This is a genomic window from Roseicyclus marinus (assembly GCF_030163795.1).
Lineage (GTDB): Bacteria > Pseudomonadota > Alphaproteobacteria > Rhodobacterales > Rhodobacteraceae > Roseicyclus > Roseicyclus marinus.
This window is the reverse complement of the sequence record NZ_JASJOF010000016.1, coordinates 1-47,926: the sequence shown is the minus strand read 5'-3', so window position 1 is coordinate 47,926 and position 47,926 is coordinate 1. Positions and strand designations below refer to the sequence as shown.

Below are 47,926 nucleotides of genomic sequence, written 5' to 3'. Positions count from 1 at the left end.
GCCCCCGCCGCCCCCGTTGCCGAGACCGCGCCGCCCCGTCCCGCCGAACGCGCGCCCGAGCCCCGGGCAGAGCGTCCGGCAGAGCGTCCCGCCACACCCGATCGCCCGCGCGACACCAAACCCCCCGCGCGCCGCGACGCCAAACCGCCGTATAAGGGCGATGCCAAACCGCCCTACAAGGGCGAGGGTAAGCCGCCCTACAAGGGCGAGAGCAAGCCGCCCTACAAGGGCGAGGGCAAACCCCGCACCGGCACCGGCGCCAAGGATGCGCGCGGCAAACCCGCGTGGCAGGGCAAGGATGGCGGGCGCAAGCCCGACCGCACGGGGCCGACCGACGGCCCGCGCAAACCGCGCCCGACGGACGGGAAAAAGGAGTGGGTCAAGCCAAAGCATGACCATTCCAAACCCGCAGCCGCGGCCCCGACTGGCCCGCGCCCCGGTGCCTCGGACACCTCCCAGCGGATGGAACGCCCCGGCGGCAAACCGCAAGGCGCCCGCCCCGGTGGCAAGCCCGGGACTTCGGCCCCCGGTGGCAAGCCCCGCGCCGCCGGACCCGGTGGCAAACGGCCCGGACCGGGCGGCGGCAAGCCGTTCGGAGCGGGTGGCGGCAAACCCCCGCGCAAGGGCGGCGGCACGCCCCCGAACCGCAAGGGCTGACACCCGACCTCTGCGCGGCCTCTAAACAACCACCGCCAGCGGCCGTTGGCCTTCAACGGATCGCTGGCCGCATCGCCACATCCATGTCTGGAGGTTGGTGATCATGCGTTTTCTTCCACTGGTCTTGTGCCTGTGCCTGATCCCCGCGGGGCTGGCGCTCTCGACCCTGCAACCACTTTGGGGTTCGCTCGTCACGGCCCTCGCGCTCACGGCCTCGGCCTTCGGCCTGCACGACCTGCTGCAACCCCGCCGCGCGGTCCTCAAGAATTACCCGATCTCGGCCCGCCTGCGCTTCGTCTTCGAACATTTCCGCCCCGAGATCCGGCAGTATTTCCTCGAAAGCGATCACGAGGAAACGCCGTTTTCCCGCGAACAGCGCGCGCTGGTCTATCGCCGCGCCAAGGGGATCGAGGGGCTGCGCCCCTTCGGCACTTTGCGCAACGTGAACGAGATCGGGCATGAATGGATCAACCATTCCATGCGCCCCACCCATCTGGACAGCGGCGATTTCCGCATCACCATCGGCGGCCCCGATTGCACGCGGCCCTATGCGTCCTCGGTCCTGAACATCTCGGGTATGTCCTACGGCGCACTCTCGCCCAATGCGATCGAGGCGCTGAACAAGGGCGCGCATCTTGGCAGCTTTGCCCACACCACCGGCGAAGGCGGCGTATCGCGCTTTCACCGCCTCCACGGCGGCGATCTGATCTGGCAGATCGGCAGCGGCTATTTCGGCTGCCGCACGCAAGATGGGCGGTTCTGCCCCGATGCCTTCGCGGCCACCGCCGCCCAAGATCAGGTCAGGATGATCGAGATCAAGCTGTCCCAAGGGGCCAAGCCCGGCCATGGCGGCATCCTGCCCGGCGCCAAGGTGACCGAAGCCATCGCCGAGGCACGCGGCGTCCCCGTCGGCCAGGATTGCGTCAGCCCTGCCGCCCATGCCGAGTTTTCCACCCCGCTCGAGCTTTGCGCCTTCATCGCCCGCCTGCGTGCGCTCTCCGATGGCAAACCCATCGGCATCAAGCTCTGCGTCGGCCACCCGTGGGAGGTGTTCGCCCTGATCAAGGCGATGCGCGAAACCGGCGTCACGCCTGATTTCATCACCATCGACGGGGCCGAAGGCGGCACCGGGGCCGCGCCCGTCGAATTCGCGGACCATCGCGGCGCACCGCTGCGCGAAGGGCTGATGCTCGTGCACAACGCCCTTGTCGGCACCGGCCTGCGCAACCGGGTCAAACTGATCGTCTCGGGCAAGATCATCAGCGCCTTCGACATGTGCCGCCTCTTCGCGCTCGGGGCGGATGGCTGCAACATCGCGCGCGGCTTCATGTTCGCCATCGGCTGCATCCAGGCGCAGGTCTGCCATTCCGGCAAATGCCCCACCGGCGTCGCCTCGCAAGATCCCGGCCGCTACCGGGCGCTGGTCGTGGCCGACAAGTTCCAGCGCGTCGCCAATTACCACCGCAACACCCTGACAGCCCTCAAGGAAGCCGTGGAATCGGCGGGCCTCCTGTCGCCCGCCGACCTGTCGCCGCATCACCTGATGATCCGCGTCTCCAGCCGCGAGGTGCGCTCGGCGGCCAGCCAATACGACTGGCTCGCCCCCCGGGCCTTGGTGGATGGCGCGGCAACCCATCCCGCCTTCGCCAAATATTGGGAGAAGGCCGATCCGGCGCGCTTCGGCATGGTCTGAGCGGGTGGGGCGCGGGCCTCAGATCAGCCCGCGCTCCTCCAAAACCTTGCGGGCGACGCGGAAACATTCATGCGCCTGCGGCACGCCGCAATAAATCGCCACCGCGTGACAGGCCGCGCGGATCTCCTCGACCGTGCAGCCATTGTTCAGCGCACCCCGGCAATGCAATTCCCATTCATGCATCTTGCCCAAGGCCCCCAGCATCGACAGGTTCATCAGGCTGCGCGTCTTGGCGTCGATCGCATCGTCGCCCCAGCCAAACCCCCAGCACCAGGCCGTCATCGCCTCTTGGAACCCGCGCGTCAGGTCGTCCGCGCCATCCAGGCTTTTCTGGACATACTCGGCCCCCAGCGTCGCCTTGCGCCGTTCCAGCCCCTTTTCGAACAGATCCTCGTCGAACGTCCCCATCGCTTTTCCTTTCCTCTCCGTCATTCTGCCTGACCGCGCAACGTCGCGATCAGGGCCGCAGTCTGCGGGCTGACCGCCGCCAGATCACGCACCGCCAATAGCAGATCACGCGTGGCCCAAGGCTCGTCCAGCGGCACCATCGCAAGCCGCGCGGCATCCAGATAGGGCTCGACCGCGCCAAAGGGCAGGATCGCGATGCCCAGCCGCGCCTGTACCATCCGGCGCACCCCGTCGAAACTCTGCACCGCGACCTGTGTCCGGATGCGCGCGCCCGCTTCCTCGGCCCGGCGTTCGATCCACGCCTGAATCGAACTTCCGGCCTGCAACGCCACGAAAGGCTCGCCCACCACATCCTCCAGCCGCAGCACCCGCCGCGCCGCCAGCGGGTGATCGGCGGGCATCACCACCACCAACGTGTCGCGCCGATAGGGCAGGATCGACAGGCCCACCGCCTCCGTCAGCCCCGAGAATATGCCCAGATCGGCCCGCCCCCCGCGCACCGCCTCGATCACCTCAAGGCTGGTCATCTCGGCCAGATGCACGGTCAGATCAGGATGCGCCGTGACGAATTCGGCCAGGTCCTCGGGCAGGAATTGCGAGATGGACGAGGAATTGGCCGCAACCCGGATCGCGCCGCGCCGCCCGGTGGCATGGGCGCCCATCTCGGCCTCCATCCGGTCGATGGCGGCGCGCAGACCCTCGGCATGGCGGAGCAGATCGCGCCCCGCCGATGTCGGCTCCACGCCGCGCCGATGCCGGTTCAACAGCGGCACGCCCACCAGCGCCTCCAGATCCGCGATCCGCTTGCTGACCGCCGAGGGCACCAGCCCATGCAGGCTGGCCGCCTGTGCGATGCTGCCGCCCGTGGCCACGCTGCGGAATAGGTCCAGCGACACGAGGTCGTATCGCGCGCCCCCCGCCACGCCGCCGCCTCAGCCCTCTGTCAGGCGCTCGGCCTTGCTCTGCTTGTGGTCGCGCACCGCCAGCCAGACCGACAGCGCAAGGAACCCGATGGTCAGGACATAAAGCGAGATCGAGATCGGGCTGGCGATCAGGATGCTCCAATCCCCGTCCGAGATCGACATCGCCCGGCGCAGGTTCCGTTCCATGTCGCCGCCCAGCAAAAGCCCCAGAACCAGCGGCACAAGGCTGATGTCCAGCTTGCGCATGATGTAGCCAAGCACCCCGAAGAAGACCATCAGCTCAAGGTCGAAGATCGAATTCGAAATCCCGTAGACCCCGACAAAGGTGATCGCGGCCACCACCGGCATCAACGCCCATGTCGGCGTCATCATCAACCGGGTGAAGATGCCGATCATCGGCAGGTTCAGAACCAAAAGCGCGATATTGGCCAGATACAGCGACGCGACCAGACCCCAGACGAGGTCCGGCTGACGCTCGAACAACAACGGCCCCGGCTGCACGTTCAGCGAAATGAGCATCGCCAGCAGCACCGCCGTGGTCCCCGACCCCGGCACGCCCAGGGACAGCATCGGGATCAGCGCACCGCCCGCAGCGGCGTTGTTCCCCGCTTCCGGGGCGGCCACGCCTCGCGGATCGCCCTTGCCGAACGTGCCCTTGCCGTTCGATTTCTGCTTTTCGAAGACATAGGCCATGAACGAGCCCAGCGAGGCCCCTGCCCCCGGCAACACGCCCGCGACAAACCCCACGCCCGACCCGCGCAGCATCGCCCAGCGCGTCGGCCAGATCGCCGACCATTGCGGCATCCAGCGGTCGACCTTGATCGCCTTGGGCCGATCCTTGGCGCTTTTCTCCAAAAGCAGCAGGATTTCGGAAATGGCGAACAGGCCCACCAACGCGATGATCGGCTGGATGCCGTCATAGAGGTGGAAATTGTCCATCGTGTAGCGCGGCACGCCCGAGATCGGGTCGATGCCCACGGTCGCCAGCATCAGGCCGATGGCTGCCGACAGCAGCGTCTTGCGCGGATCGACACCCGCGATGCCGCCGATGGTGGCAAAGGCAAGGATATAGAGCGCAAAGTAATCCGCCGGTCCGAAATGGATCGCCGCGCGCGCCAGAACCGGCGCGAACAACGACAGGCCGATCACCGCGATGGTGGCCCCCACAAAGGACGCGACGCCCGAGATTGCCAGCGCATTGGCCGCCTGCCCCTGCACCGCCATCGGATAGCCGTCGAGCGTGGTCATGATCGCCGGTTCGTCGCCCGGAATGTTGAGCAGGATCGAACTGATCCGCCCGCCGTACATGCAGCCGAAATAGACCGCACAGAGCAGGATCAGCGACGAGGTCGGATCGAACCCGAAGGCGAATGTCAGCGGGATCAGCACCGCCACCCCGTTCACCGGCCCAAGGCCGGGCAGCGCGCCCAGCAGCGTGCCCACGAAACATCCCATCAGCAACAGGCCGATGTTGAGCGGCGTCAGCGCGACCAGAAAGCCGTTGCCGATCAGCGAGAGCACTTCCATGAACGGTCTCCCCACGCCTGTCCGGGCTCAGCCGAACAGCGTCCCCAGAAAATCAAGCGGCAATCCCAGAACTTGGTCGAACAGGGCCCATAGCCCCGGACCAAAGACCGCGCCCAGCGCGATGGCCCGCCACGGCGCGCCGCCCATGACGATCCCCACCACCGCGATCAGGATCGCGGTCGCGATGGGAAAGCCCAGCTCTTCCATCACCATCGTGTAGCCGACGAAGGCCGCCAGCGCGACGGCCTGCCGCCACAACCTGTCCTTGCCCGGCCATTCCACCTCGCCGGTCGGAAAGATCACGAGCGAGGCCGACAGGATCATCATCGGAATGCCCACGATCAGCGGAAAGACCGACGGCCCCAGCACGTCGCCAAAGGTGATCTGATAGGTTTGCGATTGCAGGGTATAAAGTGCCGCGATCGCAAAGACCGCGGCACCAAAGAGCCTGACGCTCAGTCCAGACATTACTGGATCACGCCGATTTCGCGGGAGATGGTTTCCATCACCTGCGCCTGTTCGCGGACAAAGGCCTCGAACTCGGCACCGCCGCGCCAGATCGGGATCAGGCCGGCCGACGTGGCCGCTTCCTGCCAGTTGGTGGAGTTGTAGAGCGTCTCAAGCCGCTCGACCCAGCCGTCGTAGGCCGCGTCCGAGATCTGGCCGCCCGCATAAAGCCCGCGCCAGTTGTAGCCGGTCACATCCACGCCCTGCGACGCCGCGGTCGGGATATCCGGGAAGGCCGGGATCGGTTCATCCGACAGTGCTGCCAGAACGCGGATATCGCCCGATTCCACGAAGCCCGCGATCTCGCCCATGTCGGTCGACACCACGTCGATCTGGCCGCCCATCATCTGCGTGACCGCATCGGTGCCGCCGTCGAACTGCACCCAGCGGATCGCGCTCAGATCCTCGGTCCCGGTGGCATCGGCCACCATCAAGAGGCGGATATGGTCCCAGCCGCCCGCACCCGACGACCCGCCCGTCACGAGCGATCCCGGATCGGCCGCGATGGCGGCGGTCAGTTCTTCCAGCGACTGGATCGGGCTGTCGTTGTCCACCGCGATCACGCCCACGTCGGCACCCAGCATCGCAAGGTAGCGCATGGTTTCCAGCGGCGCGGGGTAACGGCCCTGCGCCATCTGCGTCACACCCACGGTGGAGGTCGCGACGATCAGGTCCTCGTCCGCCGGGCGCTCTGCGGCAACCATGGCGAATGCCACGGCACCCACGCCACCGGCCATGTTGGTGACCTGCACGTTGCCCTCGACAAGACCCAGCTCGCCCAGCACCCGGCCGATGGTGCGGCAGGTGAAATCCCAGCCGCCGCCGGGGTTGGACGGCGCGATGCATTCGGTCGCCGATGCGGGCGCTGCCGTTACGGTCAGTGCGGCGGCCAGCACGGCCCCCAATTTCACGGAACTCAATGTACGTACGGTCATAAGGTCCTCTCCTCCCTTGTGCCAAACCGAGGGCAGGGGAGTGCATCCGGCATGAGTTTGCAAGTGGGCATGACCGGCCCTCACACCTGCCATCACCAAATTTCATGTCTGAGAGAGATGAAAAGATGGCTGGCCGCAGCGCAGCATAAGTCGCAAGTCAGGTGATTTTTCCAAATTTTATCAATGCTTTGGAAAAGACCCTCCCATAGCTCCCTCCACCCGCTCCCCCTGCGGATGTGCCGCAGCTGCAGCATAACAAAACACAATCGCACCTTGGCAGGCCACGCGCCCCGCCCTTGCCGTGCCCGCGCGCCGCAGGCCAATATGCGCCCGCAACCCCATCTCCGCGCCCCGCCGCGTGCCCCGTTTCCGCGCCCTGCCGCGCACCAAGGAAAACCCATGACCCACGCCGCCACCCACCCCGTCCCCGACGGTGCCCATATCACCATCTGCGAGGTCGGCCCCCGCGACGGGTTCCAGATCGAATCCACCTTCATCCCGACCGACAGGAAAATCGCGATCGTCAACGCGCTCTTCGCCGCCGGGCTGCGCGCGATGCAGGTCACCTCCTTCGTCAGCCCCCGCGCCGTGCCGCAGCTCGCCGATGCCGAAGCCGTGCTCGCCGGCATCGACCGGCCAAAGGGGGCGCTGATCACCGCCCTCATCCCCAATCTCAAGGGGGCCGAGCGTGCCGCCGCCTGCGGGGTCGATGCGGTCCATACCGTCGTCTCCGCCTCCGAGACCCACAACCGCAAGAATGTGAACCGCCCCATCGACGCCTCGCTCAAGGATTTCGAGGCGGTCTGCGCCCTGATGCTGCAAAAGGGGATCATGATCGAGGGCGGCATCGCCACCGCCTTCGGCTGCCCGTTCGAGGGCGTGGTGCCCCCCGAACAGGTGGCCCGCATCGCCAAACGCTATCAGGATCTCGGCGCAACCGCCGTGGGTCTGGGCGACACGACCGGCATGGCCACGCCCGCAACCGTCCGCGCCGCCGTTCAGGCGATCCGGGCCGAGGCACCGGGGCTGGGCATCGGCCTGCATTTCCACAACACGCGCGGTGTCGGACTGGCCTGCGTCATGGCGGGGCTGGCCGAAGGGATCACCCATTACGACGCCTCGGTCGGCGGCTTGGGCGGCTGCCCCTTCGCCGCCGGGGCCACCGGCAATATCTGCACCGAAGATCTGGTCTATCTCCTGAACGAAAGCGGCTATGACACCGGCGTCGACCTCGACGCGATGATCGCCGCCGCGAAACTCGCCCAGGACATCATCGGCCGCGACCTGCCCGGGCAGGTGATCAAATCCGGGCCCCGCCTGCGCCGCTACGATCCCGGCCTGACCGCCACGGCCGCCGGATGAGCCAGCTTCCCCTTTCGGGCGTGCGGGTGATCGACCTCACCCGCATCCTGTCCGGCCCGTTCTGCGCCATGATCCTCGGCGATCTTGGCGCCGATGTCGTCAAGATCGAGGCGCCGGGCGGCGACCATGTGCGCGGTCAGGGCGAAAAGGTCGACGGCTTCTCGTGGTATTTCGCCAGCTTCAACCGCAACAAACGCTCGGTCGTGCTCGACCTGCGCAAGCCCGAGGGGCTAGCCGTCCTCGAACGCCTGTTGGCCGATGCCGACATCCTGACCGAGAATTTCCGCCCCGGCGTCCTGTCCGAAATGGGCTTCACGCCCGAACGGCTGGCCGAAATCAATCCCCGCCTGATCGTGGCCAGCGTGAATGGCTATGGCTCGACCGGCCCCTATGCCGACCGCCCGGCCTTCGATTTCATCACGCAGGCCATGTCGGGCTACATGACGACGAACGGGCGGCCCGACACCGGCCCGCTGCGCACCGGCCCGCCGCTCACCGACCTGATCGCGGGGCTTTACGCGGCCCTTGGCGCTGTAGCGGCGCTTGCTGGCCGCGACCGGGGCGGGCCTTCGCAACGGGTCGAGGCCTCCATGATGATGTCGATGCTGTCGATGATGGCCTATCTCTCGGCCAATGCGCTGGTCACGGGCCGCGATGCCGCGCCCACCGGCAACGACCATCCCATCGCCTCGCCCTATGGTCTCTTCCGCGCGCAGGACGGCGACATCGCCATCGCGCCCTCGACGCTGCCGATCGTCAAACGCCTTCTGGCCGAGATCGGCCTGCCCGATCTTCTGTCCGATCCCCGCTTCGCCACCAACGAGGCCCGCGTGCAAAACCGCGCGGCCCTGAACGCGCTGATCGACGAGGCCCTTGCCCATGACACGCAGGAAAACTGGATCGCCCGCCTCAATGGTGCGGGCGTGCCCTGTGGCCGGGTCCAGACCCTGACCGAGGCGCTGGCCGATCCGCAGGTCGCCGCGCAGGAGATGGTTCTGTCCGTGCCCCATCCGGGCCATGGCACCGTGAAAATGGTGGGCTTTCCGGTGAAATTCTCGGAAACCCCGCTTCAGGTGCGCCACCCCGCCCCCGATCTCGGCGCCCATACCGATGCCGTTCTGGCCGAGGCGGGTTATGATGCGGGCAGCATTGCCAGCTTGCGCGAAAAGGGCGTCATCGGCTGAAATCTGGTGACCCCGACAGGATTCGAACCTGTAACCTGTCCCTTAGGAGGGGACTGCTCTATCCAGTTGAGCCACGGGGCCACGCGCCTCGGTTTTCGGCCATTCGCGCCCGTCGGGCAAGGCGCAATTCGCGGGCGGCTTGCGGTACGGCGCGGGGCGACCTAACAGTAGTCTGACGGCGATGGCCTCAAAGGACCGGATTTTTGCGCGGACGCAACCCTTTCGACGGAAAGCCCCAGATGACGCTCCGCGACGTGGCCGAGGCTGCGGGGGTGTCGGAAATGACGGTCAGCCGGGTCTTGCGCAGCCGGGGCGATGTCTCGGCCCAGACGCGCGAACGGGTCTTCGCCGCCGCCCGGAAACTTGGCTACGTCCCCAACAAGATCGCGGGCGCGCTGGCCTCGAACCGCGTGAACCTCGTGGGCGTGGTGATCCCGTCCCTCTCGAACATGGTCTTTCCCGACGTTCTGGCAGGCATCGGCGAGGTGCTGGACGAAACGCCGCTCCAACCCGTGATCGGCACCTCGAAATACGACGACGATCTCGAGGAAAAGGTCATCTATGAAATGCTCAGCTGGCGGCCCTCCGGGCTGATCGTGGCGGGGCTCGAACATTCGGACGCCGCGCGCGCCATGATGGCCAATGCCGGCATTCCCGTGGTCGAGGTGATGGATGTCGACGGCGACCCGGTCGCGGCTTGCGTCGGCATCAGCCATCTCGAGGCCGGTCGCCAGATGGCCCGCGAAATCGCCGCGCGCGGCTATCGCAAGATCGGCTATTGCGGCTCCTCCTCGATCAAGGATCATCGCGCGCAGAAACGGCGGCAGGGCTTCGAACAGGGACTGGCCGAGGCGGGATTGTCGCTCACCGATGCCTGTCTTTATGCGGGCACCTCCGGCTTCGGCACCGGGCGCGGCATGACGGCCGAGATATTGGGCCGCACACCCGACCTCGATTTCCTCTACTACAACAGCGACATCAACGCGGCAGGCGGGCTGCTCTATTGCCTCGAAAAGGGCATGGATATTCCCGGCCAGATCGGGCTTGCGGGCTTCAACTCCTTCGAGGTGCTGGACGGCTTGCCGATGCGCATCGCCACGATGGACAGCCAGCGCCACGAGATCGGCCGCCGCGCGGCAGAACTGATCGCGGCCAATGCGCTGACCGACGAAATGGTGACGCTCGCACCCGTCTTCCTCCCCGGCGACACGGTCCGGTAGGGTGGGCAATCTGCCCACCAAAACGCACCTCTCTAACGACTCCCTAACCGTTCAAGGCCACGGCAATCTTCCGTCAACATCCGCCCCCGGATCTTAACGAAGCATCAAGGTTTCGAACAAACCATTAACCCCCGTGTAGGGTGCGCCTTCAGGCGCACCGCACGGCCCACAGAAGCCACCGAACCCTCAACATTCCGGCAGGTTCACCGCCAGCCCGCCGAGGCTCGTTTCCTTGTACTTCGTCGACATGTCGAGGCCCGTCTGGCGCATCGCCTCGATGCAATTATCGAGCGGCATGAAATGCGTTCCATCGCCACGCAGAGCCAGCGACGCCGCCGAAACCGCCTTGATCGCGCCCAGCCCGTTGCGCTCGATACAGGGCACCTGCACCAAACCGCCGACCGGGTCGCAGGTCATGCCAAGGTGATGCTCCAGCGCGATTTCCGCCGCGTTTTCAACCTGTTCATTGGTCCCGCCCAAGGCCGCACATAACCCCGCCGCCGCCATGGCGCTGGCCGATCCGACCTCGCCCTGACACCCCACCTCGGCCCCCGAGATGCTGGCATTGTGCTTGATCAACCCACCGATGGCCGAGGCCGCCATCAGGAACCGCCGCCGCCCCTCCTCGGTCGCGCCGATGCAATGATCGCGGTAATAGCGCAGCACCGCAGGCACCACACCCGCCGCGCCATTGGTGGGCGAGGTCACGACACGCCCCCCCGCCGCGTTTTCCTCGTTCACGGCCATCGCATAGACCGAAAGCCAGTCATTCACCGTATGCGGCTGGGCCAGGTTCGAACCGCGCTCGGCCAGCAATTGCTGGTGGATCGCGCGCGCGCGGCGCTTGACGCGCAGACCGCCGGGCAATTCGCCCTCCATCCTCAGGCCCCGGTCGATGCAATCGTCCATCGCCTGCCACACGGCATCGAGCCGCTCTTGCACCTCGCGCGCCGGGTGGCGGGCGGTCTCGTTCGCCCATTTCATCTCGGCGATGGTCTTGCCCGACGCGCGCCCCATCGCCAGCATTTCCGCAGCAGACCCAAAGGGATAGGGATAGCCCGCCGCCGCCTTTTCCTCGTGCAGCGCCACCGCCCCACCCGGCGCAGCCCCCGCCAATTCCCGCGCGGTCAGGACAAATCCGCCGCCGACGGAATAATAGGTTTCTTCCATATAGAGGTTCCCCGCCCCGTCGAAGGCGCGCAGCACCATGCCATTGGCATGACCGGGCAGGGGAGGGCCGTAGTCGAAGAGCAGATCGCGCTCGGGGTCGAAGCGCAGCGGCGGCAGGCCCGGCGGCGTGACGAGACCCGTCCGGCGCACCTCGGCCTCCAACGCTTCGGCTCGGTCGGGATCGAGTGTCGCAGGCGCGTGACCCGACAGCCCAAGGATCACGGCGCGATCGGTCGCGTGCCCCTTGCCGGTAAAGGCAAGCGAGCCGTGCAGCGTGCAGCCCAACCCCGCCAATTCGCCGGCACCGGGCTCTTTCTCACGGCCAGACAGCAGGTCGGACAGGAATCGCCCAGCCGCCGTCATCGGTCCCATCGTGTGGGACGAGGACGGGCCAACGCCGATCTTGAAGATGTCGAAAACGCTCAGGAACATGGCCCCTTGATAGGCCATCGCGCCAGAAACCCCATAGGGAAAACGACAGGCAACATCCCGTTGGCGACGGGATTCAAAGGCTGATTTCAAGGGAGGAAAATGGTGAGCCCGACAGGATTCGAACCTGTGACCAATTGATTAAAAGTCAACTGCTCTACCAACTGAGCTACGGGCCCACTCAGGGCCGCGTCTCTACGGCGGGGGTTTGGCGGCGTCAAGCCAAAAACCGGGCGGGGGATTTCCTTGCAAGCCACAGAGGTGTATGTGCCCGCGCATGTCCCAGATGCCGCCCCCTTCCGGCCTGCCCTTTGTGAAAATGCACGGGCTTGGCAATGACTTCGTGGTGATCGACGCGCGTGCAACCGATGCCGCCGTCACGCCCGCCTTGGCGCGTGCGTTGGCGGATCGTCACCGGGGGGTAGGTTTCGACCAACTGGCGCTGGTCGAAACGGGGGATGATTCCGATCTGCGCCTGACCTTCTGGAATGCCGATGGCAGCCTGTCCTCGACCTGCGGCAATGCCACACGCTGCATCGCCGCGCAGGAAATGGCGCGGACGGGAAAGGCGGCGCTGACGCTGCGGACCGAACGCGGGCTGCTCATGGCGCGCGATGCGGGCGATGGCCTGACCTCGGTCAACATGGGGCAGCCCGTTCTCGACTGGCAGGGCGTGCCGCTGGCACAGGACGTAGACCTGCTGCACCTGCCGATTCCGGGCGATCCGGTCGCGACCGGCATGGGCAACCCGCATTGCAGCTTTTTCGTCGCGGATGCGGAGGCAATCGACCTTGCCGCACGGGGCGCGGAGATGGAGCATCACCCGCTTTTTCCCGAACGCACCAACGTGCAATTCGCCCATGTGATCGGCCCCGACCATTTGCGGATGCGGGTCTGGGAACGGGGCACGGGGATCACGCTGGCCTCCGGCTCGTCGTCCTGCGCGGTGGGCGTTGCCGCTGCGCGGCGGGGGCTGACCGGGCGCAAGCTGCGGATCACGCTGGATGGCGGCGATATCCTGATCGATTGGCAGGAGGATGGCGTCTGGATGACCGGTCCGACCGCCGTCGTGTTCGAGGGGTATCTGTCACCCGATTGGCTGGCGGCCATCCAATGAGCGCGCAGCCCCCCGTCTTTCACACGCTCGGCTGTCGGCTCAACGCCTACGAGACCGAGGCGATGCGCGAGATGACCGAGGCCGCGGGCCTTGGCCAGACGGTCGTGGTCAACACCTGCGCCGTGACGGCCGAGGCGGTGCGCAAGGCGCGCCAAGACATCCGCCGCCTGCGCCGCCAGCATCCCGAGGCGACCCTGATCGTCACCGGCTGCGCCGCCCAGACGGAGCCCGAAACCTTCGCCAAGATGCCCGAGGTCGACCGCGTCATCGGCAATACCGAAAAGATGCGCCCCGAGACATGGACCGCCATGGCCGTAGACCTGATCGGCGAAACCGAGCGGGTGCAGGTGGACGACATCATGTCGGTCACCGAAACGGCGGGCCATCTGATCGATGGATTCGGCACGCGGGCGCGCGCGTATGTGCAGGTCCAGAACGGCTGCGATCACCGCTGCACCTTCTGCATCATTCCCTTTGGTCGGGGCAATTCGCGCAGCGTTCCGGCGGGTGTCGTGGTCGACCAGATCAAGCGGCTGGTGGATCGCGGCTATAACGAGGTCGTGCTGACCGGCGTCGATCTGACCTCTTGGGGTGCGGACCTTCCGAATGAGCCGCGTCTGGGCGATCTGGTGATGCGTATCTTGCGGCTGGTCCCCGATTTGCCGCGCCTCAGGATCAGTTCGATCGATTCCATCGAAGCGGACCCGAACCTGATGCAGGCCATCGCGACCGAACCGCGCCTGATGCCGCATCTGCACCTGTCGCTGCAACATGGCGACGATCTGATCCTGAAACGGATGAAGCGCCGCCACCTGCGCGACGATGCGATCCGGTTCTGCGAAGAAGCGCGGCGCCTGCGCTCCGATATCGTCTTCGGCGCCGACATCATCGCAGGCTTTCCGACCGAGACGGAGGCGGCATTCGACAATTCGCTGAAGCTGGTCGCGGACTGCGGGCTGACGTGGCTGCATGTCTTTCCCTATTCGGCGCGCCAAGGCACGCCCGCCGCCCGGATGCCGCAACTCGACGCCGGCACGATCAAGGAGCGCGCAGCGCGCCTGCGCGCGACGGGCGAGGCGGCAACGCGAACGCATCTGGCGGATCAGGCGGGCAAGACGCATCGCATCTTGATGGAAACGCCGCGCATGGGCCGGACCGAGCAATTCACCGAGGTCGATTTCGCGACCGACCAGCGCGAGGGGGCGATCGTCACCGCGCGCATCACCGGCCATGCCGGCGCGCGACTGACCGCCTGAGCAACAGGGGAATACCGATGCATCCGAACCCGGCCTTCCGCTCGGAACCCGAGGCACTGAACCTGGCCTTTGCCCGCGCCCGCGGTTTCGGCACGCTTTGCGTGAACGGGGATGCCGGGCCGATGCTGTGCCATGTGCCGTTCTGGCTGAACGCGGATGCGACGATGGGCGAATTGCACCTTGTCCGCTCCAACCCCGTTGCGCGGGCGGTCACGGTTTCCACCCCGTTCGTCATCGCCGTGATGGGGCCCGACGGCTACGTCTCTCCCGATTGGTATGGCGATCCGGCGCAGGTGCCGACGTGGAATTACGTCGCCGTACATCTGCGCGGGCATTTGCACCCGGCCGATCCGGGCGACATGCGCCGCCATCTGGACCGCGTCTCGGCCCATTTCGAGGATCGCCTGTCCCCCAAGACACCCTGGACCGTCGACAAGATGCCCGAGGACGCGCTTGCGCGGATGATGCGGGGCATCCTGCCCTTCCGCTTCACGCTGGACACGGTCGAGGGGACGTGGAAACTCAACCAGAACAAGACCGAAGCCGCGCGTCTGGGGGCTGCCGATGCGGTCGCGGCCTCGCCCATCGGTCACGAGGTCGAGACGCTGGCCCGGCTCATGCGCGACGGCCCGCCGCCGATGGACAGCGACACGCCCTTCCCCTATCTCTGAGCGCAAGTTCCAGCCGCAAGGGAGGTTGCGCCTTGGCCATTCCGTTCACCCCGTTCGCTGCCGCAGCCCTGCGCTATGGCGCGGTCGCCGCCCTGTCCTATGCCGCGGCGTGCCATGCCCGCCCGCGGGCATTGCATCCAGCCGCCGAGGCCGAGATGGACCGGATGCCCGAAGGTGCGCATCTGGGCCATGCGCCGGGTCAGATGAATGCCACCGCCCGCTGGCGGCGCCGCATCCGGCTGGGCACGACCGGCCCGGGTGTTGAAATCGACCTTGGGGCGCTCGCCCGTCTTCGTCTTCGGAGGTTTGCATGACCCACGTTCTTCTAGGCTCGCCGCTCTCGCCCTTCGTGCGCAAGGCGCGCGTCGTGATCACCGAACTGGGCATCGCCGATATCCCCTTCGAGCAGGTCGCCACCTCGCCCGTGCATGGCGAGGAACGGATCAATGCCGCTAATCCGCTGGGCAAGATCCCGGCGCTGGTGCGCGACGAAGGGCCGACGCTTTATGACAGCCGGGTCATCACCCGCTACCTCGACGCCACGCGCGGCGGCACCCTCTATCCCGAGGCCCGCCTGTGGGAGGTGCTGACGCTCGAGGCTACGGCCGACGGGATCATGGAGGCCGCAGTCGGCATGATCTACGAAGAACGCTACCGCCCCGAAGAGCTGCGCTTTGCCCCATGGGTCGAGGGGCAGTGGGGCAAGGTCGGCCGCGCGCTTGACGCGATCGAGGGACAGTGGATGAGCCATCTGGCGGGTCCGCTCGACATGGGGCAGATCGCGGTTGCCTGCGCGCTCGGCTATCTCGACCTGCGGCACGGGGCGCGCGACTGGCGCGCCGGGCGCCCGGCGTTGGCCGCGTGGTATGCCACCTTCGCCGCCCGCCCGTCGATGGCCGGCACCGCCCCCGCATGAGGATCGGCACCGCCGCGTCAACGGCCGCCCGCGCGGCCTGTTTCGCCGTGCGTCGCGCCGTCTTCATCGACGAACAGGGCATTCCAGAGGCCGAGGAATGGGACGAGGCGGATGAAACCTGCCTCCATGTGTTGGCCGAGGACGACAGCGGCCCCTTGGGCACCGCGCGCCTGATCGCACGCGGCCCGGTAGCCAAGATCGGGCGCGTCGCGGTGATGCCGCAGGCCCGCGGAACGGGGCTTGGCCGCAAGATCATGGCCCATATGCTGGACGAGGCACGCAGTGCCGGGTTCACCCAAGCCATGCTGGAATCGCAGGTCTCCGTCATCCCGTTTTACGAGGCTCTGGGCTTCGTCGCGGAGGGGCCGGAGTATGACGACGGATCGGGCATTCTGCACCGGGTGATGCGCCGCCCCCTGCCCTGATGCGGCCCGATCTTCAATCGAGGCGAAAGCGGCGGCTCGGTTTTTCGCCCAAAGGCTGAAAACTTGCCCGAAATCGGCGGTTTGCATGCGACATTTCGGCCAAGATGCGCGCGTTTGTCCGCTGGACGCCTATAACGCCAATCCATAGACAGCGGACTATCCGGGTGAAGGGACGAGTCTCTTCGCCCTCTCGGGTTTTCAAGGTCCGGCATTCCCCGGACCCAGAACAAGGGGAGACGCGAAACCGTGTCACACGCCGAAGACCATAGCGGTGATCGCCGCGATTTTCTGTACTACGCCACCGCCGGTGTCGGCGCCGTGGCCGTTGGGGCGGCTGCTTGGCCCCTCGTCAACCAGATGAACCCCTCCGCCGACGTGCAGGCCGCAAGCCAGCTGCGCGTCGACGTGTCGGGCGTCGATGTGGGCACACAGCTGACCGTGCTGTTCCTCGGCAAGCCCGTGTTCATCCGCCACCGCACCGAAGAAGAGATTGCGGAGGCGCGCGCCGTTTCGGTGGATGACCTTGTCGACCCGATCGCCCGCAACCCCAACCTCGGCGAGGTTCCGGCGACCGACGAAAACCGCTCCATGCCCGATTTCACCGGTGAGAACACCGGCGAATGGCTGGTCCAGATCGGCGTCTGCACCCATCTGGGCTGCGTGCCCATCGGTGACGGCGCGGGCGATTTCGGCGGCTGGTTCTGCCCCTGCCATGGTTCGCATTACGATGGCGCTGGCCGCATTCGCCGCGGGCCCGCCCCCCAGAACCTTCCCATTCCCGTTGCAGAATTCGTGGATGAAACCACGATCCTGCTCGGCTGACCCGGAGGAAACGCGCTCATGTCCGGAATTCCCCACGACCATTACGAGCCGAAGAGCAACGCCGAAAAGTGGTTGCATCGCCGGCTCCCCATCGTGTCGCTGATGTATGACACGCTGATGATCCCGACCCCCAAGAACCTCAACTGGATGTGGATCTGGGGCATCGTGCTGGTGTTCACACTGGTTCTCCAGATCGTGACCGGCATCATCCTCGTGATGCACTACACGCCGCATGTCGATATGGCCTTCGCCTCGGTCGAACACATCATGCGCAACGTGAACGGGGGATGGGCGATCCGCTACATCCACCAGAACGGTGCGTCGCTGTTCTTCATCGCCGTGTATCTGCACATCTTCCGCGGTCTCTACTACGGCTCCTACAAGGCCCCGCGCGAAGTGACGTGGATCATCGGGATGCTCATCTACCTGATGATGATGGGCACCGCCTTCATGGGCTACGTTCTGCCCTGGGGTCAGATGTCCTTCTGGGGCGCGACCGTGATCACCGGCCTGTTTGGTGCCATCCCCTTCGTGGGCGAGGCGATCCAGACCTGGCTTCTGGGCGGGCCGGCCGTGGACAATGCCACGCTGAACCGCTTCCTGTCGCTGCATTATCTGCTGCCCTTCGTAATCCTGGGCCTTGTGATCGTGCACGTCTGGGCCTTCCACACGACCGGCAACAACAACCCGACGGGTGTTGAAGTGCGCCGCACGTCCAAGAAGGAAGCCGAGGCCGACACCCTGCCGTTCTGGCCCTACTTTGTGGTCAAGGACCTGTTCGCGCTGGCCGTGATCCTGGTTGTCTTCTTCGCGATCGTGGGCTTCATGCCCAACTACCTCGGTCACCCCGACAACTATATCGAGGCCAATCCGCTGGTGACGCCCGCGCATATCGTGCCGGAATGGTACTTCTTGCCGTTCTACGCGATCCTGCGTGCCTTCGACGGCGAAGTCTGGCTGGTGATGCTGGTCGACTTCCTGACCGCGGGCATCGTCGACGCCAAGTTCTTCGGCGTGGTGGCGATGTTCGGCGCGATCATCGTGATGGCGCTGGTGCCGTGGCTCGACACCTCCTCGGTGCGCTCGGGCCGCTACCGGCCGATGTTCAAGTGGTGGTTCTGGCTGTTCATCGTGAACTTCTTCGTCCTGATGTGGGCGGGGGCGATGCCGGCCGAAGGGATCTACCCCTATATCGCGCTGATCGGCTCGGCCTACTGGTTCGCCTATTTCCTCGTGATCCTGCCGCTTCTGGGCGTGATCGAAAAGCCGACGACCCCGCCGGCCACGATCGAGGAAGACTTCAAAGCCCACTACGGCAAAGACCACGACGGCCATGGCGGCGTGACCGCCACCGCGCCGACGCCGGCCGAGTGAAAGAAAGGAAACTGAGTATGCTCAGGAAACTTGCCCTCAGCTCGGCCACCGCCGCCACGCTCGCCCTCTCTTCGGGGGCGGCGCTGGCAGCCGGTGCGGCGGGCCATGTCGAGGATTACGCCTTCTCCTTCGAAGGCCCCTTCGGCACCTTTGACCAAGTTCAGCTCCAGCGCGGGCTGCAGGTCTATACGCAGGTCTGCATGGCCTGCCACGGCCTGCGCTATGTCCCGATCCGGACGCTCTCTGACGAAGGCGGCCCCGGCTTTACCGAGGACGAAGTGCGCGCCTACATCGAGCAGAACTTCATCGAGGTCTATGACCCCGAACTGCAGGATTGGCGCGCCGCCACCCCCAACGACAACTTCCCGGTCAACGACTCGGTCGGTGCACCCGACCTCAGCCTGATGACCAAAGCGCGCGCAGGTTTCAGCGGCCCCTACGGGCTTGGCCTGAACCCGCTGTTCCGCGGCATGGGCGGTCCGGAATACGTCGCCTCGCTCCTGACCCATTACACCGGGTCCGAGCGCGAGGAATTCGGCTCGGTGCTGTACGGCAACGAAACCTTCCCCGGCGGCTACATCTCGATGGCTCCGCCGCTTTGGGAGGGCGCCGTGGAATACGGCGACGGCACCGAGGCGACCGAGGAACAGATGGCGCTCGACGTGGCGGCCTTCCTGACCTGGGCGGCCGAACCCAAGCTGATGGCGCGCAAGCAGATGGGCTTTACCGCCGTGCTGCTGCTGGGCGTGCTGTCGGTGCTGCTGTATCTGTCGAACAAGCGGCTCTGGGCTCCGGTCAAGGCTCGCGTCAAGGGCTCGCAGCCTGCCGAGTGATCCAACCGGCCAGTAGACAGGAAAACGCGCCCCACGGGGCGCGTTTTTCGTTTCCGGCGGGCGGCGTCAGATCCAGGCGCCCAGCGCCACGGGCGGATCCTCCCGCAGACCCGCCATCGCCACGTCCAGCACCTTGGCCCCATTGTCGAGAACCCACAGCCGGTCGCAGAGCCGTTCCGCATCGCGCAAATCATGGCACGCCATCACCAAGGTCAGCCCCCGGTCCCGCGCCAAGTCATCGACCAGCGCCAGCATCTCGCGCTTCAACCCCGGATCGAGCGCGGCAAAGGGCTCGTCCAGCAGCGCCAGCGGCCGGTCCCTCAATAGCATCCGCGCCAAGGCCACCCGTGCCTGCTGCCCGCCCGACAAAACACCGGGTCGCCGCGCCCCGTGACCCGACAGGCCGACACGGCCCAAGCTCTCATCCACCCGGGCGCGATCCGCCTCCGACAGGCGCAGATCGGGGCGCAGCCCAAGGGCCACGTTGTCGAAGACGGACAGATGCGGAAACAGGTTGCCGTCCTGAAACAGGATCGAGACCGGGCGGTCGGCCACCGGCGCGCGGGTGATCTCCCGCCCCTCCCACAGGATGCGCCCTTCATCGGGCCAGAAAAATCCGGCGATCACCCACAGCAGCGTGCTTTTCCCGCTGCCCGACGCGCCCAGCAACGCGACACGCCCACCACGCGCAACCTCGCCCGACATCGACAGGGTGAACCCGTCCTGCGTCAGCCGCAGATCATCGAGCGACAGCATCAAGCCTTCCTCCCCTGTCGAACACCCAGAACACCGCCAGCGTCAGCGCCATCAAAAGCACCGCCGCGCCTTGTGCGTCATCGGTGCGATAGGCCCCCATCAGGCGATACATCTCCAACGGCAGGGTCCCCTGACCAGGCGTCGAGAACAAGGTGATCACGCCCAGATCACCCATGGAAAACGCCGCCGCCAACCCCGCACCAAATCCCAAGGGGCGGCGCAGCCGGGGCAGGATCGCATGGCGCAACCGCGACAGCCCGCGCAATCCCAAAGACTCGGCCAAGCGCCCCTGCCCGGCCTCCGCCGCCACCGCGGCAGGAACCAGCGCGCGCAGCAAGAACGGCAAGGCCACCAGCGCATTCACCAGCCCCGTCACAGGCAGGGCCAGTGCCACCGGGTCGCCCCATGGCCGGATCAACACGAACATCCCCGTTCCGATCACCAGCGGCGACACGGCAATGGTCAGAAAGGCCAGCCCCTCTACCAGACCGGGCCGCCGCAAGCGCGCCACCAAAAGCGCGATGGGCAAGGCCAGCGCCACGGCAAGCCCGGCAGAGGCCAGCGCCAGAACCACCGACCGCAGGGCCGCGTGCCAGACCAGTCCCGGCATCCCCGCCAGCGCCGGCAGGCCAGCGATGGCCACCGCCACCAGCGGCAGCAGCAAGAACAGCGCGGCCAGCGTGATCGCCAGCGCATCGCCCGCGCGCGCCCCGCGTCCATCCCCGGGCCATGGCAGCGGCGGGCGATCCAGCCCCGTGCCCAGTTCCCGCCCCCGGATCGCGCCAAAGGCCAGCGCCCCCGCGCCGAAACAGATGGCCACCTGCACCAGCCCCAGCGCCGCCGCCCGTCCAAGATCGAAATCGAACCGGAACGCCTGATAGATGGCCAGTTCCACGGTCGTCGCCCGCGGTCCCCCGCCAAGGATCAGCGCCACGGCGAAACTCGTCGTGCAGATCAGGAAGATCAAAAGCGCCGCACCGGGCAGCACCGCGCGCAGCAAGGGCCGCTCGAAATGGCGGCGCATGTCGGCTCCGGAAAACCCCAGCGCCGTGGCCAGCCGCACCCGTTCCGACGGGATATCCTGCCAACCCTGCAAGATCAGCCGCACCGCCAATGGCAGATTGAGAAAGACATGGGCCAAAACCACGCCCTGCAACCCGTAGACATCGATCCGCCCCAAACCGATGCCCGCCAGCGCCGCGTTGATCCAGCCCGCCCGCCCAAAGACCGCCAAAAGGCCCAGAACCGCCACGATCACCGGCAACAGGAACGGCGCGCCCATCAGCGTCACCAGCATCCGCCGCCCCGCGAAATCCCGCCGCGCCAGCGCGCGCGCCACGGGGATCGCCAGCACGACGCTCAACACAGCCGACAGCGCGGCCTGCACCAGCGTGAACCGGATCGCAGCAAGGTCCGCAGGTCCCAGCGCCAGCGGCCAATCCGCCCGCGCCATCACGGCGGCCAAGGGCCCCAGAACGGCCAAGGTGACGAGCGCGGCGAACACCGCGCCCGTCCTGTCCAATCCACTCAGCGGCTGAGCGCGGCTTGCCATGTGGCCAATGCCTCATCACGGACCGCCGCGGCCTCCTCGGGCGACAGCAAGATGGGCCGCGCGGGCGTCAGGAGCGTCTCGAACCCGTCGGGCAGCGCCTCGGCCGGCAGGGCGGCGGGATACATCCAGTTCGTTGTCGGGATGACGTTCTGGAACGCCTCACCCAGCATGAAGCGCAGGAAATCCCGGGCAAGTTCGGGCTGGTCGGTTCCCGCCAGCATCCCCGCCACCTCGACCTGCATGTAATGCCCCTCGTCGAAACCGGCGGCGGCGAAACCGGCATCCTCCTCCGCGATCAGGTGATAGGCGGGGGATGTGGTGTAGCTCAGCACCATGTCGGCCTCGCCCTCGAGGAACAGGCCATAGGCCTCCGACCAGCCGGGCGTGACGGTGACGATATTGTCGGACAGCCCCTCCCAGATCGCGCCGGCATCCGCGCCATACGCGGCCTGCACCCACATCAACAGACCCAGACCGGGGGTCGAGGAGCGCGGATCCTGAATGACGATGGACAAGTCGGAGGCCGCCAGCTCTTCGAAGGAGCCGGGCACCCCGTCCAGATCCGCACGATGGACAAAGGCGAAATAACCCCAGTCGAAGGGCAGGAATTCCCCATCCTCCCACGCGACAGGCAGGGTCAGCCCCTCGGGCGTGATGCCATGGGGGGCAAACAGCCCCGCGTCGCGCGCGGCCGCCGTCAGGTTGGTATCAAGACCAAGGACCACATCGGCCTCGGACCGTTCCCCCTCCAGCCTGACCCGCGCCAAAAGCGCCGCGCCATCGCCCGCGCCGACGAATTGCAGATCGCACCCGCATGTTGCCTCGAAGGCTTCCTCGATCGCCGGGCCGGGGCCCCAATCCGAGACAAAGCTGTCATAGGTATAGACCGTCAGCACCGGGGCCTGCGCAAAGGCCGCCCCTGCGAAAACGCTCAACCCCGCAGCGATGATGGTGTGTTTCATCTCTCACTCCTCCATTGCGACGGGCGAAGTGAAGTGTGGGGTTCGTTCGTGACCCGCAAACCTTCCCTCCGCCGGTCCTAACCGGTTCAGGTTCAACGGGTTCGCGCATCCTTTCGCGCATCTCAGGCCGCATCACGACCACCCCGAGGTGTGCCAACAGCTAGCGCCGCACCCCGCGCTGTGCAAGCACCTTGGCATTTGGCGCTTGGGACGCTAGGCCGTGGGCCAAAGCAACAGGGATGCCCGCGCGATGAGCCTCAACAGTTTCGGCCACCTCTTCCGCGTCACCACATGGGGCGAAAGCCATGGGCCCGCGCTCGGGGCGACGGTCGACGGCTGCCCGCCCGGTGTGCCGATCGAGGCTGCGGCCATCCAGCACTGGCTCGACCGGCGCAAGCCGGGGCAAAACAAATACACCACCCAGCGCCGCGAACCCGACGAGGTGGAAATCCTGTCCGGCGTCTACGAGGGGCAATCGACCGGAACGCCGATCCAGCTGATGATCCGCAACACCGATCAACGCTCCAAGGATTACGGCGACATCGCCGAGAAATTCCGCCCCGGCCATGCCGATATCACCTATTGGCAGAAATACGGCATCCGTGACCCACGCGGCGGCGGGCGGTCCAGCGCGCGGGAAACGGCGGCGCGGGTGGCCGCGGGCGGCGTGGCGCGCGCGGCGCTGGCCGATCTTGTTCCGGGGCTTTCGATCACCGGCTACATGGTCCAGATGGGTCCGCACGGGATCGACCGCACCCGCTTCGACGCGGATGAGATCGAGCGCAATCCCTTCTGGGTGCCCGATGCGACGGCCGCTGCCGAATGGGCCGAATACCTCGACGCCTTGCGCAAATCCGGTGACAGCGTCGGCGCCGTGATCGAGGTCGTGGCGCGCGGCGTTCCCGCAGGCCTTGGCGCGCCGATCTATGGCAAGCTCGACACCGACCTTGCCGCCGCGATGATGTCGATCAATGCGGTCAAAGGCGTGGAAATCGGCGACGGCATGGCGGCTGCCGCGCTGACCGGAAGCCAGAATGCCGACGAGATTTCGATGGGCGAGGATGGTCCGGTCTATGCCTCGAACCATGCAGGCGGCATCCTTGGCGGCATCTCCACCGGGCAGGAGGTCGTGGTGCGCTTCGCGGTCAAGCCGACCTCCTCGATCCTGACGCCGCGCAAGACGATCACCAAATCGGGCGACGCGGCGGAGATCGTGACCAAGGGCCGCCACGACCCCTGCGTCGGCATCCGCGCCGTTCCGGTGGGCGAGGCGATGATGGCCTGCGTCCTGCTCGATCACCTGCTGCTCCATCGCGGGCAGGTGGGCAACCGGGGCGGTCGCATCGGCTAACAGGCGGCCCGCGTCCCAGCCATCGTGGCCGGCCATCGTGGCCGGTTCCGCGACAATGCGATCTGATCCGGGCGACAGGTTCCGTTGCGGGATTGCTGCTGCGAAACAACCCGATCCCTGCCCCGTTTTTGCCACAATTCCACCCGATCCCGGACAGACTTGGGTCTATGGACTGGATGTCTTCTCATGGCGGCTGCTCACCGTCGAATTGATCGTCCGGGGCATCTGCGGCTTGACTGGGCCCTGATCCCCGTTGCGCTGATCGCTTTCGCGGTCATTGTCGGTGCGGCCATCCGCACCGGCCCGCCCGCTGCGGCCCGCCTGTTCGGCGTCGAGGTCGGGGGGCTGCGCGCCCTGTCCGACACCGAAACGCTCGTCCTGTTCGAAGACGGCGGGACAGCAATCGCGGGATGGTCGGCGGGGATGCGCCACGTCGATCACCCGGGCCTCGGGCCGGTTTGGCTGGCCGATCCAGCCGATCAACCGATGACCCGCGTCATCGCCCTGCCCGAGGGAACGGTGCGCGCGCTCCTATCCTTCGATCTTGTCGCCTTCGAAGATGTCTCCGCGCTGGCGCTTTCGGTCGTCATCGACGGGGCCGAGGTGCTGCGCCAGCGTTTCGCATCGGATGGTCAAGCCGCGCCTGCCCCCGAAATCCTTGGTCGCAGCGACCGCATCGCGCTGCGCAGCCGGATCAACAACCCCCGCAGTCTGGCTGGCCCCCCCGCGCTTTCGGTGCAAAGGCTCCATGTCGACGTCGCGGCGGTCACCACCGCGGGAGAGATCACGCTGACGCTAGCGCCGCTGTCTTCCGACACGCGGGCCGGTTCAATCCCGCCGCTTTGGGCGGTCGACAATCTTGTCGTCGTGGCCGAACGCCTGCCCTAGCCCAGCCCAAGGTCCAGAAGCGCGCGGATTTCCGGCTCCCGCGTGCCGGCGACGATCCGGCCCAGTTCCGCATCGCCGCGCAACAGCACCAGCGTGGACCGACGCGGGATGTTCAGGCGGCGCGACAGCTCCCCGTCGCCATGCTGGTCCCAATCCACCCGGACAAAGCCGATCGCCGCGTCATAGGCGGGGTTCGCGGCACGCAATGCCTCGATCACGCGGGTCTGCGCCCGGCAGGTCGAACACCAGCTGGCCCAGAAATCCACCAAGAGCGTCTCGCCCGCCGCCAGCCTTTGGTCGACCAGACCGGGCGTATAGTCGACCATCGCCGCCGCCGTCCGGGCCAAAGGCGTCAGGGCCAGCGCGCCGACACCGATGAGAAAGGTTCGTTTGTGCATTTACGTCAACTCCCCGACAAAACTCAAAGCGCGACCGACAGATCCACCAGCCAGACCGGCAATCGGTCCAGAAGCCAGATCTCGGCCATGTGATGCCAGCGCAGCAAGATCGCCACGCCGACGAAAACGAAAACCACCCCCAGCATGGGGCGCGAGGCTTGGGCAAAGCGGCGTAGGGTTCCCATGTGCCGCCGCAACAGCCCGCGCGCGCCGTGACCCAGCGCAACCACAACTGTCCCGATGCCCAACGCAAAACCCAGCATGATGCCGAAGGCGCGCAGCAGATCCTCGCCCTGCGAGGCAAGCGAGATCGCACCCCCCAATGTCGGCCCGACACAAGGGCTCCAGACCGCCCCCAAAAGAAGCCCGCCGAGAAATTGCCCCTGCCATCCCTCGCGCGGCAGATCCCGCATTCCCTGATCGGCGCGGTCTGCGACGCCGGCCGTGGCCAGCGCGAACCGCGCCTGCGCTTGCGGGATCATCAACACCAACCCGAACCCGACCATCAGCACCGCGCCCGCGCGCGCCACCATCTCTTCGGTCAGGCCCACCAGATGGCCCGCCGCGATCACCCCGAACCCCAGCGTGACAAAGGCCAGCCCCATTCCGCTGGCCAAAGCCAACGGACCAAAGCGGCTGGCCTGCAGGGCACCGGCCAGCACGATTGGCAGGACCGGCAGAACGCAGGGGTTGATGAGCGTCAGCAGGCCCGCGCCATATGCAAGAATGAATTCCATGCGCCCTGATGCGCCGAAGGATGAATCCTGTCACCCAACATGCACGTGATCTGCGCGTGAAAGACGCTCAGGCCGGCTTGGCGCGCGACAATTGCACCGCCAGAATGCCTGCCGCCACAATGGCCACGCCCAGCGCATCCACCCATGACAGCCCCTCACCCAGAAGGACGGCGGCGATGGCCACGCCAAAAACCGGGTTCAGGAAGTGAAAGGTCGCGGCCCGCGTCGCCCCGATCTGGCCCACAAGCCAGAACCAGATCAGCGTCGCCACCAACCCCGGCATCAACGTGGTGTAGACGAAGGCCACCACCAGCGGCACCGACCATTCCACCACCAGCGTCTCGGTCACAGCCGCAATCGGGGCCAGCACGACAGAGCCGACCAGCATCTGCAAACCTACGATCATCAGCAGGTTGCCGCCGCCCTGCGCCGCAACCCGCACCGCCAGCGTCGCCACCGTCAGCGCCACCGCCCCGATCAGGCACAGCACGATACCCAAGGCATCGGCCCCGCCCGACAAGCGCTGCACCATGATCAGCCCCACGCCGAAGAAGCCCGCCGCAAGCCCCGCCAGACCCAGCGCCGGCAGCCTGTCGCGGAACAGCGCCCAAGACGCGGCCGCAACCAACAGCGGCATGGTCGAGGCGATGATCGCCGCAAGCGAGGCTTCGATCCACTGCATCGCCACGAAATTCAGCCCGAGGTACAGCGCGTTTTGGCAGATGCCGAAGATCACCACCGCCCGCCATTGCGCCGCCGACAGCCGCATGGATTGCCCCATGGCCAGCGCAAGGCCGATGCCGATCACGCCCGAAATCAGGAACCGCAGCGCCAGCGCTGTCAGCGGCGGCGCCGCCTCCACGATGATCCGGGCCGAGGCAAAGGCCGATGACCAGATCAGGGCAAACAACAGCCCTCCAAGCAGCGCGCGAATGTCCATGAACCGCCTTCCCGTCCCTGCCCGCAGAAAACGCGCAACGCAGGGCGGGGGCAAGCGGATTTCCGGCCCGTCCGGCCGATGCAAACCCGCCATGCAAAAACGAAAAGGCCGCGGCCCGATCCGGGCGCGGCCTGTTCGAACCCAAAGGGTTCTGTCGGGTCAGCCGTTGACGCTGTCCTTGAGGGCCTTGGCGACGGTGACCTTCACCTGCTTGTCGGCCTCTTTCTTGATCGTCTCGCCGGTGGCGGGGTTGCGCACCATGCGCTCGGGGCGCTCGCGGCAATAGACCTTGCCGATGCCCGGCAGGGTGACAGCGCCGCCCGAGGCGACTTCACGGGTCACGATGGCGGTCACGGCGTCCAGCGCTGCACCCGCGGTCTTCTTGTCTCCGCCCATCTCTTCGGCGATGGCCGCAACGAGCTGGGTTTTGGTCATGGGTTTGTTTGCCATTGGTCTTGTTCTCCTGACGACTGCCCGAGCCCTTGGGCCCGTTCCGCACAAACTAACCGAATATTGTGGGCCCACACAACGCTTCGCATACCGAAAAAGCCCAAAAACATGGCCTAGACGGCGTTTTTTTGCCCTTCAGAGGAAGGCTGTTTCCTCGAAAGACCGCAATTTACGGCTATGCAGCCGTTCCAGCGGCATGTCGCGCAGTGTTTCCATGGCCCGGATGCCGATCAAAAGATGCCGTGCAACCTGGGTTTTGTAGAAATCTGACGCCATGCCGGGCAGCTTCAGTTCGCCATGAAGCGGCTTGTCCGACACACATAGAAGCGTCCCGTAAGGCACCCTGAACCGGAACCCGTTGGCCGCGATCGTCGCGCTTTCCATGTCGAGCGCGATGGCGCGGCTCTGGCTCAGGCGCTGCACCGGCCCGGTCTGGTCGCGCAATTCCCAGTTCCGGTTGTCGAGGCTCGCAACCGTTCCGGTCCGCATGATCCGCTTCAGTTCGAAGCCTTCCAGCTCGGTCACATGCGCCACGGCGTTTTCCAGCGCGACCTGGATTTCGGCCAGCGCAGGCACCGGGACCCAGACCGGCAGGTCGTCGTCCAGCACCTTGTCCTCGCGCAGATAGGCATGGGCCAGCACGAAGTCGCCCAGCCGCTGCGAATTCCGCAAGCCCGCGCAATGGCCCACCATCACCCAGGCATGAGGCCGCAGAACCGCGATATGGTCCGTCGCCGTCTTGGCATTCGACGGCCCGACCCCGATGTTGACCAGCGTGATGCCGTTCCCATCCGCCCGCTTCAGGTGATAGGTCGGCATCTGCGGCATCTTGGGCGGCTGGGTGATGGGCGTTTGCGCGTCGGTGATCTCGACATTCCCGGTGGCGACGAAACCGGTATAGCCGCTGGACGGATCGGCCAGCATGGCGCGGGCATAGGCCTCGAACTCGTCGACATAGAACTGGTAGTTCGTGAACAGGACGTGGTTCTGGAAATGCACCGGATCGGTCGCGGTGTAATGCGCCAGCCGCGCCAGCGAATAATCCACCCTTTGCGCGGTGAAGGGCGCCAGCGGATGCGCCCCGTCCTCGTAGGTGAAGCCCAGGCCATTGACGATATCGTCATGCGTCGTGGACAGGTCCGGCACGTCAAAGACATCGCGCAACGTGAAATCGCCCGCGCCCTCCTGCGGCACGGAAACGGCGCTGTCGCCCGCCACCGCGAAATGGACCGGAATGGGCGTCAGCGACGGACCGATCTCGACAGGCACGCCGTGGTTCTTGATCAGCAATCCGATCTGCTGGCGCAGGTAATTGCCGAACAGGTCGGGCCGCGTGACGGTGGTGGCATAGGTGCCCGGCTCGGCGACATGACCAAAGCTCAACCGGCTGTCGGTGACGGCATAGGTGGCGGTCGTGATCCGGATCTCGGGATAGAAGGCGCGGTAGCGGATATCGCCGGGCGCACCCTGCCGCAGCGTCTCGGCGAACCGGTCGCGCAGGAACCCCGTCGCCTCGGTATAAAGCGCCTTGAGATGAGAAACCGCCGCATCCGCATCGGTAAAGATCGCGGCGCGCGCGCCCTGATCCGGGGTGGCAATCCTCAGCGTCGGCTCGGGCATGTCTGACCTCGTCTTTCCTGTCATCTCAAGCGTTCTGTCCGACCACAAGATCGGTCAGGGCAAAGCGCGTCACATCCACCAACCCAAGGTCGGAAATCCGCAAGGCGGGGATGACGACCAGCGCAAGCAGCGAATGCTGCATATAGGCGTTGTTGAGCGTGCAGCCGCACTCCGCCATGGCCGCAACCATCGCTTGCGCCTTTGCCGCCACCTCGGCTGCCGGGCTGTCCGACATCAGGCCCGCGATGGGCAATTCCACCAGCGCGCGCTCGGTCCCGTCTTTCCAGACGGTGACACCACCGCCCACCTCGGCCAGCCGGTTGGCCGCCGCCGCCATCATCGCGCGGTCGGTGCCCACGACGATCATGTGGTGGCTGTCATGCGCCACGGTCGAGGCCATGGCCATCCCCGGCCCGTAACCGAAGCCGGACACGAAGCCGTTCACCACCTGCCCCGTGCCGCGATGCCGTTCCACCAACGCGATCTGGGCGACGCCGCCCTGCCCTTCGATCAGGCCGCCCGCCACGGGCAGCACGGCCTCCAGCGCCTCGGTCGGGGCCTGGTTTTCCACCACCCCGATCACGCGCACCCGCACCTCGCCTGCCCCCTCGGGGGCGGCAATCTCGAAATCCCGCGCGACAAGCGACCGGCCCAGATGGACCGACCCCCGCGTATCGGCAGGCCAATCCAGATGCGGACATTCGGCAAGGCAAACGCCGTTCTCAGCGACCTTGATCCCCCGCGCGTAAACTTCTTCTACAGGAAGCGTCGCAAGATCCGAGGTCACGATCATATCGGCCCGCCGCCCCGGCGCGATCTGGCCGATCTCCCGTTCCAGTCCGAAATGGCTGGCGGTGTTGATCGTGGCCATCTGCAACGCCACCAGCGGGTCGCAACCACAGGCGATGGCATGGCGCACCGCGCGGTTCATGTGCCCCTCGTGGACCAGCGTGCCCGAATGACAATCATCGGTGCACAAGATCATGTTGCGCGGATCAAGCCCCTTTTCGGTGATCGCCGTGATCTGGCTTTCGATGTCATACCATGCCGATCCCAGCCGGATCATCGACCGCATGCCCTGCCGCATCCGGGCCACCGCATCCGCCTCGCAGGTGCCTTCGTGGTCATCGGCTGGACCACCCGCCACGTAGGCATGGAACGCCGGCCCCAGATCGGGGGAGGCGTAATGCCCGCCCACGGTCTTGCCCGCCTTCTGCGTCTCGGCGATCTCGGCCAGCATCTGCTGGCTGCCCGCCACCACGCCGGGAAAATTCATCATCTCGCCCAAGCCCACGATGCCGGGCCATGTCATGGCTTCCGCCACATCCTCGGGCCCGATCTCGTAGCCCGTGGTTTCAAGACCGGGGGCCGATGGCGCGCAACTCGGCATCTGGGTCCAGATGTTCACGGGCTGCATCAGCGCCTCGTCATGCATCAACCGCACGCCCCTCAAGCCGAAGACATTGGCGATTTCATGGGGGTCGGTAAACATGGAGGTCGTGCCATGCGGGATGACCGCACGGGCGAACTCGGCCGGCGTCAGCATCCCGCTTTCGATATGCATGTGGCCGTCGCACAAACCGGGGATCAGGTAGCGCCCGTCCAGATCGACCACTTCGGTCCGGGGCCCGATGCAATGCGTTGCATCCGGGCCGACATAGGCAAAGCGGCCATGGCGCACGGCGACCTGCCAGCCTTCCATCACCTCACGCGTTTGCACCAGCACGACGCGGCCCCCGCGCAGCACCAGATCGGCAGGGGCGCGGCCCGCTGCGGTGGCGACAAGATCGCTGGCCACATCGGCCCAAGTCGGGAAAGGGGAAATGCTTCGCTGTTCCATGGCGCAGTCTCTCCAATCGCGCGGCGCTCTGCAAGCGACGGTTCGGTGACGTACCGTCAGCCGGGCAGCAAGGCCCGCGCCTTCATCGCCTCGTAGATCGGCAGCGCCGCCTCCAGAAGCGCGCGCCGCCCCTCCGGCACCTCGGGCAACGGCCCCTCCGCCCCGGCAAAGCCGGTCGAACGATGCACGGCATTGTACCAATGCGCGGCCCAGACGCCGTCATAGTCCCGCGGCCCTTCCGGCCAGCCCAGCATCCTGTCACTGAACGAAAGCCCGATCTCGGCACACAGCCGCCCCAGCGCACCGCCCGGATCAGCCCGGATATCGCCGCTGTCGATCACCGGCCCCGGCAGTTGTTCCCACAGCGCCATCTGCTGGGGAAAGCCGATATCCTCCAGGCTCATCTCCCCCCGCTTTTCGGCATAGCTCGCGATGACGCGGGCCGGATGGCGGATCAGATGGACATTCACGCAGGCCTCCGCCCAGTCCAGCGGGAAACCCGCCACCATGTGGTGGGGCATGTGCTTCATGTACCAATGCGCCAACCCACCCGGCACCGGCCCGGCACAGGCCGCCGCCACGCGGGCAGGATCGATCTCATGCGCCGCCATGATCTCGGCGGCCATCGGATGATCGGCGCCTGTCGCGGCCAGATAGGGCGCGTAAAACGGCTCATCCCAGACCGCGCAATCGCCCCGCGCGGCAAAGGCATACATCATCGCCGTCGACAGGTTGCGCGGCCCCGACCACATCGCGATCTTCATCCGATCCCTCCCCTTTTGCCCGGCATAAGGGCGCGGGCCCGCGCCGGGCGCAAGGGGTCACGCCTGCGTGAGCTCACGCAAGCTTGCGTTGCGCCCGAGGCCCACCCGCTATCCTTGGCTCATTCGCTCGGAAAGGAGATGCCATGTCCCGCATTCCTCTCAAAACCTCGGCCAAGGCTTTGGCCCTGTCGGCCGCCCTTCTCGCCGCGCTGGCGATGCAGTCGGGCCGCGCCCATGCCCAGGATCTGCGCACGGCGGTCGTCGCGGGCGGTTGTTTCTGGTGCGTGGAGGCCGATTTCGAACGCGTCCCCGGCGTGGTCGAAGTCGTGTCGGGTTTTGCCGGCGGCACCGTTCCCGATCCGAGCTACGATCAGGTCGTGGCAGGCGGCACCGGCCATCTGGAGGTGGTGCAGATCACCTATGACGCCACGATCCTGCCCTATGACCAGCTTCTCCACCTGTTCCTGCGCTCGATCGACCCGCTCGACGCAGGCGGGCAATTCTGCGACCGGGGCGCGAATTACGCCTCGGCCATCTTCGTCGAAACCGCGCAAGACCGCCGCACCGCGGAGGCCGCGCTGGCGCGCGCCTCCCGCGATCTGGGCCAACAGGTCGTGACGCCGGTCCGCAATGCCGCGCCCTTCTACCCGGCCGAGGCCTATCATCAGGATTATTACCTGTCGGGCGACGTGATCCTCACCCGCTTCGGTCCGCGCCGCAAATCCGTGGCCTATGGGCTCTACCGCGATGCCTGCGGACGGGATGAACGTGTCGAACAGCTTTGGGGCGCGGATGCGCCCTTCGTCCCCCGCGGCGCGGGGTAAACGGCCCCACCCGCCGCCCGAACGATGCGGCGGGCAGGGCCCCGGCCCGGCTCAGGACTTCATGGCGCAGGTGTTGATCCCGAGCAGGCGGTAGGCGGGGCAATAACCGACAAGCCCGGTGATCAGCGGCACAACGCCGATCCAGCCCCAGACGGTCTGGGGTCCGATGAACACGAGCGAGATCAGCACAAGGCCCGCGATGATGCGGATGGCGCGGTCGATGGTGCCTTCGTTGCGGGGCATGACATGCCTCCTTTCCTGTTGCGATGACCTGATCCTACCACGACCCGCCACGATCGACGGTGACCTTGTCACCGGATATCTGCGGCAATCCGTTCCAGCGCGGCGCGGTCCAAAACGCGGACGCCGCCCTTTTCTTGCGCCACGCCGCCCCCGCGCGCCATCTCGGCAAGACGTCGGCTGACAAAGGCGCGGCCCGATGCCGTTTCAGCCGCCAGCGCCGCATGGGTTGCGGCGACGAACCCCGACCCATCGGCCAGCCGCAACAGCACACGGGCCAGCCGCGCATCGAACCCGGTCAGCGCAACCTCCTCGACCAGCCGCTGGTATTCCCCGAACCGCGCCGCCACCCCGTCAAAGATCAGCGCGCGAAAGGCATCGTCCTGCGCCAACCGCGCGCGAAACTGATCGCCGGGCACCAACTCGCCCTCCACATCCGCCTCAACCACGCCCTCGGCGCTGTAGCGCGCGCCGCCCACCAGACAGGTGAAGGTCTGCAAACAGACGCTTCCCGCCGTCACCCGGTAAAGCACCACCTCCCGCCCGTTCGCGGCCGTCAGCGTCACTCGGATCGTCCCCTTGTCGAGGATCAGAAAACCCGGACATTCCGCGCCGGGCCGAAACAGCACATCGCCCGCGCGGGCGGCGAAACGGCGGATCATGGATGGCCCCTGATATTTTGACAGGGTCAAGTGTTTCGCGCCTCGCCCGCCCGGTCAACACAAGCTTGACAGCCCGCCGCCGCCGCGCGAGGGAAAGCGCCATGAGCGCAGACACCCCCACGCCCCGCACCCGCGATGTCTATACCCTCGTCGTCGAGGTCGGCCGCAAGGCAGGCGACGGCCTGCCCGACAAGGCCACGGGCGCGGCGCTCCTGTGTTACGCCGCCGGCGTGGACGAGGCCGAGGCCGTGCGCGAAACCGTGGCCGTGCTGAAACAGGCCGATCTCGCCCCCCTCGATGTCACCGGCCACGGCACCCGCGCCGAACGGACCGAGGCAGGCGACGAGATCGAAGCCGAGGAAATCGCCCTGATGGACCGCGCCATGGCCGAAAACGCCGTGATCGTGGCGCAGATGACCGCGTTCTACGATTGATCCGCCCGGTCCGGGGCAAATGCCCGGGCCTCAGCCCAGCACACGCCGCCCCTTGACCCCGATCAGCGCCTGCGCGCCCGCCCGGTCCAGAACCGGCAGGCAGGGCGTCCGGTCCACCTCGGCCAACTTCCCAGCCAGTTTCGCATCGCCCGCCGCGACCACGTCGGCCAACAGCGCCGTCTCGATCCCGCAGCGGTCCACCGTCACGCAGGCATGATCGTCGAGCATCAGGTGATGCACATGGCGCAGCGCCTGCCGCCGGTCGCGCCGCGCCCCGGTACTCGCGGTCATGTCACCAGCCCGCACCAGAACCTGTTCCGTGCCGAAATTGTATTCCACGGCCGGACCGGATCGCACGACCCGCGTTTCCGGCGTCACCCAGATATCGCGCGCCAGCCCGAAATAGGGCGCGCGCAACTGCACCGGCGCCATCCGGCCAAGGCAAAGGCGCGGCCGCCGCTCGGTCCAGCGCAATGGCATCCGCGCGCCCGCCGCCGTCACCAGAACCTGCCCCACACGCAGGCTCTCGACGGTGCGCGGCCCCTCGGTGGTCATCACCACGGCCTGCCCCGACATGCCCGGCAGATCGGTGGGCGGCAGGCCGAAGCCCGCGATCGCCGCAACCTGACAGACCTGGAGAAAACGTTCGTCGCGCGGCAGCATCTCGTCCAGCCGCGCGGCCACCGCCAGCCCGGCCCGCGCCCTGTGCCTCTGCGGCCGGTCGTGGTTCACGATATCCACCACGTCGCCCCGCCCCCGCGCACAGGTCCGATAGCGCAGCGACAGGGTCTCGCCCGGCCGCCCGAGGTCGGGCATCGTCACCACGTCGATCTCGCCATGCACCAGCCGGAACGCCCCGTCCGGCAACCGGTAGAGCGCAACCGCCCGGCGCGTCTCGGCCCGCCCCTGCCACAGGCGCACCGGTCCCGGCACGGACACCGGCGGCACCGTGAATTCGAGGCAGAGCGTCATCTCCGCCCCCGGATTGTCCATCGTCGCCCGCGCATCCAGCAAGACGGCAACGCCCGCATCCCAGATCGCAGCCCAGCGTTCGGCGGGGCCGCTTTCTTCACCGCGCGCGCAAACACCGTGCAAGGGGGCGGGAACGCGGATCATGCGACGGCAACGCCCCGCAGCATCTGCCCCTCATAGCCCCGCAACGCCGCCCGCGCCGCCGGTCCGTAACCCTCGTGGGTCGCCGCATCGATCCCGGGGAACAGCTCCAGCACCTCGGCACGGCACGCCGCCTCCATCCCCGACATCACCGTCGGCCCGGGCAGGAAGCTTTCGGTCAGCAACCCCTCCGACCAGACGATCTCGTGCTGATCGAACAGCAGATGCACATAAGTCACCTCTCCGCCGTCCAAGAGCCGCACCGAGCATCCGTTCACAAGGTCGCGCGCCGCCACCAGAACCTCGTCCTCCCCGAACAGGAGTTCCGCCATCCAATGCGTCAGCAAGATCCGGTGCTGCTGCGACACGACCAGCCGCCGGTGATGTCCGAAAACGCCCGCCTCGATCGCCACGGGCGCATATGCGCCCTCCGCGGCGACCCGGCGCTCGCCGATCCAGCGGACCGGCTGGAACCCGTGATCGCGCGTCTTGACCAGATCGCCCGGCTTGAGCGTCTCCACCGGAACCTCTCCGCGATCCGTCCGGATCCGCGTGCCCGGCGTGAAACAGGGCACCGTCGTGACCGAAACAAAGGCCGTGTCCGTGATCCCCGACGCCGATTGCGCCGTGTAGCTGAAATTCGCCGTGACCGGCCCGCTCAGGTTGACGTAGCTGCCCGGCGGCACGATCTGCAACGTGCCGTCCGCCATCAGCGTGATCTGGTGCCCGTTCGACAGGGTCACCGTATCGCCCACGCCCACCGCGATCCCGTTGATATGGGTGATGACCGCGACCCCGACGCCGTTCCCGTCATTGGCCAGAACGTCGATCTGCGCGACCTGCAACTCGTTCAGGGTGATCGTGTCGTCTTGGGCGATGAACTCCCCCTGAACCGAGTTCGCCGCGATCAGGACGGCGCTGTCATAGCCTGAATCCGCCACATCCGCGATGCCGATGGTCAGCGTGTTCAACACCCCGATGTTCACCGGGATCAACAGCGACAGCGTCACGGTGAACCCGTCCATCTCGGTGTTGTACGCATCCCCGGTGTTGTTGACGAAAAGCGTCTCGTTCTCGCTTTGGTTGATCGAATTGATCTGCGCGATGTTCACCACGGGCGAGGTCACGACCTGCCCGTTGATCCAGACGCCCACCGCGTCGTTGTAGATCGACCCCGAGAATTCCGGGTATTCCTCCGAGGCGAAGACGAACTGGATCGTCAGCATATCGGTTGTGGGAATGAAATTCGTCGTCAGGATCGCCGCGTCGTAGGTCCGGCCTCCGACCAATGCGTTGAACTGCGCATTGTCGTTCTGCCCCGACGAATTGTAGGACGTGCTGGCGCTGCGGTTCGGGTCGCCCGACCCTTGGGTGAAATTCTGCACCCGTCCGGTCGTCAGGATGACCCCGCTGTCCGACGGCGTGACACCGGGCGTGATGCTGTCGCCGTTGGAGTAGATGCCCGAAGACACCCGGTCGCCGGAATAGCTCGCGCTCTGCACGGTGACGCCCGGGCCGAAGATCGTCTCCGCCATCTGCATCGCGGATGCATTGGAATTTATGGTTAATTCCTGACCGACGGCCATGACCCTTGCCCACCTCTCGAGGTGCCGGGTGCTCGACCATGGTGATGCAAAGCTGAAGGCCGCGTGCCCCGTTAGGCCCACGTCCCGTCGGTCCTGCATCGATGCGGCTTGTGCCGCTGCCTGCCCCGGCATTGTTTTCTTTGCAAGAACGATACCATCCGCGGGCCTCCATCGTAACGCATTGATGACCGGCCCGGATCGCAGCGCGCCCCATTGTGCCTTCGCCGCCACAGCGTTACCCAAGGAAAAACCCCGGACACATCCCGGACGGAGCCTGCCCCATGCCCCTCGACCCCGCCCGCCTGACCGCCGATCTCGTCCGCTGCCCCTCGGTCACCCCCGAGGAAGGCGGCGCGCTCCAGCTACTTCAGGATCTTCTGGAACAGGCCGGTTTCAGCTGCAGCCGCGTCGACCGGGGCGATACCCCCAATCTCTTCGCCCGCTGGGGGGCCAAGGGGGCGGCGAAAAGCTTCGGCTTCAACGGCCATACCGATGTCGTCCCCGTGGGCGACGAGGCCGCCTGGACCCATCCGCCCTTCTCCGCCCATGAAGAAGACGGCTGGCTCTACGGGCGGGGTGCGACCGACATGAAATCAGGCGTCGCGGCCTTTGCCGCCGCCGCCATCGACTTTGTCGCCGCAACACCCCCCGATGGCGCGATCGTGCTCACCATCACCGGCGACGAAGAGGGGCCGGGCCGCGACGGCACCATCGCGATCCTCGACTGGATGCAGGCCAATGGCGAGGCGATGGACATCTGCATCGTGGGCGAGCCCACCTCGGTCGAACACATCGGCGACATGGTCAAGATCGGCCGCCGCGGCTCCATGACCGCGCGCTTCACTGTGACGGGAAAACAGGGTCACTCCGCCTATCTCCACAAGGCGCTGAACCCGATGCCCGCCGTGGCGCTGCTGGCGCACCGGCTCTCGACCCACCAGCTTGACGAGGGCACCGATCATTTCGACGCCTCGACCATCTCGGTCACCACGATCGACACCGGCAACGCGGCCTCCAACGTCATCCCCGCGCGCACCCGCATGACGGTGAACATCCGCTTCAACGAGCTGCACACGGGCCAGACGCTCACCGACTGGCTCCGCGCCGAGGCGCAGGCCGTGACCGAGGCGACGGGCACCAAGATCGACATGGAAACCCAGATCTCGGGCGAGGCCTTCCTGACCCCTCCGGGCCCGCTGTCCGATCTCGTGCGCCGCGCCATCGGGCAGGAAACCAACCAATCCCCCGTGCTCTCGACCACGGGCGGCACGTCCGATGCCCGCTTCGTCAAGGATCATTGCCCGGTCGTGGAATTCGGCCTCGTCGGCCACCGCATGCACGAGGTCGACGAACGCGTCTGGACCCAGGATATCCACGACCTCAAACGCATCTACACGCGCATGCTCACCGAATACTTCGCCCCACAGCGTTAACCCCTCATCAAGGTTAACGCGCGCCCCCCTTCATCTTGGCCAAAAAACTCCCGCCCATTGCCCGACAAGCGGCTTTGCCGCTGAGAGGGGAGGCTCCCGCACGGGTCACCGTCACGACGCCCCCCAATTCCCCCATGACGCCTTCGACGGGCCATGCTAGGCCAATCCCATGGCCATGATCCCCACCAAAGACCAGATCCGCACATGGATCGCCGAAAACCCCCATGCGACGTCCAAGCGCGACATCGCCAAGGCTTTCGGCATCAAGGGTGCCGACCGCATCGACCTCAAGCGCATCCTCAAGGATCTGGAGGCCGAGGGCCTCGTCGAGAAAAAGGGCAAGACCTACCGCGACCCGGACAAGCTGCCCCCCGTTGCCGTGCTTCAGGTCACGGCCCCCGACGATCTGGGCGATGTCTTTGCCCGCCCGCTCGAATGGCAGGGCGACGGGCCAGAGCCGAAAATCCTCTTTCTCGCCCGCGCCACCGATCCCGCACTGGGGCAGGGCGACCGCATCCTCGCCCGTCTGCAGGAAACCGAGGGCGAGGATCACCACTATGTCGCCCGCCTGATCCGCAAGATCGGCACCAATCCGCAGCGCGTCCTTGGCATCTTCCGCAAGGGGGCCGAGGGTGGGCGCATCCTGCCGATCTCCAAGGGCTCGGACCGCGACTGGACCGTGCGCCCCGGTGACACCCATGGCGCGCGCGACGGCGAACTGGTCGAGGCCGAACAGATCGGCCCAAAGGCCCGCATGGGAAACCCGCGCGCGCGCATCGTCACCCGTCTGGGCGATCCCGGCGCGCCGCGCGCCGTCAGCCTGATCGCCATCGCAGAACACGCCATTCCCGACGCTTTCCCCGATGCCGCCATCGCCGAAGCCGATGCCGCCAAACCCGCCGGTCTCGACGGACGGACCGATCTGCGCGACATGCCCCTCGTCACCATCGACCCCGCCGATGCCCGTGACCGCGACGATGCCTGCCTCGCCCATCCCGACGACGATCCGAAAAACCCCGGCGGCCATGTCATCTGGGTCGCCATCGCCGATGTCGCCCATTACGTCCGCCCCGGCTCCGCGCTGGATCGCGAGGCCCGCAAACGCGGCAATTCCACCTATTTCCCCGACCGTGTCGTGCCCATGCTGCCCGACCGTCTTTCGGGCGATCTGTGCTCGCTCCACGAAGGCGTGCCGCGCGCCTGCCTTGCCGTGCGCATGGTCATCAGCGCCGATGGCACCAAGATCTCGCACCGCTTCGTGCGCGGCATGATGCGCTCAATCGCCTCCCTCGAATACCAGCAGGTTCAGGCCGCCCGCGACGGCAATCCCGACGCCAAGACCGCGCCGCTGGCCGACGCCGTCATCACCCCCCTCTATGCCGCTTACGAGGCGCTTGTCGCGGCCCGCCAGCGCCGCCAACCGCTCGACCTCGACCTGCCCGAACGCCGGATCGAACTGAGCGACGAGGGGGAGGTCACCTCCGTCGCCTTCAAGGACCGTCTCGATGCCCACCGGCTGATCGAGGAATTCATGGTTCTGGCCAATGTCGCCGCCGCCGAGGAACTGATCGCGAAACGCCAGCCCCTTCTCTTCCGCGTCCACGAGGAACCCGCCCCCGAGAAACTCGAGGCGCTGCGCGAGGTCGCGGCCGCCTCCGGCTTCTCGCTCGCCAAGGGCCAGGTGCTCCAGACCAGCCAGCTCAACCGCCTTCTGGCGCAGGCCGAAGGCTCCGATTTCGACGAGCTCATCAACATCACCACGCTCCGCGCCATGCAGCAGGCCTATTACTTTCCCCAGAATTTCGGCCATTTCGGCCTCGCCCTGAAATCCTACGCGCATTTCACCTCGCCGATCCGGCGCTATTCCGACCTGATCGTGCACCGCGCCCTGATCGCGGCCCATGGCTGGGGCAAGGATGGCCTCAGCCTCGAGGAGGTCGAAGAGCTCGAAGCCACCGCAAAGCACATCTCCGACACCGAACGCCGCTCCATGGCCGCCGAACGCGACACCGCCGACCGCTATCTCGCGGCTTTTCTCTCCGACCGCATCGGCTCCACCTTCACCGGCCGCATCTCGGGCGTCGCGCGCTTCGGCGCTTTCGTGAAGCTGGACGAGACCGGGGCCGACGGCCTCCTGCCGATCCGGTCCTTGGGCAACGAATATTTCCACCATGACGCCGACAGCCAGACCCTGATGGGCTCGGAAACCGGCCTGACCATCGGCATAGGCGACCGCGTCACCGTCAAACTGGCCGAGGCCGTGCCCGTCACCGGCGGCCTCGTCCTCGAATTGATCGAGATCGACGGCAAACACACCCCCACCCGCCGCCGTGGCAAGCCCGGCCAAGGCCCCCGCCGCAAGGCAGGCCAAGCCGCGAAAAAACGCGCAAGCCTGCGCAAGAAGACGCCCAGCCGCCGCTCCGCAAGCTAGTCCGCTGTCAAAAGCGAACCGGCGATCTTAAGCTCATGGTCACGTTCATGGCTTAGGCCGGGCTGTGAGCCTGCGGCTTTTGAGCTATACTTCGTCCAAATCGAGCATCATCGGACACCAGAAAAACCATGCGCCGATCCCGCCTTGCCCTTCTTGCCGGTGCCCTTGGCCTCGCCCTGCCGACGCTGGCCGCGGCCCTGCCGCCCGCCACATCGCTCCGGCCCGAAATGCGCCCGACACCCGGCGCACCGACCCTGCCGCAACTGGTCACGCTGTCGACGCAGGCCACGCCCTTGGCCGTCCCCCGCTCGATCCGGCCGCAACTGCGCGGCACGCCCACCCTTGCCCGCAGCACACCGGACACGACCGCGGCCGCCACGCCAGCCGCCGCATCCGACACCGATTTTTCCCAATGGATGCAGGGGTTTCAGTCACGCGCCCGCGCTGCCGGGATCGCTCAGGCGACGCTCGACCGCGCCTTTTCCGGCGTCTCGGTCCAATCTCGCGTCCTCGACCGCGACCGCAATCAGGCCGAATTCTCGCGCGCGCTTTGGGATTATCTCGACAGCGCGGTCTCCGACACCCGCGTCGCCAACGGCCGCAGCGCGCTTGACCGCCACCGCGACACGCTCGCCCGGATCGAACGCCGCTACGGGGTGGAGGCCGAGGTTGTGGTGGCGATCTGGGGCCTCGAATCCGCCTATGGCGCGATGCGCGGCGACACCGACATCATCGCCGCCATGGCAACGCTGGCCTATGACGGCCGCCGCCGGGATTTCTTCGAGGATCAACTGATCGCCGCGCTGCGCATCCTGCAAGCGGGCGATGTCGCGCCGCGGCAGATGACCGGCTCATGGGCGGGCGCGATGGGCCATACCCAGTTCATGCCGACCTCCTATCTCGACCATGCGGTCGATTTCGACGGCGACGGGCGGCGCAACATCTGGTCGGATGATCCCGTGGACGCGCTGGCCTCGACCGCGAATTACCTGCGCCACTTCGGCTGGACCACCGGACAGCCTTGGGGGATGGAGGTGCGCCTGCCCGAGGGCTTCGATTACAGCCTGACTGGCGAGGGGGTGAAACGCCCCGCCTCCTTCTGGAACGGGCAAGGTGTGCGCCTGCCCGATGGCGGGCGCATCCCCGACCATGGCCAAGCCTCGATCCTCCTGCCCGCCGGGCATCGGGGCGTCGCGCTGGTGATCTTCGACAATTTCCACGTCATCGAACGCTACAATCCCGCCGATGCCTACGTGATCGCCGTGGGCCACCTGTCCGACCGGATCACGGGCGGCGCGCCCTTCCGCGGCTCCTGGCCGCGCGAGGATCGCGCGCTGACCCGCGCCGAACGCGAGGAATTGCAGCAACGGCTTACGACCGCCGGGTTCCACCGCTTCAACGTGGACGGGATCATCGGGCCGCAAACCATCTACTCGGTCCGCCGCTTCCAAGCCTCCATAGGCTGGGTGCCCGATGGCTACGCCTCGCTCAGGGTGTTGGAGCGTCTCCGGTAGGGTGGGCAATCTGCCCACCAACGGCCCACCAACCCCGCGCACGCGAAAACGCACCGATGGGTCGTGGTGGGTTGCACCCACCCTACGCCCGACAACCCGACCGTGCGTAGGATGCGCCTTGAGGCGCACCACCGTTCCCACCAAAAAATTGACCACGGCACGCCGCTCCCGGCGCGCCCCAACCCTCAATCCCGCAGCAACTCGTTGATCGAGGTCTTGGAACGGGTCTTTTCATCCACCCGCTTCACGATCACAGCGCAATAAAGGTTCACACCGTTCTTCGACGGCATCGACCCGGCCACGACGACCGATCCGGCGGGGACTTCGCCATACATGACCTCGCCGGTCTCCCGGTCGACGATCTTGGTGGATTGGCCGATGAACACACCCATGCCCAGAACCGAGCCTTCGCGCACGATCACGCCCTCGACCACCTCGGACCGTGCCCCGATGAAGCAATTGTCCTCGATGATCGTCGGCCCCGCCTGCATAGGCTCCAGCACACCGCCGATGCCGACACCGCCCGACAGGTGGACGTTCTTGCCGATCTGCGCGCAGCTGCCGACCGTGGCCCATGTGTCCACCATCGTGCCACTGTCGACATAGGCCCCAAGGTTCACGAAGGACGGCATCAACACCACGCCCGGCGCGATATAGGCCGACCGGCGTACGACGCAGTTGGGCACGGCGCGGAACCCTGCCGCCTTCCATTCCGCATCGCCCCAGCCTTTGAACTTGCTGTCGACCTTGTCCCACCAGCCGCCGCCCTGCGGCCCGCCCGATTGCTGCGCCATGTCCTTCAGCCGAAAGCCCAGCAGCACCGCCTTCTTGGCCCACTGGTTGACATGCCACCGTCCATCCGCCTGCCGCTCGGCCACGCGCAGCTGTCCGGCATCCAGCGCGCTCAGCGTCGCCTCGATCGCGTCGCGCGTCTCGCCCTTGGTGGCGGGCGTGATCTGGTCGCGGGCCTCCCAGGCGGCCTCGATGGCGGTTTCCAGTTGGGCGTTGGACATGGCGGCTCTCTCTCCTGCGGAATGGGTCGGATGGGTCGTCGGGGCGGCTATAGCTCCCACGCCCCGCGCTGGCAATCCGCGCCCGGGCGCGCTACGTCGCTCTTCAGTTCAGAGTGAAAGGACCGGACCATGAAAGACGACCCGCGCACAGGCCCGTTCCGCCACGCCAACCAGGATATCGACGCAACCCGCCACGCGCCCGACACACCGCAGGCGCGCTCCCCGGCCTATCGTCTGGCCTTCGCCGATCCCGAATTCCTGCTGCGCGAGGAATTGCGCCCGGTCCGGCTGCAACTCGAACTCCTCAAACCCGAGCTCGAGCTGGACGCGCGCGGCATCCGCTCGACCGTGGTGCTCTTCGGCGGCGCCCGCATCCCCGCCCCCGAGGCCGCCGACAAGGCCCGCAGCGCGGGCCTGCGCGACATGTCCCGCTACTACGAAGAGGCCCGCCTCTTCGCCCGCAAGATCACCGAACGGTCCGTCGCCACCGATTGCACCGAGAATGTCATCGTCACCGGCGGCGGTCCCGGCGTGATGGAGGCCGGCAATCGCGGCGCGTCCGAGGCCGGGGGCTGCTCCATCGGCCTCAACATCGTCTTGCCCCACGAACAGGTGCCCAACGCCTACGTCACGCCCGAACTGTGCTTCAACTTCCACTATTTCGGCATTCGCAAGATGCACTTCCTTTTGCGCGCCAAGGCCATCGCCGTCTTTCCCGGCGGCTTCGGCACGCTGGACGAATTGTTCGAAAGCCTCACCCTGATCCAGACGGGCCGCATGGAACAGGTGCCCGTCCTCCTCTTCGGTCAGGACTTCTGGCGCAATGTCGTGAATTGGGACGCGCTGGCAGAGGCGGGCACGATCTCGCGCGACGACCTCAGCCTCTTCCGCTTCGTGGAAACCGCCGACGAGGCGCTCGCCGTCATCGACGGCTGGACCCTCACAGGCAAGCGCGGCACGATCCCCGGTCGCTAACCCCCCAAGAGCGCCGCACATTGCCGGGGCAATTCGCCCAAGGTCAGCGGCCCGCGCGGCGGCGGCGGCTCGTAATCGGGGTCGGGCGGCGGCGGGTTCAGGATGTTCGCCGCCCATTCCCGCGCCTCGGCGCACCCATCGCCGGGCGGCGGCGGGTCTTGGTTCACGCAACCGGTCGACCCGGCCGGACAGCTCAACCGCACATGGAAATGGTAATGATGGCCCGCCGCAGGCCGGATGTTTCGCAGCCACGACCGGTCGCCGGTGGCATTGTCGCACATCCAGACCTTGGCGCCGGGAAAGACGAAAATCCGCGCCACCCTCGGGTCCGAGGCCGCAAGCCGCATCACCTCCATATGCGCTTGCGTCCAGTTCTCGCCCACCCGCGCGCCCCCCGCCGAGCGGGTCGAAATCGACGACAGGTTTTCGCGCTCCGCCGCCGACAGATCGAACCGCGTGGGCGGCAGCATCCAGATATCCACGTCCAACCCCGACTGGTGGCTCACATGGCCCGACAACATCGGCCCGCCCCGCGGCTGCGACATGTCACCGACGTATAGCCCGCGCCACGCTGTCTCCGCCGCCACCCGCGCCGACAGGTCCTGCACGTAATCGACCAACTCGGGATGCCCCCAGTTCCGGTTCCGGCTCAGCCGCATCGCGGCCCATGTCGGCCCCGTCTCCGCCAGCCGCTCGGCCCCCGCCAGACAGCCCCGCGAATAACCGCCGATCACCTCCGGCGTGCCGCTGCTCGCGCCCCGCTCGGCCCCGAACAACAACCGCGCCTCCTGCCCCGACACCGTCGCGTCAAGCGGCGGCAGACCGCCCGCCTCGTCGCGGACAGGCATGCATCCGACCACCAACGCCACGGCGGCCACCGCCAGACCCGGCAAAATCCTCATGCCTTCTCCCCCTCCGGCCGGACCCAGACCAGCAACACCAACCCCACGACGAACAACCCGATCAACGGCGCCATCCCCAGCCGTGCGCTTTCCGTCGCCCATGTCGTCAGCCCGATCAGCGCAGGCCCCAGAAACGCCGTGGCCTTGCCCGACAGCGCGTAAAGCCCAAAGGCCTCGGTCGGCCGCGTCGGCGGCGCATGGCGGCACATCATCGACCGCGACGCCGATTGCAGCACGCCCCCGGCACCTCCGATGATCGCGCCGCAGATGTAGAACACCACGTCCGGCACCCCCGACCCCTCGGCCAAGGCGATGCCCCACAGGCTCTCGCGCGACATGCCCAAAATCACCGCACAGACAGCGATCAGCGTGACGATCGCGCCCACGATCACGGGCTTGGGTCCCAGCGCGCTGTCCGCCTTGCCCCCCAGCCATGTCGCCAGAGCCGAGGTCACGGCCCCGATGATCCCGAAAATCCCCACCTGCGTCACCGACCAGTTCAGCACCAGCACCGCATAGGTGCCTCCGAACCCGTACAGCGCGTTCAGCGCATCGCGGTAGAACATCGAGGATCCGAGATAGGCAAACAGGCTCACCCGCCCCGGCAAACTCTTCACCGTCCCCCACAAATCGCCCAGCGCCGCCCCGAAACTGGCATGCGTGGCCGCCCGGCGCGGCTCCCGCACCCACAGGAAAAAGGGGATCATGAACACGACATACCAGATCGCGATGAAGGGGCCGACAAACCGCGTCCCCTCCCGGGCCTCCGGATCCAGCCCCAGCGCCGGCTCCAAGCCGACAAAGGTCCGCCCGCTCTCGCCCTCGGCGAAAAAGATCAGCATCACGAACAAAGCCACGACCCCGCCGAGGTAGCCCCAGGCGAATCCGTTGCCCGACAGCGTTCCGATGGCGCTCTCGTCCCCCAATTCGGGCAGCATCGAATTGGTGAAGATCGTGGTGAATTCCGCCCCGATCAACCCGATGCCAAAGGCGATCAAGGCCCCGATCAGGAATGACCCGTCAGGCAGCGTGTACCACATCGCCGCCGCCCCCAAGACGTAGAACAGCGAAAACAGCACGATCCACGGCATCCGCCGCCCGGTATTGTCGGCAAAAGCACCAAGGATCGGCGCGCAAAGCGCGATGATCACGCCCGCCACCGTCTGGCCCAGCGACCACAGGCTCTGCGCGCGGGCATCCGCCACCTGCTCCGCCAATCCCTGCGCCATGAAAGCCTCGGTCGCGACGGCGGCGAAATAGGGCCCGAAGATGAAGGTCAGGCCAAGGGTGAAATAGGGCTGGCTCGCCCAGTCAAAGGCCCACCAGCCATGGATGCGCCGCCGCGCGGCACGCAGGGCATCTTGGGTCAGGACGGCGGGTTCGGGTACGACACTGCTCATGGCCAGCAGCATCCGCCATCACCCCCCGGTTTGTCCATGGGTGTCTAGGGGGCGGATGCCGGTCCCTGCATCGGCGGCCAGGGTCGCTGCCCATCCGCCTCCGCCCATGCCGCAACCCATGCGGGCAGCGCGGGCGAGATCTCGGGCACACCCATGGCGCGCGCCACCTCCGCCACCGGGGCCAGCCGCCCCCTTTGCGTCACGCCGGTGCGCAACAGGGCGTGGTTGCAACAGGTCTCGCCACGCCACATGCCCTGCTCGATGTAGAAAAACCGCTCATCCCAACCCAAAAGCCGCGTCCGCATCTCGAACCGCTGGAACCCGGTGATCCGCGCCCGGTACCGCACCGTGGACCCGGCCACGACCAGCCCCCAGCGCTCGCGCTTCAGAACATCCCACAACCCCACCCGGATCGACAGCGCGAAGCGCCCGATGTCGTACAGCGTCAGGATGCGCCCGTTGTTCATCTCGAGAAACCCGTCCAGATCGACCGGCAGACAGCGCAGGGACAGATGATGGGTCTCGAACAGGCCCAGCGCCGGTTTGCGGCGCTCGGACAGCGTGACGGTTGCAAGGCGCAAAAAGGGATACATCCCCCCGCCAAACCCCACGACACGCGCGCGGTCAAGCCCGCCGCCACGTCATGACGCCGCCTTCCTCCACAGGACCTCCCCCTTCATCTTGGCCGAAAAACTCCGGGGGAGTCCCGGCACGGGACGGGGGCAGCGCCCCCCACCCCGGCTTGCAGCCGCGCCCCGGCCCGACTATCTCCGACACAGACAGTCCCAGGGAAACCCGCGCCGATGACCTCCATCTTCCAGATCCTCATGCTCCTGATCGACGTGGCCTTCTTCATCGTCATCGCCCATATCATCATGAGCTGGCTGATCAATTTCGGCGTCCTCAACACGCGCCAACCGCTCGTGGCCCAGCTCTGGGACGGGCTGAACCGGTTGCTCGAACCGGTCTATGGCCCGATCCGCCGCCGCCTGCCGATGATGGGCGGCCTCGATCTCGCACCACTGATCGTGATCCTCGGCCTCTACGCGCTGGAAATCATCCTGCGCAACAACGTGTCCCTGTTCCTCTGATCCACCCCCGCCTGCGGGACTCGACTCTGCGGCAGGGCTGGTCTAGCTTTGGAACAAATCATGAACACGCTGCTCGCTCCGGATCATGTCCCCCGACGCACCCCGCCCCGCCCGGCCGGTCAACCGGCGCATCCTGTCGCTGTGGTTTCCGCGGCTCGCGGCCGAACGCCTGCTGCGCCATGAACCCGCGCTGGCCGAGGTGCCGCTCGCCGTGGTGGGCGAGGCGGCCAACCAGCGCCGCCTCACCGCCCTGACCCATGCCGCCAGCGCCCGTGGCCTCACCCGCGGCCAGCCGCTGGCCGAGGCGCTGACGCTCTGCCCCGATCTCGTGACGCGCCCCGCCGATCCCGCGCGCGAGGCGCAGACGCTCGCAGCCCTCCGTCGCTGGGCCGGTCGCTTCAGCCCCTGGGTGGCTGAGGAAGGGTCCGAGGCGCTGATGGTCGACCTGACCGGCTGCGCCCATCTCTTCGGCGGAGAGGCGGCGCTCTTCGCCCAGGTCCATGACGATTGCGCCGATCTGGGCCTGACGGTGCGGGCGGGCATCGCCGATACGGCCGGCGCGGCCTGGGCGCTGGCCCGCTATGCCGAGGGGCGCACACCCGCCCCCACCCGCACCGGCGA

At 66.8% G+C, this 47,926-nt stretch carries 47 protein-coding genes, 2 tRNA genes, 1 pseudogene and 1 riboswitch; of the genes and pseudogenes, 24 read left to right on the top strand and 26 right to left on the bottom strand.

Translation table 11 applies throughout. The features are described from left to right. Together QQK63_RS16865 and QQK63_RS16860 are read left to right on the top strand one after the other, a co-directional pair. A pseudogene (locus QQK63_RS16865) lies at positions 1 to 657 on the top strand (hypothetical protein); the annotation flags it as partial. A 103-nt stretch (positions 658 to 760) separates the two neighbouring features. Further along, positions 761 to 2,350 carry an FMN-binding glutamate synthase family protein gene (locus QQK63_RS16860; protein WP_277824943.1) on the top strand — a complete coding sequence of 530 codons (1,590 nt, stop codon included), beginning with the start codon at positions 761 to 763 and terminating at the stop codon, positions 2,348 to 2,350. Positions 2,351 to 2,368: 18 nt separating this feature from the next. Here the strand turns inward: QQK63_RS16860 and QQK63_RS16855 are convergent, their stop codons facing one another. The 5 genes from QQK63_RS16855 to QQK63_RS16835 are packed head-to-tail and all read right to left on the bottom strand — an operon-like array spanning position 2,369 to position 6,650. Further along, the gene (locus QQK63_RS16855; RefSeq protein ID WP_277824945.1) at positions 2,369 to 2,758 is read right to left on the bottom strand and encodes a carboxymuconolactone decarboxylase family protein; all 390 of its coding nucleotides are present in this window, start codon (positions 2,756 to 2,758) and stop codon (positions 2,369 to 2,371) included. Between the two features lie 20 nt (positions 2,759 to 2,778). Further along, the gene (locus QQK63_RS16850) at positions 2,779 to 3,681 is read right to left on the bottom strand and encodes a LysR substrate-binding domain-containing protein (protein ID WP_277824947.1); all 903 of its coding nucleotides are present in this window, start codon (positions 3,679 to 3,681) and stop codon (positions 2,779 to 2,781) included. Between the two features lie 9 nt (positions 3,682 to 3,690). Beyond that, on the bottom strand, positions 3,691 to 5,208 hold the full coding sequence (locus QQK63_RS16845) for a tripartite tricarboxylate transporter permease (protein WP_277824949.1): 1,518 nt from the start codon (positions 5,206 to 5,208) through the stop codon (positions 3,691 to 3,693). Between the two features lie 27 nt (positions 5,209 to 5,235). Then, a complete protein-coding gene (locus QQK63_RS16840; RefSeq protein WP_277824951.1) occupies positions 5,236 to 5,676 on the bottom strand; it encodes a tripartite tricarboxylate transporter TctB family protein in 441 nt (146 codons plus the stop codon). Continuing rightward, complete coding sequence (locus tag QQK63_RS16835; RefSeq protein WP_277824953.1) at positions 5,676 to 6,650, bottom strand: Bug family tripartite tricarboxylate transporter substrate binding protein; 975 nt, start codon at positions 6,648 to 6,650, stop codon at positions 5,676 to 5,678. The genes QQK63_RS16840 and QQK63_RS16835 overlap by 1 nt, the downstream gene beginning before the upstream one ends. A gap of 399 nt (positions 6,651 to 7,049) precedes the next feature. Between QQK63_RS16835 and QQK63_RS16830 the strand changes: the two genes are divergently transcribed. Then, positions 7,050 to 8,012 (top strand): hydroxymethylglutaryl-CoA lyase, encoded by a 963-nt coding sequence (locus QQK63_RS16830; protein WP_277824955.1) that lies wholly within the window; start codon positions 7,050 to 7,052, stop codon positions 8,010 to 8,012. Beyond that, complete coding sequence (locus QQK63_RS16825) at positions 8,009 to 9,196, top strand: CaiB/BaiF CoA transferase family protein (RefSeq protein ID WP_277824957.1); 1,188 nt, start codon at positions 8,009 to 8,011, stop codon at positions 9,194 to 9,196. Before QQK63_RS16830 ends, QQK63_RS16825 begins: the two co-directional genes overlap by 4 nt. A 4-nt stretch (positions 9,197 to 9,200) precedes the next feature. Here QQK63_RS16825 and QQK63_RS16820 read toward each other — a convergent pair. Beyond that, a tRNA-Arg gene (locus QQK63_RS16820) sits at positions 9,201 to 9,277 on the bottom strand. A gap of 158 nt (positions 9,278 to 9,435) precedes the next feature. Here QQK63_RS16820 and QQK63_RS16815 point away from each other — a divergent pair. Further along, a complete protein-coding gene (locus tag QQK63_RS16815; protein WP_277824959.1) occupies positions 9,436 to 10,416 on the top strand; it encodes a LacI family DNA-binding transcriptional regulator in 981 nt (326 codons plus the stop codon). Between the two features lie 186 nt (positions 10,417 to 10,602). On the opposite strand, the gene QQK63_RS16810 is transcribed toward QQK63_RS16815, so the two are convergent. Together QQK63_RS16810 and QQK63_RS16805 are read right to left on the bottom strand one after the other, a co-directional pair. Further along, complete coding sequence (locus tag QQK63_RS16810; RefSeq protein ID WP_277825929.1) at positions 10,603 to 12,018, bottom strand: L-serine ammonia-lyase; 1,416 nt, start codon at positions 12,016 to 12,018, stop codon at positions 10,603 to 10,605. Between the two features lie 100 nt (positions 12,019 to 12,118). Next, positions 12,119 to 12,194 (bottom strand) — tRNA-Lys (locus QQK63_RS16805). 98 nt (positions 12,195 to 12,292) lie between these two features. On the opposite strand from QQK63_RS16805, the gene dapF reads away from it, so the two are divergent. The 9 genes from dapF to QQK63_RS16760 all read left to right on the top strand — a co-directional run bounded on the left by dapF (position 12,293) and on the right by QQK63_RS16760 (position 19,429). Continuing rightward, positions 12,293 to 13,132 carry a diaminopimelate epimerase gene (gene dapF / locus QQK63_RS16800; RefSeq protein ID WP_277824961.1) on the top strand — a complete coding sequence of 280 codons (840 nt, stop codon included), beginning with the start codon at positions 12,293 to 12,295 and terminating at the stop codon, positions 13,130 to 13,132. Continuing rightward, the gene (mtaB, locus tag QQK63_RS16795) at positions 13,129 to 14,388 is read left to right on the top strand and encodes a tRNA (N(6)-L-threonylcarbamoyladenosine(37)-C(2))-methylthiotransferase MtaB (protein ID WP_277824963.1); all 1,260 of its coding nucleotides are present in this window, start codon (positions 13,129 to 13,131) and stop codon (positions 14,386 to 14,388) included. The genes dapF and mtaB overlap by 4 nt, the downstream gene beginning before the upstream one ends. Before the next feature lie 17 nt (positions 14,389 to 14,405). After that, positions 14,406 to 15,059, top strand: coding sequence for an FMN-binding negative transcriptional regulator (locus QQK63_RS16790; protein ID WP_277824965.1), 654 nt, complete (start codon positions 14,406 to 14,408; stop codon positions 15,057 to 15,059). Between the two features lie 32 nt (positions 15,060 to 15,091). After that, positions 15,092 to 15,373 carry a hypothetical protein gene (locus tag QQK63_RS16785; protein ID WP_277824967.1) on the top strand — a complete coding sequence of 94 codons (282 nt, stop codon included), beginning with the start codon at positions 15,092 to 15,094 and terminating at the stop codon, positions 15,371 to 15,373. Further along, positions 15,370 to 15,975, top strand: a complete 606-nt coding sequence (locus QQK63_RS16780; RefSeq protein WP_277824969.1) for a glutathione S-transferase — start codon at positions 15,370 to 15,372, stop codon at positions 15,973 to 15,975. The genes QQK63_RS16785 and QQK63_RS16780 overlap by 4 nt, the downstream gene beginning before the upstream one ends. Beyond that, positions 15,972 to 16,400: a GNAT family N-acetyltransferase gene (locus QQK63_RS16775; protein ID WP_277824971.1), complete on the top strand. Its 429-nt coding sequence runs from the start codon at positions 15,972 to 15,974 to the stop codon at positions 16,398 to 16,400. Before QQK63_RS16780 ends, QQK63_RS16775 begins: the two co-directional genes overlap by 4 nt. A gap of 246 nt (positions 16,401 to 16,646) precedes the next feature. Then, positions 16,647 to 17,222 (top strand): ubiquinol-cytochrome c reductase iron-sulfur subunit, encoded by a 576-nt coding sequence (gene petA / locus QQK63_RS16770; protein ID WP_277824973.1) that lies wholly within the window; start codon positions 16,647 to 16,649, stop codon positions 17,220 to 17,222. 18 nt (positions 17,223 to 17,240) lie between these two features. Beyond that, complete coding sequence (locus QQK63_RS16765; RefSeq protein WP_277824975.1) at positions 17,241 to 18,596, top strand: cytochrome b; 1,356 nt, start codon at positions 17,241 to 17,243, stop codon at positions 18,594 to 18,596. Between the two features lie 17 nt (positions 18,597 to 18,613). Next, positions 18,614 to 19,429 carry a cytochrome c1 gene (locus tag QQK63_RS16760; protein ID WP_277824977.1) on the top strand — a complete coding sequence of 272 codons (816 nt, stop codon included), beginning with the start codon at positions 18,614 to 18,616 and terminating at the stop codon, positions 19,427 to 19,429. Positions 19,430 to 19,495: 66 nt separating this feature from the next. Here the strand turns inward: QQK63_RS16760 and QQK63_RS16755 are convergent, their stop codons facing one another. From QQK63_RS16755 to thiB, 3 genes are read right to left on the bottom strand one after another with little or no spacing between them, the layout of a single operon-like run. Further along, entirely contained in the window at positions 19,496 to 20,185 is a 690-nt protein-coding gene (locus QQK63_RS16755; RefSeq protein ID WP_277824979.1) for a thiamine ABC transporter ATP-binding protein, read from the bottom strand. Then, the gene (locus tag QQK63_RS16750; protein ID WP_277824981.1) at positions 20,169 to 21,737 is read right to left on the bottom strand and encodes a thiamine/thiamine pyrophosphate ABC transporter permease ThiP; all 1,569 of its coding nucleotides are present in this window, start codon (positions 21,735 to 21,737) and stop codon (positions 20,169 to 20,171) included. The genes QQK63_RS16755 and QQK63_RS16750 overlap by 17 nt, the downstream gene beginning before the upstream one ends. Next, positions 21,713 to 22,699: a thiamine ABC transporter substrate binding subunit gene (gene thiB / locus QQK63_RS16745; RefSeq protein ID WP_277824983.1), complete on the bottom strand. Its 987-nt coding sequence runs from the start codon at positions 22,697 to 22,699 to the stop codon at positions 21,713 to 21,715. Before thiB ends, QQK63_RS16750 begins: the two co-directional genes overlap by 25 nt. A 46-nt stretch (positions 22,700 to 22,745) precedes the next feature. Beyond that, positions 22,746 to 22,855, bottom strand: a riboswitch (TPP riboswitch). A 94-nt stretch (positions 22,856 to 22,949) separates the two neighbouring features. Here thiB and aroC point away from each other — a divergent pair. Both aroC and QQK63_RS16735 read left to right on the top strand, forming a co-directional pair. Then, complete coding sequence (aroC, locus tag QQK63_RS16740; protein WP_277824985.1) at positions 22,950 to 24,050, top strand: chorismate synthase; 1,101 nt, start codon at positions 22,950 to 22,952, stop codon at positions 24,048 to 24,050. A 186-nt stretch (positions 24,051 to 24,236) separates the two neighbouring features. Then, positions 24,237 to 24,938 (top strand): hypothetical protein, encoded by a 702-nt coding sequence (locus QQK63_RS16735; protein ID WP_277824987.1) that lies wholly within the window; start codon positions 24,237 to 24,239, stop codon positions 24,936 to 24,938. Here the strand turns inward: QQK63_RS16735 and QQK63_RS16730 are convergent. The 7 genes from QQK63_RS16730 to QQK63_RS16700 all read right to left on the bottom strand — a co-directional run bounded on the left by QQK63_RS16730 (position 24,935) and on the right by QQK63_RS16700 (position 31,687). Then, on the bottom strand, positions 24,935 to 25,336 hold the full coding sequence (locus QQK63_RS16730; RefSeq protein ID WP_277824989.1) for a thioredoxin family protein: 402 nt from the start codon (positions 25,334 to 25,336) through the stop codon (positions 24,935 to 24,937). The two genes, QQK63_RS16735 and QQK63_RS16730, sit on opposite strands and share 4 nt — an antisense overlap. Before the next feature lie 23 nt (positions 25,337 to 25,359). Beyond that, positions 25,360 to 26,073 (bottom strand): cytochrome c biogenesis CcdA family protein, encoded by a 714-nt coding sequence (locus QQK63_RS16725; protein ID WP_277824991.1) that lies wholly within the window; start codon positions 26,071 to 26,073, stop codon positions 25,360 to 25,362. A gap of 67 nt (positions 26,074 to 26,140) precedes the next feature. Further along, the gene (locus tag QQK63_RS16720; protein WP_277824993.1) at positions 26,141 to 27,013 is read right to left on the bottom strand and encodes a DMT family transporter; all 873 of its coding nucleotides are present in this window, start codon (positions 27,011 to 27,013) and stop codon (positions 26,141 to 26,143) included. Between the two features lie 159 nt (positions 27,014 to 27,172). Further along, positions 27,173 to 27,463, bottom strand: coding sequence for an HU family DNA-binding protein (locus QQK63_RS16715; RefSeq protein WP_277824995.1), 291 nt, complete (start codon positions 27,461 to 27,463; stop codon positions 27,173 to 27,175). A 135-nt stretch (positions 27,464 to 27,598) separates the two neighbouring features. Next, complete coding sequence (locus QQK63_RS16710; RefSeq protein ID WP_277824997.1) at positions 27,599 to 29,083, bottom strand: AMP nucleosidase; 1,485 nt, start codon at positions 29,081 to 29,083, stop codon at positions 27,599 to 27,601. A gap of 25 nt (positions 29,084 to 29,108) precedes the next feature. Next, positions 29,109 to 30,923, bottom strand: coding sequence for an adenine deaminase (gene ade, locus QQK63_RS16705; protein WP_277824999.1), 1,815 nt, complete (start codon positions 30,921 to 30,923; stop codon positions 29,109 to 29,111). A 56-nt stretch (positions 30,924 to 30,979) separates the two neighbouring features. Beyond that, positions 30,980 to 31,687 (bottom strand): sulfotransferase-like domain-containing protein, encoded by a 708-nt coding sequence (locus QQK63_RS16700; protein ID WP_277825001.1) that lies wholly within the window; start codon positions 31,685 to 31,687, stop codon positions 30,980 to 30,982. Between the two features lie 143 nt (positions 31,688 to 31,830). Here QQK63_RS16700 and msrA point away from each other — a divergent pair, with 143 nt between their 5' ends. Further along, positions 31,831 to 32,511, top strand: coding sequence for a peptide-methionine (S)-S-oxide reductase MsrA (gene msrA / locus QQK63_RS16695; RefSeq protein ID WP_277825003.1), 681 nt, complete (start codon positions 31,831 to 31,833; stop codon positions 32,509 to 32,511). Between the two features lie 51 nt (positions 32,512 to 32,562). On the opposite strand, the gene QQK63_RS16690 is transcribed toward msrA, so the two are convergent. Together QQK63_RS16690 and QQK63_RS16685 are read right to left on the bottom strand one after the other, a co-directional pair. Continuing rightward, positions 32,563 to 32,754 (bottom strand): YgaP family membrane protein, encoded by a 192-nt coding sequence (locus tag QQK63_RS16690; RefSeq protein ID WP_277825005.1) that lies wholly within the window; start codon positions 32,752 to 32,754, stop codon positions 32,563 to 32,565. A gap of 68 nt (positions 32,755 to 32,822) precedes the next feature. Next, positions 32,823 to 33,413: a Crp/Fnr family transcriptional regulator gene (locus QQK63_RS16685; protein ID WP_277825007.1), complete on the bottom strand. Its 591-nt coding sequence runs from the start codon at positions 33,411 to 33,413 to the stop codon at positions 32,823 to 32,825. A gap of 101 nt (positions 33,414 to 33,514) precedes the next feature. On the opposite strand from QQK63_RS16685, the gene QQK63_RS16680 reads away from it, so the two are divergent. After that, positions 33,515 to 33,847 (top strand): DUF8846 family protein, encoded by a 333-nt coding sequence (locus QQK63_RS16680; RefSeq protein ID WP_277825009.1) that lies wholly within the window; start codon positions 33,515 to 33,517, stop codon positions 33,845 to 33,847. A gap of 30 nt (positions 33,848 to 33,877) precedes the next feature. Here the strand turns inward: QQK63_RS16680 and QQK63_RS16675 are convergent, their stop codons facing one another. Both QQK63_RS16675 and QQK63_RS16670 read right to left on the bottom strand, forming a co-directional pair. After that, the gene (locus tag QQK63_RS16675) at positions 33,878 to 34,963 is read right to left on the bottom strand and encodes a Hint domain-containing protein (protein ID WP_277825011.1); all 1,086 of its coding nucleotides are present in this window, start codon (positions 34,961 to 34,963) and stop codon (positions 33,878 to 33,880) included. Further along, entirely contained in the window at positions 34,960 to 36,546 is a 1,587-nt protein-coding gene (locus QQK63_RS16670; protein ID WP_488803516.1) for a Hint domain-containing protein, read from the bottom strand. The genes QQK63_RS16675 and QQK63_RS16670 overlap by 4 nt, the downstream gene beginning before the upstream one ends. A gap of 281 nt (positions 36,547 to 36,827) precedes the next feature. Here QQK63_RS16670 and dapE point away from each other — a divergent pair, with 281 nt between their 5' ends. The 3 genes from dapE to QQK63_RS16655 all read left to right on the top strand — a co-directional run bounded on the left by dapE (position 36,828) and on the right by QQK63_RS16655 (position 41,924). Further along, positions 36,828 to 37,979 carry a succinyl-diaminopimelate desuccinylase gene (dapE, locus tag QQK63_RS16665; RefSeq protein ID WP_277825015.1) on the top strand — a complete coding sequence of 384 codons (1,152 nt, stop codon included), beginning with the start codon at positions 36,828 to 36,830 and terminating at the stop codon, positions 37,977 to 37,979. A gap of 169 nt (positions 37,980 to 38,148) precedes the next feature. After that, a complete protein-coding gene (gene rnr, locus QQK63_RS16660) occupies positions 38,149 to 40,410 on the top strand; it encodes a ribonuclease R (RefSeq protein ID WP_277825017.1) in 2,262 nt (753 codons plus the stop codon). A gap of 128 nt (positions 40,411 to 40,538) precedes the next feature. Further along, positions 40,539 to 41,924, top strand: coding sequence for a lytic murein transglycosylase (locus tag QQK63_RS16655; protein ID WP_277825019.1), 1,386 nt, complete (start codon positions 40,539 to 40,541; stop codon positions 41,922 to 41,924). 185 nt (positions 41,925 to 42,109) lie between these two features. On the opposite strand, the gene dapD is transcribed toward QQK63_RS16655, so the two are convergent. After that, on the bottom strand, positions 42,110 to 42,937 hold the full coding sequence (gene dapD, locus QQK63_RS16650; RefSeq protein ID WP_277825021.1) for a 2,3,4,5-tetrahydropyridine-2,6-dicarboxylate N-succinyltransferase: 828 nt from the start codon (positions 42,935 to 42,937) through the stop codon (positions 42,110 to 42,112). A 129-nt stretch (positions 42,938 to 43,066) separates the two neighbouring features. Between dapD and QQK63_RS16645 the strand changes: the two genes are divergently transcribed. Then, positions 43,067 to 43,912 carry an LOG family protein gene (locus tag QQK63_RS16645; RefSeq protein ID WP_277825023.1) on the top strand — a complete coding sequence of 282 codons (846 nt, stop codon included), beginning with the start codon at positions 43,067 to 43,069 and terminating at the stop codon, positions 43,910 to 43,912. Here QQK63_RS16645 and mepA read toward each other — a convergent pair. From mepA to QQK63_RS16630, 3 genes are read right to left on the bottom strand one after another with little or no spacing between them, the layout of a single operon-like run. Then, positions 43,909 to 44,814, bottom strand: coding sequence for a penicillin-insensitive murein endopeptidase (gene mepA / locus QQK63_RS16640; protein ID WP_277825025.1), 906 nt, complete (start codon positions 44,812 to 44,814; stop codon positions 43,909 to 43,911). The two genes, QQK63_RS16645 and mepA, sit on opposite strands and share 4 nt — an antisense overlap. Further along, the gene (locus QQK63_RS16635) at positions 44,811 to 46,214 is read right to left on the bottom strand and encodes an MFS transporter (RefSeq protein WP_277825027.1); all 1,404 of its coding nucleotides are present in this window, start codon (positions 46,212 to 46,214) and stop codon (positions 44,811 to 44,813) included. Before QQK63_RS16635 ends, mepA begins: the two co-directional genes overlap by 4 nt. Before the next feature lie 44 nt (positions 46,215 to 46,258). Further along, a complete protein-coding gene (locus tag QQK63_RS16630; protein WP_277825029.1) occupies positions 46,259 to 46,807 on the bottom strand; it encodes an acyl-CoA thioesterase in 549 nt (182 codons plus the stop codon). Between the two features lie 210 nt (positions 46,808 to 47,017). Here QQK63_RS16630 and QQK63_RS16625 point away from each other — a divergent pair, with 210 nt between their 5' ends. Together QQK63_RS16625 and QQK63_RS16620 are read left to right on the top strand one after the other, a co-directional pair. Then, positions 47,018 to 47,305: a YggT family protein gene (locus QQK63_RS16625; RefSeq protein ID WP_277825031.1), complete on the top strand. Its 288-nt coding sequence runs from the start codon at positions 47,018 to 47,020 to the stop codon at positions 47,303 to 47,305. A gap of 85 nt (positions 47,306 to 47,390) precedes the next feature. Beyond that, the coding region (locus QQK63_RS16620) for a Y-family DNA polymerase (RefSeq protein WP_284283250.1) at positions 47,391 to 47,926 on the top strand (536 nt) is incomplete at its 3' end.

What these genes read in the sequence shown, in the direction of transcription:
- QQK63_RS16670 (WP_488803516.1), bottom strand. Translation starts at nt 36,546, where the DNA reads ATGGCCGTCGGTCAGGAATTAACCATAAATTCCAATGCATCCGCGATG.
- msrA (WP_277825003.1), top strand. Translation starts at nt 31,831, where the DNA reads ATGTCCCGCATTCCTCTCAAAACCTCGGCCAAGGCTTTGGCCCTGTCG.
- ade (WP_277824999.1), bottom strand. Translation starts at nt 30,923, where the DNA reads ATGGAACAGCGAAGCATTTCCCCTTTCCCGACTTGGGCCGATGTGGCC.
- dapE (WP_277825015.1), top strand. Translation starts at nt 36,828, where the DNA reads ATGCCCCTCGACCCCGCCCGCCTGACCGCCGATCTCGTCCGCTGCCCC.
- QQK63_RS16855 (WP_277824945.1), bottom strand. Translation starts at nt 2,758, where the DNA reads ATGGGGACGTTCGACGAGGATCTGTTCGAAAAGGGGCTGGAACGGCGC.
- QQK63_RS16815 (WP_277824959.1), top strand. Translation starts at nt 9,436, where the DNA reads ATGACGCTCCGCGACGTGGCCGAGGCTGCGGGGGTGTCGGAAATGACG.
- thiB (WP_277824983.1), bottom strand. Translation starts at nt 22,699, where the DNA reads ATGAAACACACCATCATCGCTGCGGGGTTGAGCGTTTTCGCAGGGGCG.
- QQK63_RS16845 (WP_277824949.1), bottom strand. Translation starts at nt 5,208, where the DNA reads ATGGAAGTGCTCTCGCTGATCGGCAACGGCTTTCTGGTCGCGCTGACG.
- QQK63_RS16840 (WP_277824951.1), bottom strand. Translation starts at nt 5,676, where the DNA reads ATGTCTGGACTGAGCGTCAGGCTCTTTGGTGCCGCGGTCTTTGCGATC.
- QQK63_RS16720 (WP_277824993.1), bottom strand. Translation starts at nt 27,013, where the DNA reads ATGGACATTCGCGCGCTGCTTGGAGGGCTGTTGTTTGCCCTGATCTGG.
- QQK63_RS16710 (WP_277824997.1), bottom strand. Translation starts at nt 29,083, where the DNA reads ATGCCCGAGCCGACGCTGAGGATTGCCACCCCGGATCAGGGCGCGCGC.
- QQK63_RS16655 (WP_277825019.1), top strand. Translation starts at nt 40,539, where the DNA reads ATGCGCCGATCCCGCCTTGCCCTTCTTGCCGGTGCCCTTGGCCTCGCC.
- QQK63_RS16765 (WP_277824975.1), top strand. Translation starts at nt 17,241, where the DNA reads ATGTCCGGAATTCCCCACGACCATTACGAGCCGAAGAGCAACGCCGAA.
- dapF (WP_277824961.1), top strand. Translation starts at nt 12,293, where the DNA reads ATGTCCCAGATGCCGCCCCCTTCCGGCCTGCCCTTTGTGAAAATGCAC.
- QQK63_RS16735 (WP_277824987.1), top strand. Translation starts at nt 24,237, where the DNA reads ATGGCGGCTGCTCACCGTCGAATTGATCGTCCGGGGCATCTGCGGCTT.
- QQK63_RS16700 (WP_277825001.1), bottom strand. Translation starts at nt 31,687, where the DNA reads ATGAAGATCGCGATGTGGTCGGGGCCGCGCAACCTGTCGACGGCGATG.
- QQK63_RS16760 (WP_277824977.1), top strand. Translation starts at nt 18,614, where the DNA reads ATGCTCAGGAAACTTGCCCTCAGCTCGGCCACCGCCGCCACGCTCGCC.
- QQK63_RS16680 (WP_277825009.1), top strand. Translation starts at nt 33,515, where the DNA reads ATGAGCGCAGACACCCCCACGCCCCGCACCCGCGATGTCTATACCCTC.
- QQK63_RS16860 (WP_277824943.1), top strand. Translation starts at nt 761, where the DNA reads ATGCGTTTTCTTCCACTGGTCTTGTGCCTGTGCCTGATCCCCGCGGGG.
- QQK63_RS16835 (WP_277824953.1), bottom strand. Translation starts at nt 6,650, where the DNA reads ATGACCGTACGTACATTGAGTTCCGTGAAATTGGGGGCCGTGCTGGCC.
- QQK63_RS16825 (WP_277824957.1), top strand. Translation starts at nt 8,009, where the DNA reads ATGAGCCAGCTTCCCCTTTCGGGCGTGCGGGTGATCGACCTCACCCGC.
- QQK63_RS16635 (WP_277825027.1), bottom strand. Translation starts at nt 46,214, where the DNA reads ATGAGCAGTGTCGTACCCGAACCCGCCGTCCTGACCCAAGATGCCCTG.
- QQK63_RS16675 (WP_277825011.1), bottom strand. Translation starts at nt 34,963, where the DNA reads ATGATCCGCGTTCCCGCCCCCTTGCACGGTGTTTGCGCGCGCGGTGAA.
- QQK63_RS16630 (WP_277825029.1), bottom strand. Translation starts at nt 46,807, where the DNA reads ATGTATCCCTTTTTGCGCCTTGCAACCGTCACGCTGTCCGAGCGCCGC.
- QQK63_RS16780 (WP_277824969.1), top strand. Translation starts at nt 15,370, where the DNA reads ATGACCCACGTTCTTCTAGGCTCGCCGCTCTCGCCCTTCGTGCGCAAG.
- QQK63_RS16775 (WP_277824971.1), top strand. Translation starts at nt 15,972, where the DNA reads ATGAGGATCGGCACCGCCGCGTCAACGGCCGCCCGCGCGGCCTGTTTC.
- mtaB (WP_277824963.1), top strand. Translation starts at nt 13,129, where the DNA reads ATGAGCGCGCAGCCCCCCGTCTTTCACACGCTCGGCTGTCGGCTCAAC.
- QQK63_RS16810 (WP_277825929.1), bottom strand. Translation starts at nt 12,018, where the DNA reads ATGTTCCTGAGCGTTTTCGACATCTTCAAGATCGGCGTTGGCCCGTCC.
- QQK63_RS16755 (WP_277824979.1), bottom strand. Translation starts at nt 20,185, where the DNA reads ATGCTGTCGCTCGATGATCTGCGGCTGACGCAGGACGGGTTCACCCTG.
- QQK63_RS16625 (WP_277825031.1), top strand. Translation starts at nt 47,018, where the DNA reads ATGACCTCCATCTTCCAGATCCTCATGCTCCTGATCGACGTGGCCTTC.
- rnr (WP_277825017.1), top strand. Translation starts at nt 38,149, where the DNA reads ATGGCCATGATCCCCACCAAAGACCAGATCCGCACATGGATCGCCGAA.
- QQK63_RS16730 (WP_277824989.1), bottom strand. Translation starts at nt 25,336, where the DNA reads ATGCACAAACGAACCTTTCTCATCGGTGTCGGCGCGCTGGCCCTGACG.
- QQK63_RS16690 (WP_277825005.1), bottom strand. Translation starts at nt 32,754, where the DNA reads ATGCCCCGCAACGAAGGCACCATCGACCGCGCCATCCGCATCATCGCG.
- QQK63_RS16725 (WP_277824991.1), bottom strand. Translation starts at nt 26,073, where the DNA reads ATGGAATTCATTCTTGCATATGGCGCGGGCCTGCTGACGCTCATCAAC.
- aroC (WP_277824985.1), top strand. Translation starts at nt 22,950, where the DNA reads ATGAGCCTCAACAGTTTCGGCCACCTCTTCCGCGTCACCACATGGGGC.
- QQK63_RS16750 (WP_277824981.1), bottom strand. Translation starts at nt 21,737, where the DNA reads ATGGCAAGCCGCGCTCAGCCGCTGAGTGGATTGGACAGGACGGGCGCG.
- QQK63_RS16645 (WP_277825023.1), top strand. Translation starts at nt 43,067, where the DNA reads ATGAAAGACGACCCGCGCACAGGCCCGTTCCGCCACGCCAACCAGGAT.
- mepA (WP_277825025.1), bottom strand. Translation starts at nt 44,814, where the DNA reads ATGAGGATTTTGCCGGGTCTGGCGGTGGCCGCCGTGGCGTTGGTGGTC.
- dapD (WP_277825021.1), bottom strand. Translation starts at nt 42,937, where the DNA reads ATGTCCAACGCCCAACTGGAAACCGCCATCGAGGCCGCCTGGGAGGCC.
- QQK63_RS16685 (WP_277825007.1), bottom strand. Translation starts at nt 33,413, where the DNA reads ATGATCCGCCGTTTCGCCGCCCGCGCGGGCGATGTGCTGTTTCGGCCC.
- QQK63_RS16790 (WP_277824965.1), top strand. Translation starts at nt 14,406, where the DNA reads ATGCATCCGAACCCGGCCTTCCGCTCGGAACCCGAGGCACTGAACCTG.
- QQK63_RS16715 (WP_277824995.1), bottom strand. Translation starts at nt 27,463, where the DNA reads ATGGCAAACAAACCCATGACCAAAACCCAGCTCGTTGCGGCCATCGCC.
- QQK63_RS16830 (WP_277824955.1), top strand. Translation starts at nt 7,050, where the DNA reads ATGACCCACGCCGCCACCCACCCCGTCCCCGACGGTGCCCATATCACC.